The sequence below is a fragment of the Lactobacillus sp. UMNPBX1 genome, assembly GCF_002554085.1.
In the GTDB taxonomy this organism is placed as follows: domain Bacteria; phylum Bacillota; class Bacilli; order Lactobacillales; family Lactobacillaceae; genus Lactobacillus; species Lactobacillus crispatus.
In genome coordinates this window covers 1-53,950 of record NZ_PCZI01000010.1, presented here as the reverse complement: position 1 = coordinate 53,950, position 53,950 = coordinate 1, and the positions used below count along the sequence as shown (strand labels likewise).

The window sequence follows — 53,950 nt, the reverse complement described above, 5'->3', positions numbered from 1 at the left end:
GGTTCAATCACTGCTCGTCGTGGTACCATGGAAGGTATGGAAGACAGAGCAGGTGCTAAGATCATCAACTCATTTGTTCCACTTTCAGAAATGTTTGGTTACGCAACTACTTTGCGTTCATCAACTCAGGGTCGTGGTACATTTACTATGGTATTTGATCACTACTCACCAACACCTAAATCAATTCAAGCTGACATCATTAAGAAGCGCGGCGGAGATGCTGAATAGCTTCCGTTAAGAACTGATTAATGCAGTTAGCTTAATTGAAAACAATTTCATATAAAAAAGAGTTATCATTTTTATTTTGATAACTCTTTTTTTGTAAATAAATTTAAGAAAAAAGTCGTAAACCCTTGATATTTAAGGAGGGACAAAGTACAATAGTCTTTGTGCTTATGGGACAGTGTGCCCTTAAGTGTGAAAATTGTTGTAAAGCGTTGACGCAAAAGGTTGCGGCACGCCAGGCTGCATTGCCACAGTGGCGTGCGGGGAATTTTTGCCGAGCGAGTCATCTTTTAAAGAAGACGTTAAGGAGGTAATTTAATGGCAAGTCAAACAATTCGTATTAGACTTAAGTCTTACGAACATGGTATTCTCGATGAATCAGCTGCTAAGATCGTAGCTACTGCAAAGAGAACTGGTGCTGAAATTTCAGGTCCAGTTCCTCTTCCAACAGAAAGAACTTTATTCACAGTTCTTCGTTCACCACACATGAACAAGGACTCACGTGAACAATTCGAAATGCGCACTCACAAGCGTTTAATCGATATTTTGAATCCAACACCAAAGACTGTTGATTCATTAATGAAGCTTGATCTTCCAAGCGGCGTAGACATCGAAATTAAGTTGTAATTTAAATAGAAAGAGGTGTAAACATGACCAAAGGAATCTTAGGAAGAAAAGTTGGTATGACTCAAATCTTTACTAAAGATGGTGTCCTTGTTCCTGTAACAGTTGTAGAAGCAACTCCTAACGTTGTTATGCAAGTTAAGACTGTTGAATCAGACGGTTACGAAGCTGTTCAATTAGGTTACCAAGACAAGCGTGAAGTTTTGAGCAACAAACCAGAAAAAGGTCATGCTGATAAGGCAAAGACTTCACCTAAGCGCTTCATTCGGGAAATCCGCGGTGTTGAGCTTAAGGACTATGAAGTCGGCTCAGAAGTTACTGTGGATACATTTAAGGAAGGTGACGTTGTAAACGTTACTGGTACTTCAAGAGGTCATGGATACCAAGGTAACATCAAGCGTTGGGGCCAATCAAGAGGACCAGAAACCCACGGTTCAAGATACCATAGAATTCCTGGTTCAATGGGTTCCATCATTAACCGTGTACCAAAGGGCAAGCGTTTGCCAGGTCACATGGGTATGAAGAAAGTTACCATTGAAAACTTAGTAATTGAAAAAGTTGTAGCAGACAAGAACGTATTGATGATCAAGGGCAATGTTCCAGGTGCTAAGAACTCATTAATCGTTGTTAAGACTGCTTCTAAAGCTGTTAAGGCTGATAAATAGGAAGGAGGACTAGAATGGCTAATTTAAAAGTTATGGATCAAAACGGTAAAGATTCTGGTGAAGTTACTTTAAACGATAAAGTTTTTGGTATTGAGCCTAACGAAAGTGTCGTTTTTGAAGCAATCATTAGACAAAGAGCCGGTAAGCGTCAAGGTACCTCAAAGGTTAAGAACAGATCTGCCGTTCGCGGTGGTGGTAAGAAGCCTTGGAGACAAAAGGGTACTGGTCGTGCTCGTCAAGGTTCTATCAGATCTCCACAATGGCGTGGTGGTGGTACAGTATTTGGCCCAACACCTCGTTCATACGCATACACGATGCCAAGAAAGCAACGTCGTTTGGCTATTAAGTCAGTTCTTTCCCAAAAGTTGATTGACAATGATTTAATTGTTTTAGATAAGTTGACTATGTCAGCTCCTAAGACTAAGGAATTAGTATCAATGTTAAACGGCTTAAATGCTGACGGTAAAGTTTTAATTGTTTCAGATGATAACAATGTACAACTTTCCGCAAGAAACTTGACTAAGGTTAAGGTTGTTCCAGTTAATGGCTTAAACGTTGAAGATGCTGTTAACTATGGCAAGTTGATCTTAGATCAAGATGCTGTTAAGAAGATCGAGGAGGTTTTGGCTTAATGGACGCACGCGATATCATTTTAAGACCTGTCATTACTGAAAAGTCCACGAACTTAATGGATGATAAGAAGTACACATTCGACGTGCTTTTAACTGCAACCAAGACACAAGTTCGCAATGCTGTTGAAGAAATCTTCGATGTTAAAGTTAAGAACGTAAACATTATGAACGTTCGCGGCAAGGACAAGCGAGTAGGTCGTTACACTGGTAAGACCGCTCGTCGTAGAAAGGCTATCGTTACTTTAACTAACGATTCAAACGACATCAAGATTTTCCAAGACGATAACACAGAAGACAACAAGTAATAGGAGGTCAGTCAATTGGCTATTAAGATTTACAAGCCAACCACGAATGGTCGTCGTCATATGACTTCTTCCGACTTTGCTGAGATCACTAAGACAAAGCCTGAAAAGACTTTACTTGAATCTCAATCACATACTGCAGGTCGTAACTCATATGGTCATATCACTGTAAGACACCGTGGTGGTGGTCACAAACAAAAATACCGTATCATCGACTTTAAGCGTAACAAGGACAACGCAAAGGCAGTTGTAAAGGCTATCGAATACGATCCAAACAGAACTGCTAACATTGCTTTGCTTCACTACACTGATGGTATCAAAGCTTACATCTTAGCTCCTAAGGGCTTAAAAGTTGGCGATGTAGTTGAATCAGGTGATTCAGTTGACATTAAGCCAGGTAACGCTTTGGAATTAAAGAATATCCCAACTGGTACTTCAATTCACAATATCGAATTAAAGCCAGGCAAGGGTGGCCAACTCGTAAGAAGTGCTGGTGTTTCAGCTCAAGTTTTAGGTGCTGATGGTGATTACACTTTAGTAAGATTACAAAGTGGTGAAGTTCGTAAGATTTTGTCATCATGCCGTGCAACTATCGGTACTGTTGGTAATGAACAACACTCATTGATTCAATTAGGTAAAGCTGGTCGTAAGCGTTGGTTGGGCAAGCGTCCACAATCACGTGGTTCTGTAATGAACCCTAACGATCACCCACATGGTGGTGGTGAAGGTAAGGCTCCAGTTGGTCGTCCTCAACCTATGACTCCATGGGGCAAGAAGGCACGTGGTATTAAGACTAGAGATACCAAGAAGGCCAGCGAGAAGTTAATCATTCGTCACCGTAAAGGTAGCAAGTAGTAGAAGGAGGGTTAATTAATGAGCCGTAGTATTAAAAAAGGTCCTTTTGCTGATGCATCATTGTTAAAGAAGGTTGATGCACAAGCAGATGCAGATAAGAAGCAAGTTATTAAGACTTGGTCACGTCGTTCAACTATTTTCCCTTCCTTTGTAGGTTTGACTATAGCTGTTTACGATGGTAGAAAACATGTCCCAGTATATGTAACTGAAGACATGGTTGGTCATAAGTTAGGTGAATTTGTTCCAACAAGAACTTTCCACGGACACAAATCCACTGATGATAAAGCCACAACACAAGCTTAGAGGAAGGAGAAACATCTAAATGGCAGAACAAATTAGTTCAGCTAAGGCTGAAGCAAGAACTGTTCGCATCGCTCCAAGAAAAGCTCGTTTAGTCGTTGACTTAATTCGTGGCAAGAGCGTTGCTGAAGCATTAGCAATCTTGGAATTTACGCCTAGAGCTGCTTCCCCAATCGTTGAAAAAGTTTTGCGTTCAGCTATTGCTAACGCAGAACATAACTACGATCTTGAAAGTGCAAACCTTTACGTATCAGAAGCTTATGTAAATGAAGGTGCAACTTTGAAGAGATTCCGCCCACGTGCTAAGGGTATGGCTTCTCCAATTAACAAGAGAACCAGTCACGTAGTTGTAGTAGTTTCAGAAAAGAACGATTAAGGGAGGTATATTAATGGGTCAAAAGATTAACCCAAACGGTTTTCGTCTCGGTGTTATCCGTGATTGGGAATCAAAATGGTATGCTGACAAGGGATACAAAGAAACTTTAAATGAAGACCTTCAAATCAGAAAATTTATTTCAGAAAAGTTGAAGGATGCCTCAGTATCTACTGTTGAAATTGAACGTGCAGCTAACAGAATCAACATTTCAATTCATACTGCTAAGCCAGGTATGGTAATTGGTAAAGGTGGTTCTGAAGTTGAAGCTTTGAGAAAACAATTAAATGCTTTAACTGGTAAGCAAGTTCACATTAATATTGTTGAAATTAAGAAACCAGATCTTGATGCTAAGTTAGTAGCAGATAGTATTGCTCGTCAACTTGAAGCTCGTATTGCTTTCAGACGTGCTATGCGTCAAGCTACTCAAAGAGCTATGCGTGCTGGTGCCAAGGGTATTAAGGTTCAAACTTCAGGTCGTTTGAACGGTGCCGATATGGCAAGAAGAGAATGGCACACAGAAGGTCGTGTTCCATTACAAACTTTGAGAGCTGATATTGATTACGCTTGGGTAAATGCCTTCACTACTTATGGTGAAATTGGTGTTCAAGTTTGGATCAACCGTGGCGAAATCTTACCTACTCGTAAGAATAAGCCAGCTTCAAAGCCAGCGAAGGGAGGAAATAGATAATGCCTTTAGTACCAAAGCGAGTAAAACACCGTCGTGAATTCCGTGGTAAGATGCGTGGTGCTGCTAAGGGTGGTAAATATATTGCCTTTGGTGAATATGGTCTTGAAGCCCTCGAATCACATTGGATTACTAACCGTCAAATCGAAGCAGCTCGTGTTGCTATGACTCGTTACATGAAACGTGGCGGTAAGGTTTGGATCAGAATTTTCCCTCAAAAGTCATACACTGCTAAAGGTGTTGGTGTACGTATGGGTTCAGGTAAAGGTGCACCAGCAGGTTGGGTAGCTGTAGTTAAGAGAGAAAAGATTATGTTCGAAATTGGTGGTGTTGATGAAGCAACTGCTCGTGAAGCTTTACGTCTTGCTTCAACTAAGTTACCAATTAAGACTAAGTTTGTAACTAGAAGTTCGGAAGTAGGTGGCGAATCTAATGAAGGCTAAAGATATCAGAGCATTAACCACTGATGAAATGTTAGAAAAAGAAAAGCAATACAAAGAAGAACTCTTCAATTTGCGTTTCCAACAAGCAACGGGTCAATTAGAAAATACCGCTCGCTTGAGCAAAGTCCGCAAGAATATCGCCAGAATCAAGACTATTCTGAGCGAAAAAGCGTTAGAAAACAATTAATGGAAGGGAGCTATTAACTTGAGCGAAACAAACGAAAGAAATCGTCGTCACGTATACCAAGGTCGTGTAGTTTCTGATAAGATGGACAAGACTATCGTTGTAGTTGTTGACACTTACAAGAACCACCCTGTTTACAACAAGCGTATTAGATATTCAAAGAAGTACTACGCACAAGACGAAAATAACGAAGCTAAAGTTGGCGATACTGTACGTATCATGGAAACCCGTCCATTATCTCGTAAGAAGCGCTTCCGTTTAGTAAAGATTGTTAAGAAATCTGTTTAATTTGCGGATTTAGTGAGGGGAGGATTACACAGTGATTCAAAACGAATCCCGTTTAAAGGTTGCTGATAACTCTGGTGCCAGAGAACTTTTAGTTATTAGAGTCTTAGGTGGTTCAAAGCGTAAGACCGGTAACATTGGTGACATCGTAGTATGTACTGTTAAACAAGCAACACCAGGTGGCGTTGTCAAAAAAGGCGACGTTGTAAAAGCTGTTATTGTTAGAACTAAATCAGGTGCACGTCGTGAAGATGGTTCATACATCAAGTTCGACGAAAATGCTGGCGTAATTATCAACGCAGACAAGAGCCCACGTGGTACTCGTATCTTTGGGCCAGTTGCACGTGAGTTACGTGAGAACGACTTTATGAAGATCGTCTCTCTTGCTCCTGAAGTCTTATAATTGATAGTGAGGTGCACTGATGTTCGTTAAAACTGGTGACAAAGTAAAAGTTATTGCCGGAAAAGATAAAGGTAAAGAAGGTACTGTTCTTTCTGTTAACGTTAAGAAAAACCGTGTAGTGGTTAAGGGCGTTAACAAGATTAAGAAGCACCAAAAGCCTTCACAAAGCAATGCTAATGGTGGTGTAGTTGAATCAGAAGGTTCAATTCACGCATCAAACGTTAAAGTAATTAGTAGTAAAAAAGAAGATAAGTAGAAGGGAGGACACACATGGCAAGTTATTTAGCTAAGGAATACAACGAAAAGGTAGCTCCTGCATTAGAAGAAAAGTTTAACTACAAGTCATCTATGCAAGTACCTAAGATCGACAAGATTGTTTTAAACATGGGTGTTGGTGATGCAGTTTCTAACGCCAAGAACTTAGATGAAGCAGTTGAAGAATTAACTTTGATCTCAGGTCAAAAGCCATTAATCACTAAGGCCAAGAAATCAATCGCTAACTTCCGTTTACGTGAAGGTATGTCTATCGGTGCTAAGGTAACTCTTAGAGGCGACAGAATGTACGATTTCTTGTACAAGTTAATCAATGTTTCTCTTCCACGTGTTCGTGACTTCCGTGGTGTATCAACTCGTTCATTTGATGGTCGTGGTAACTACACTTTAGGTATTAAAGAACAATTGATTTTCCCAGAAATCGATTTTGATAAGGTAAACCGCACTAGAGGTTTAGATATTGTTATCGTAACTACTGCCAACACTGATGAAGAAGCTCGTGAACTTTTGACTCAATTTGGTATGCCGTTTGCAAGATAGTGGAGGACATTAATGGCTAAAACATCACAAAAAATCAGAAATCGTCGTCCTGCTAAGTTCTCTTCACGCGAATATACACGTTGCGAGAGATGTGGTCGTCCACACTCCGTATACCGTAAATTCGGGTTATGCCGTATTTGCTTAAAGGAATTAGCACACAAGGGTCAAATCCCTGGTCTTAAAAAGGCTAGTTGGTAGTATACGGTTAGGAGGATAGCTTAAATGGTCATGACAGATCCAATCGCAGATTACTTGACTAGAATCAGAAATGCCAACATGGCAAAACACGATTCAGTTGAAATTCCTGCATCAAACATTAAAAAGTCTATTTCAGAAATTTTGAAACGTGAAGGCTTCATCCGTGATTACGAAGTTGCAGATGATAACAAGCAAGGCGTTATCAAGGTATTCTTGAAATATGGTCCAAATGGAGAACGTGTTATCTCAGGTTTGAAGCGTATTTCTAAGCCAGGTCTTAGAAACTACGTTGGCGCTGAAGACTTACCTAAAGTTCTTAATGGCTTAGGCATTGCCATCGTTTCTACTTCTGCTGGTGTTATTACCGACAAGGAAGCAAGACAAAAGAACGTTGGCGGCGAAGTAATTGCCTACATTTGGTAATACTGACAGAAAGGAGAACAATCAATGAGCCGAATCGGTTTAAAGACTATTGAAGTCCCTGACAGTGTCACTGTTACCAAGGAAGGCGACAATATTACTGTTAAGGGCCCAAAGGGTGAATTAACTAGATACTTCGATCCAAAGATTAAGTTTGAACAAAAAGATGGTGAAATTAACTTTTCACGTTCAAGCGAAAGCGACAAAGCACTTCACGGTACTGAAAGAGCTAACTTAGCTTCAATGATCGAAGGCGTAGTTGACGGTTATAAGAAGACTTTGAAGTTAATCGGTGTTGGTTACCGTGCACAAGCACAAGGCAACAAGATTACTTTAAATGTTGGTTATTCACACCCAGTTGTATTGACTGCACCAGAAGGTGTTTCTGTAAAGGCAACTTCAGCAACTGATGTAGAAGTTGAAGGTGTTTCAAAGCAAGATGTTGGTCAATTTGCAGCTGAAATCCGTGCCGTACGTCCACCAGAACCTTATAAGGGTAAAGGTATTCGTTATGTTGATGAATACGTACGTCGCAAGGAAGGTAAGACTGGTAAGTAATAAGTAGTTATTTTTGAGGTGAAATTGTGATTTCTAAACCAGATAAAAACAAGTTACGCTTAAAGCGTCATAGACGTATTCGTGGAAAAATTTCTGGTACTGCTGAGCGCCCACGCTTAAGCATTTTTCGTTCAAATAAAAACATCTACGCTCAATTAATTGATGACGTAGCGGGTGTTACGCTTGCAAGCGCCTCAACTTTGGATGAAAATGTATCAGATGCAACTAAAGTAGAACAAGCTGCTGCTGTAGGTAAGGCAATTGCTGAAGCTGCAAAGGCAAAGAACATTTCTACTGTTGTATTCGACAGAAGTGGTTACTTATACCACGGCCGTGTTCAAGCATTAGCTGATGCTGCTCGTGAAAACGGATTAGATTTCTAGGAAAGGAGAATTAACACATGGCAAACCGCAATGATTCTCGTAACAATCGCAGAAACAAAGACGATATCGAAGATCAATTAGTCGCTGTCAACCGTATTACTAAGGTTGTTAAAGGTGGCCGTCGCATGAGATTTGCTGCTCTTGTTGTTGTTGGCGACAAGAAAGGCCGTGTAGGTTTTGGTACTGGTAAAGCTCAAGAAGTCCCAGAAGCAATCCGTAAGGCTGTAGAAGACGGTAAGAAGAAAATGATCAATGTACCTAAAGTTGGTACTACTATTCCTCATGAAGTTATTGGTCACTACGGTTCAGGTAACATTTTATTGAAACCTGCTGAAGCTGGTTCTGGTGTTGCTGCTGGTGGTGCCGTACGTATCGTTATGGATATGGCTGGTATCTCAGACGTAACTTCAAAGTCACTTGGTTCAAACACTCCAATTAACGTTGTTCGTGCAACTATCGATGGTTTGAAGAAGCTTAGAACTAGTGAAGAAGTTGCAAAACTTCGTCAACCTGAAAGAGCTTAAGATTAGGGAGATCATAGATGACTGATTTAAAGATTACTTTAATTAGAAGTGTTGCTCACCGTCTACCTCAACAAAGAAAGATCGTTAAAGCTCTTGGTTTAGGTAGAGTGGATAGTACTGTTGTTCTTCCAGACAACGCTGCTACTCGTGGTGCATTATTAAAGATTGCTCACTTAATCTCTGTTGAAGAGATTAACAAATAGAATATCAAGGAGGTGCCAAATTAATGAAGCTTCATGAATTACATTCTGCTGAAGGCTCACGTCGCAATAGAAAACGTGTTGGTCGTGGTACTTCAAGTGGTTACGGTAAAACTTCAGGCCGTGGTCAAAAGGGTCAATTAGCTCGTCAAGGCGGTCATACTCGTTTAGGTTTTGAAGGTGGTCAAATGCCATTATTCAGAACTATGCCTAAGCGTGGTTTTAAGAACATTAACCGCAAGGAATATGCAATTGTAAACTTAGATGATTTAAACAAGTTCGAAGACGGCAGTGAAGTAACTGTAGAATCACTTAAAGATAATGGCTTAGTAAAGAAAGAATTGTCAGGTGTTAAGTTACTTGGCAAGGGCGAATTAAAAGTTAAGTTAACTGTAAAAGTTAATAAAGTTTCCGCATCTGCTAAGCAAGCAGTTGAAGCCGCTGGCGGAACTGTTGAGGTGATCTAATGTTTTCGACCTTGAAGAACGCCTTCAAAGATAAAGAAATCAGAAATAAGCTCTATTTCACGCTCTTTATTCTTTTGCTGTATCGGATCGGCGCAAACATTACCGTTCCCGGTGTTAATGCGAAGGCGATCACGCAGGTTGCGCAAACTGGTTTAGTTCCAATGCTGGATACTGTATCTGGTGGTGGACTAGATAACTATTCAATATTTTCTTTGGGTGTTTCTCCTTATATTACGGCTCAGATTGTTATCCAGCTGCTACAGATGGATATTGTTCCTACGTTAGTAGAATGGGGAAAACAAGGTGAAGTAGGTCGACGTAAAACAAATCAAGTAACTAGATATTTAGCATTAGTTGTTGCTTTTATCCAGAGTATTGGTATTACGTTAGGCTTTAACGCTTTAACTCAAATGGGTTTGGTAAAGAATCAAACACCACAGACTTATATAGAAATTGCTATTATTATGACTGCTGGAACTATGTTATTAACATGGTTGGGTGATGAAATCACTGATAAGGGTCTAGGTAATGGTATCTCAGTAATTATTTTTGCTGGTATTATTGCAAGACTACCAAGTGGTCTATGGCAAATTTATAAGGAAGAAATTATTAATAATAGTGCTAGTGATCGTTGGCAAGGCATTTTGTTCTTCATCGCGGTTATAGTTGCAATCCTTATCGTAACTCAATTTGTTACATGGGTTGAACAAGCTGATCGTCGTATTCCAATTCAATATACGAGAAGAGCGACGATGAGTGGTTCTGAAAGTTTTCTACCATTAAAGGTTAATGTATCTGGAGTTATTCCGGTTATTTTTGCCAGTTCATTTATTGTTACACCGGCAACGATTTTAATGGCCTTTCAAAGAACCCAGGGCGATCAACAATGGTTTAAAGTAATGAACCAAATCTTTAGCTTACAAACTACTCCTGGGGTAATTATCTACACTCTTTTAATTATCTTATTTACATTCTTCTACGCTTTCGTACAGGTCAACCCTGAGAAGCTAGCGGAAAACTTACAAAAGCAGGGTGCTTATATTCCTAGTGTATGGCCAGGAAAAGACACTCAGGATTATATTTCAAAGATGTTGATAAAATTATCAACAGTAGGTTCATTATTCTTGGGCTTAGTTGCTTTACTGCCTCAATTGGCTACTAACTTTTGGAATCTCCCAAGTTCCATTGGTTTAGGAGGAACAAGTCTTTTAATTGTGATTGGGGTTGTTCTCGAGTTATCTCGTCAAATTAACGGCTTGTTAATGAAGAGAGAATATGTTGGATTCATCAGATAGGAACGGATAAATGATTAACTTAATTCTTTTAGGGTTACCAGGTGCTGGTAAAGGTACAGCATCAGAGCGAATCGTTGATAAATATCACTTAACTCATATTTCAACTGGGGATATGTTTAGGGAAGCAATGGCTAACAAGACGAAGGTTGGTCTTGAAGCTAAGAGTTATATCGATAAGGGTAATCTAGTACCCGATGAAGTTACTGCAAAGTTGGTTGAGGAACGTTTAAGTCAACCTGATATTAAAGAAGGTTTTATCTTAGATGGTTTTCCAAGAACCACTGTACAAGCAGAACTTTTAGATGGTATTACAAAACGTTTGGAGAAACCTTTAACAAATGTCATTGCGCTTGAAGTTGACGAAGACACTTTGATTAAGCGTTTATCAGCAAGATACATGTGTAAAAATTGTGGAGCTACTTACAACAAGCTTTCCAAGCAGCCAAAAGTTGAGGGCACTTGTGATCGCTGTGGTGGCCATGAATTTTATCAACGTGAAGATGATAAACCAGAAGTTGTTAAGAATCGTCTTGAAGTTAATGAAAAGATGAATGCACCTTTGAAGGACTTTTATCAGAAGAAAGGCTTGCTCACTGTAATTAATGGTGAACAAACTCCAGAAAAAGTCTTTGAAGATATTGATGCGGTATTGAGTAATAATCAATAGAAGAAAAATTTGTATAATTTTTTATCCGTGTTATAATTTCAAAGTATATGACTGTTTAATTGCGGAGGAACAACTTTGGCAAAAGATGATGTCATTGAAGTAGAAGGTAAGGTAGTTGATACCTTACCTAATGCTATGTTTAAAGTTGAATTGGAAAATGGAGCCACAATTTTAGCACACGTTTCTGGTAAAATTAGGATGCACTACATTCGTATTTTGCCGGGAGACCGTGTGACTGTGGAATTATCTCCATATGATTTAACTAAAGGTAGAATTACGTATCGGTTTATAAAGTAATATAACGGAGGGAAACATGAAGGTTAGACCATCTGTTAAACCAATGTGTGAACATTGTAAAGTTATCAAGAGACATGGCCGTGTGATGGTAATTTGCTCAGCAAATCCAAAGCACAAGCAACGTCAAGGTTAGAAATAGAGGGGGTGTAGTTTATGGCTCGTATTGCTGGTGTTGACTTACCAAGAGATAAAAGAATCGTTATCGCTTTAACTTACATTTACGGTATCGGTGAAGCAACTGCCAAGAAAATTTGTGCTGATGCTGGAGTATCTGAAGATATTCGTTCAAAGGATTTAACTCCAGAAGATCAAGAAAAGCTTCGTGCTGAAGTTGACAAGTACCGTGTTGAAGGTGACTTACGTCGTGAAGTAAGCATGAACATTAAGCGTTTAGTTGATATTGGTTCTTACCGTGGTATTCGTCACCGCCGTGGACTTCCAGTTCGTGGCCAAAATACCAAGAACAATGCTCGTACTCGTAAGGGTACTAAGAGAAATCGTTAATTTTATTTATAAGGAGGTTTATTGATGCCTGCAAAGAAAACAGCACGTAAGCGTCGTGTGAAGAAGCATGTTGAAAGCGGTGTAGCACACATTCACTCAACGTTTAATAATACTTTAGTCATGATTACTGACGTTCAAGGTAATGCAGTTGCTTGGTCTTCAGCTGGTGCATTGGGCTTTAAGGGTAGTCGTAAGTCTACTCCATTTGCAGCTCAAATGGCAGCTGAAGCAGCAGCTAAGAGTGCAATGGACCAAGGCATGAAACATGTAGAAGTTTCAGTTAAAGGTCCTGGTGCTGGTCGTGAATCTGCTATTAGATCACTTCAAGCAACTGGTCTTGAAATTACTGCAATTCGTGACGTTACGCCAGTTCCTCACAATGGTTCCAGACCACCAAAACGTCGTCGTGTTTAATTTTGTCCTTGATATAGGACGTAACGTTTTGAAAGGGGCCCAGTAATGATTGAATTTGAAAAACCAAATATTACCGTTGTTGAACAAGAAGATTCTTACGGTAAGTTTGTTGTTGAACCACTTGAGCGAGGCTTTGGTACTACTTTAGGTAATTCTTTAAGAAGAGTATTACTTACTTCTATTCCAGGTACTGGACTTGTTTATGTGCAAATTGATGGCGTTTTACACGAGTTCTCAACAGTTCCTGGCGTCAGAGAAGATGTAACCAAGATCATCTTGAACTTGAAGAAACTTGAATTAAAGTCTCTTTCAGATGAACAAAAGGTTATTGAATTGGACATTGAAGGTCCAGCCACAGTAACTGCTGATGATCTTAAAGTTGATGCAGACGTTCAAGTCTTGAATCCGGATCAATATATTTGTACCATTGCTGAAGGTGGACACTTGCATATGGAACTTGCCGTAAAGAATGGTAGAGGTTATGTTGCTGCAAGTGACAATAAGAGTGATGACATGCCAATCGGAGTTATCCCAGTTGACTCTTTATTCTCACCAATTAAGAAGGTTAACTACCAAGTTGAATCAACTCGTGTTGGTAAGAGAGATGACTTTGATAAGCTCACTTTTGAGATTTGGACTGACGGTTCAATCAAGCCTAATGACGCCCTTAGTTTTGCTGCTAAAATTTTAGTTGAACACTTTAAGGTATTTGAATCAGCAGATGCAAATGCTAAATTCAGCGAAGTAATGGTGGAAAAGGAAGACGATAAGAAGGAAAAGAAGCTTGAGATGACTATCGAAGAGCTTGACCTTTCTGTTCGTTCATATAACTGCCTGAAGCGTGCTGGCATTAATACTCTTCAAGAGTTAACTGACAAGACAGAATCAGATATGATGCGTGTACGTAACTTAGGACGTAAATCATTGGAAGAAGTTAAAAATAAATTAACCGACTTAGGTTTTTCACTTCGTCAAGAAGACTAAGCTTAGGTGAATAAAGGAGGCAAATCCATGGCATACCGTAAATTAGGTCGCGATAGTGCTCACAGAAAAGCAATGCTTAGAGAAATGACTACTCAATTAATCATGAACGAACGCATTGTTACTACTGAAACTCGTGCTAAAGAAGTTCGTAAGACTGCCGAAAAGATGATCACTTTAGGTAAGCGCGGCGATTTAGCAGCTAGAAGAAAGGCTGCTGCATTTGTACGTGACGAAGTTGCAGATGTTCACGAAGAAAAAGATGCAGTTGTTGTTAAGTCAGCATTGCAAAAGCTTTTCAGTGATGTAGCACCTCGTTACAAGGACCGTAATGGTGGTTACACCAGAATTTTGAAGTTAGCCGTTCCTCGTAAGGGTGACGCTGCTCCAATGGTTATTCTTGAATTAGTTTAATTTAGAGTAACACAACTTAATACGTATTAAGAATTATCCATGAAAGTGAGAATAAGCGTAAAGATGATGGCGCAAGCTTAGTCTAGCTTAGATGATAAAAATCATCCCTCTTCATGGGTGATTTTTTTTGCTCTTTTTTTCTGTTACAATTGCTAATAAGCGATTTAAGAAAGGAAGTGGAAAAATGCCAGTAGATAGTGCTGTTGAATTTAAGGATGTCTCATTTACCTATCCCGATACTAAAAAAGCGATTCTTGATCAGATTAGTTTTAAAATAAAAAGAGGTTCCTGGACATCTTTGATAGGTCACAACGGTAGCGGTAAATCCACAATTTCTAAATTAATTAATGGGTTACTTTTGCCTGATTCTGCTAATAATTCTAGAATCACTGTTTTAGGAATGACGTTAAATCAAAAGACAGTCTGGGATGTTAGGGAAAAAGTCGGTATTGTGTTTCAGAATCCAGATAATCAGTTTGTTGGAGCTACTGTTGGCGATGATGTTGCTTTTGGGCTTGAGAATAGAGCTGTTCCTCGGGAGCAAATGGTAAAAATAGTCAGAAAAGTTTTAGCAGACGTTGGAATGCTGGATTATATAGATGCAGAGCCAGCTAATCTTTCTGGTGGACAAAAGCAAAGAGTAGCAATTGCAGGTATTCTTGCCGTAGAACCGAAAATTATTATTTTAGATGAATCAACTTCGATGCTTGATCCTAAGGGGAGAGAGCAGGTGCTAAAAATTATTAAGCATTTAAAGAAAGAGAAGAATTTGACAGTTATTTCGATTACACATGACATTGATGAGGCTAATATGGCTGATGATGTGATCGTCTTAAATGATGGCAAGATTTTAGCTCAAGGAACTCCAACGGAAATTTTTAGTAAAACTGAAATGTTGCAAGAAATAGGGCTAGACATTCCATTTGTACAAAAATTAATAAATAAATTAAATGAAGTGGGAATTTCTGTACCTAAAAATATAAAAACGAAAGATGAGTTGAAACAATATCTATGTCAATTAAATTTGAAAAAGTAAATTATATCTATTCTCCCGGAACTTCAATGGAGAAAAAAGGATTAGATAATGTTTCATTTGAATTAACTGAAAATAGTTTTGTTGCATTGGTAGGTCATACCGGTAGTGGTAAGTCGACTTTGATGCAGCATTTTAATGCATTACTGAAGCCGAGTTCAGGAACAATTGATATTGCTGGTTATCATATTACTGCTCAAACAGGAAATAAGAATTTGAAAAAGTTACGCAAGCGGGTTAGTTTGGTTTTTCAGTTTCCTGAAGCACAGCTTTTTGAAAATACTGTGCTTGAAGACATTGAATTTGGTCCTAAAAATTTTGGAGCAACCGATGATGAAGCTAAAAGTAAAGCTTTGAAATGGTTGAAGCGAGTAGGATTGGATGAATCGCTAGCAAATAAGTCGCCATTTGAGTTATCTGGAGGACAAATGCGGCGTGTTGCAATTGCTGGGGTAATGGCTGATGAACCAGAAATTTTATGCTTAGATGAGCCAGCAGCGGGGTTAGATCCTAAGTCTCGTAAGGAAATGATGAAATTATTTGTTGATTATCAAAAAGCAGGTCATACTGTAATCTTGGTTACGCATAATATGGATGATGTGGCCGAATATGCAGATGATGTTTTAGTGATGGAACATGGTAAATTAATTAGACATGATGCGCCTAAGGCGATTTTTACTAATAAAAACTGGCTAGAAAAGCACTATTTGAGTGAACCAACGGCTAGTCTTTTTGCCTCAGATTTGACGAACTTTAACTTTAAAGATAAACCGTTAACACTGGATCAGCTTGTTAATGAAATTAAGAAAAATTTGCGAGGGTAGTTTATGAGTAAGATAATTGTAGGACGTTATATTCCGGGAGATTCTCTTATTTATAAAATGGATCCTCGGAGTAAATTATTAGTTACCATATTATTTATATTGGCTATCTTTTTAGCTAATAATTCAATAACTTATGCGATTGTGACCATTTTTTGCTTCTTAGCTGTAGTTGCTACAGGATTAAATGCAAAAGTATTTTGGGATGGCGTTAAGCCTTTGATTGGTTTAATTTTCTTTACGTCGCTTTTGCAATTGTTTTTTATGACTGGTGGTCATATTTATTGGCATTGGTGGATTTTTTCATTATCTAGCTACGGTTTGATTAATGCAATCTATATTTTTATTCGTTTTACATTAATTATTTTAATTTCAACAGTAATGACAGTTACTACAATGCCACTTGAAATTGCTGATGCGATGGAATGGCTGCTTAAGCCGCTTAAGTTGTTTAAAGTGCCGGTGGATAAAATTGCGTTAGTAATTTCAATTGCGCTTCGTTTTGTACCGACTTTGTTTGATGAAACTTTTAAAATTATGAATGCTCAAAGATCACGTGGAGCGGACTTCAATGACGGTGGTTTAATTCAACGTGCTAAGGCAATTACGCCCATTTTGGTTCCGTTGTTTATTCAGTCTTTAGAAACGGCAATTGATTTATCTACAGCAATGGAATCACGTGGTTATCGTAGTAGTGAAGGACGAACTAAATATCGCGTTTTAAGTTGGTCAAAATATGATTTAATTGCATTATTTTATTTTGTACTGTTAGTCGGATTACTATTAACTTTTAGGACATATTAGAAATATGACAACAAGATATAAAATGACGATGGCTTATGATGGTCATCTTTTTCATGGCTTTCAACTTCAACCAGACCAGCGAACTGTTCAGGGGACAATTGAAGATGCGTTGAAGAAAATGACTAAGGGGCAGCGTGTGATTGTGCAGGGGTCAGGTAGAACTGATGCCGGTGTACATGCGGTTGGACAGGTAATTCATTTTGATTATCCTGGTAAAACTATTCCAGCCAATCGAATGATTTTGGCAATGAATTCTATGATGCCAACCGATATTATCTTTGATGATTGCCAAATTGTTGATGAGAATTTTCATGCGCGTTATTCGATTAAGGGGAAATGGTATCGCTATCGTGTTAGTTTAGATCATTTTGTTAATCCTTTTAAGCGTTTTTATACTGGTCATTTTCCGTATCCATTAGATATTGAAAAAATGCAGGTTGCAGCTCAGGACTTATTGGGTAAGCACGATTTTACCAGTTTTGCGGCCAGCGGTGGTCAAATTGAAGATAAAGTTCGGACCATTTATTATGTAAACATTACTAAAGACGAAAAAGAAAATGAAGTAATTTTTGATTTTATTGGTTCAGGCTTTTTGTATAATATGGTGCGGATTATGGTAGCGGCGCTACTGGAAATTGGTAATGATCGTAGGCCAATTCATGACTTGCAACGAGTAATTGCTGCCAAGGATCGTCAAGAGGTAAGACAAACTGCTCATGCGAGTGGTTTGTACCTTTATCATGTTTTTTACGATGAAATCCCACAAAAATATCGTTTAGACCAGCATTTATAATTGACTTTTTCTCTAAAAGGACGTACTCTAGTATAGTATGTTTGTCCACGATAGGCCCCGGAAACTTATTGTTTTCAAACTGCAAATAAACGGAGGAATTTAAATTGCGTACTACACCATTAGCAAAATCTAGTGAAATCGAACGTAAGTGGTACATTATTGATGCAACTGACGTAACTCTTGGTCGTCTTTCTGCAGCTGTTGCCACTATTTTGAGAGGTAAGAACAAGCCTCAATACACACCTAATGTTGATACTGGTGATAACGTTATCGTTATCAACGCATCAAAGATTAGATTGACTGGTAAAAAGGCTTCAGACAAGTTCTACTACCACCACTCATCATGGCGTGGCGGCTTGAAGGCCGTATCTTACGGTGAATTGCTTGCTAATAACCCAGTTAAGATGGTTGAAATCTCAGTTAAGGGTATGCTTCCAAAGAACACTCTTGGTCACCATGAATTCATGAAGATGCATGTTTATGCTGGCGAAGACCACAAGCACGAAGCACAAAAGCCTGAAAAGTTAGATATTAACAAATTAATCTAGGAGGTTATACAATGGCACAACAAGCTGCATACACAGGTACTGGTCGCCGCAAGAATTCAGTTGCGCGTGTTCGTTTAGTACCAGGTAACGGTAAGATCACTGTTAACGATAAAGATGTTGATCAATACATTCCATTCCCTAACTTGGTTAAGGACTTGAAGCAACCATTAACATTAACTGAAACTGAAGGTCAATACGACATTCACGTTAATGTTAACGGTGGTGGTTTCTCAGGTCAAGCTGGGGCTATCCGTCTTGGTATCGCTCGTGCTCTTCTTGAAGTAGACCCAGACTTCCGTGGTCCACTTAAGAAGGCAGGTTTCTTAACCCGTGACCCAAGAATGAAGGAAAGAAAGAAGCCAGGTTTGAAGAAAGCCCGTAAAGCTTCACAATTCTCAAAGCGTTAATCTTTGGATTTTACGTTTATATACAAGAAAAAGCATCGCGAAAAGCGATGCTTTTTTTGTGGAGTTGAAAGATGATTAATAATGTATAATTGTTATAATTTGATAATAGCTAATTGAAATGAGTAATAAAAATTATGGACATAACAACGCAAAAAAGAAACGCTAAAAAATTTATTGAAAATTGGCAAGACAGAGGACATGAAAAGCAAGATAGTCAATCATTTTGGCTACAGCTTTTACGAGACGTTCTAGGAGTTGAAGAGCCAGAGCAATTTATTAAGTTTGAAAAGAAAGTGCAATTATCACATGAGAGTTTTATTGATGGTTATATTGACCAGACTCATGTCATGATTGAGCAGAAGGGTAGCAATAAGGATTTAGATAAGCCCATAAAACAGTCAGATGGGGGGGTGCTGACGCCCTATCAACAGGCACAAAGGTATGCTAATCATTTACCTTATTCTGAGCGTCCTCGTTGGATTGTTACTTGTAATTTCATTGAGTTCCGTGTGTATGACATGGAGCATCCTAATTTTGAACCAGTTAGAATTGAACTAAAGGATTTAGACAAGAATTACTATCAGCTTGAATTCTTGGTTGATAAGAGTAACGAACATCTGGAAAAAGAAAAACAAGTCTCCTTAAGCGCTGGTGAATTGGTCGGTAAAATTTATGATGAACTCTTAAAGCAGTATAAAGATCCAGATAATGAACACTCACAAAAAAGCATTAATCAGCTTTGTGTAAGAATCGTATTTTGCTTATACGCTGAGGATGCTGGAATTTTCGGTAAAAAGAATATGTTTCATGATTATCTTGAAGACTTTGATGCAAGACATACTAGAAAAGCTCTAATTAATCTTTTTAAAGTGTTAGATACTATAGAAGACGATCGTGATCCTTATTTAGCGGATGATGAACCAAAACTTGCTCAATTTCCTTATGTTAATGGTGGGATGTTTTCTGATGAAGATATAGAGATTCCTCCGTTTACTGATGACTTACGTGATTTATTATTAAGCAAAGCTAGTGATGAGTTTGATTGGTCTGAAATTAGTCCGACTATTTTCGGGGCTGTGTTCGAATCTACTTTGAACCCTGAAACTAGACGCCAAGGAGGGATGCATTATACTTCTGTGGAAAATATTCATAAAGTAATTGATCCTTTATTTTTGAATGAACTTAAAAATGAACTGAACGAGATTAAGAAAACTAAGCAATTAGCGACATTAAAGAAAAAAGCTAGAAAATTTCAAGAGAAACTTGCTAATCTGACTTTCTTTGATCCTGCTTGTGGGTCTGGTAATTTCTTAACTGAGACGTATTTACAGTTAAGAAAGTTGGAAAACGAAGCAATTAAATTACAATATACCGAGCAATTTAATAAAGCCAAAAATCGTGAAATTCAAAAATTTTATGGTGCCACTTCTTCTAAAAATGACTACAGTATGAAAACATCTTTTGATATTGGACAGGCTAAGGATATTATTAAAGTTTCAATTCAGCAATTTTACGGAATTGAGATTAATGATTTTGCTGTTTCTGTTGCTAAGACAGCTTTATGGATTGCAGAAAGTCAGATGCTTGAAGAAACCAAGGATATTTTTTATGCTGACTGGGATTTCTTACCATTGAAGACTTATACCCATATTCATGAAGGTAATGCTTTAACGATGGATTGGAATGATGTAATTCCTAATTATGCGTGTCATTACATTATGGGGAATCCGCCGTTTGTAGGATATAAACTATTATCTGAAAATCAGAAGAAAAACCTTATTGACTTAATGGGGAGTATTAGGTCAATTGATTATGTTACTGGATGGTATTTTAAGAGTTTGGAATATATTCAAAACACCAATATTAGATGTGCGTTGGTAAGTACAAACTCAATAACACAGGGTTCAGCCATGCAAAATGTGTGGGAACCATTATCCCAAAAATTTAAGTTTAAAATCAATTTTGGATTTCGAACTTTTGTTTGGACGAGCGAAGCTAAAGAAAAAGCCGCAGTTCATGTTGTAATAATTGGTTTCTCTTTTAAAGGTACAAAAAATAAGTATATCTTTGATAATGGAAAAGTTGAGAAAGTTAAGAATGTGACACCATATCTAACTCCTGGAATGACTGTATTTGTTAATAGGAGAAGTAAGCCATTATCCAATGTTCCTAAGATGACAAAGGGTGCTCAATTAATTGATGGGGGTAATTTTATTCTCAATAATGATGAAGTACAATCTTTGATTGAAAATAAGAATATTAAAGATTATGTATATCAATATTTAAATGCTAGTAAGTTTCTAAATAATAGTATCAATGATGAAAAAACTTATTGCCTTTATTTGAAAAATTGTCCTATCAATTTGATTAGAAAGAATAAATTAATATATGATAAAGTCTTAGCTGTAAAGAAATATCGAGAAAGTAGTGGTGCAAAAACTACTAGGCTATTGAGTGATAGACCGAGTCAATATTTTCAGTCTCAGGTGCCTAAGGGAAATAGTATCGTTGTACCAGTCGTTTCATCTCAAAATAGAAGATATATCCCCATGGATTTCATGCCTCATAAAGTGGTATATACTAATGCATTATTTTTTATAGATAATGCAACGATTTATTTATTTGGAGTTTTAGAATCAAATGTTCATATGGCTTGGATGAGAGCAGTCGCAGGTAGATTAAAGAGTGATTATAGATATTCAAATACGTTAGTCTATGATAATTTTGTTTGGCCAACACCTACAAATAAACAAAAGGCAAGAATTGAAAAAACAGCTCAAGCTATTTTAGGTGCACGTGCCTTATATCCAGATAGTTCACTTGCTGATCTTTATGATCCAGCAACTATGCCAAAAGAATTATTGAAGGCTCATCAAGATAATGATCGAGCTGTAATGGAGGCTTATGGTTTGCCTATCAAAGGTACAGGCGAAAGTGATGCTGTAGCCCACTTGTTTAAGATCTATGAAAAGATAGTTAATAAGGATGTGTGATTTTTTGTTTGAAGACAGGATTATGAAGTTATTATCTGAAGATGAAGATGAGTATCATGACTTTAAATTGGAGTGGTACACTAAGCATCAAAAAGATGAAATGATAAAAGATATTTTTAGTTTTGTAAACACTTTTCATCATAAAGATAGTTATATAATTCTAGGAGTTAGGGATAGTGATAGAAAGATAATCGGTGTTGAAAATGATAAAAACCGTTTAAATACTGAAAAATTAACAAGTTATTTGGATATGTTACCTATAGCTAATCAAAGTATTCCTAGAGTATTAGTTAAGACTATAAAGTTGTTTGGCCATGATGTAGATGTAATAATTATTAGAAATACAAATGATGTTCCACTTTATCTGAGTGAAGATTTTCATCCTAAGGCATGTAGGTATTCAATTAAAGCAGGACAAATCTTTATAAGATTAAATGATAGAGAAACGGACATAAGGAAAACGGCTAGAGATTATCAAGTTGAGAAACTTTGGAAAAAAAGATTTGGACTAGATTTACCAATTGATCAGCAATATAAAATAAAACTTTTAGATGTAAGAAATTGGGAGTATTTTGAAAATGATCAGGTGGGATTTAGATATAATATAGACCCTGATTACTGTATGTACTTAGTTGATGATACTGAAAAAAGATTTAGAGTAGAATCGTATTCTTTATCACAATGGCGTACTAAAATGGACTGGCAAATTTTAAAGCTAATGTATCGAAATCGTTTAATAAAAAATATTTTAGTAATTTGGCTAGATGGTGGAAGATTTATTACCGTTGCACCAAAAATTGCAGTTTTGAAACAAGGGCAATTTGATGAAATGCTGACTTTCCAATGTATTTATGCGGATACACTTGATTTTTTTGTTGAAAATTTTCTTTTTACTCATGAGAATTATTCAACGTCTTCAGATTATCTGCAACGCAGTCATCTTTTAAAGGATATAGTTGTTTTTAAGGATGAAAACCAAAGAAAACATGTAATTAAGCTATTGAAGGATAAAATCCCACAAATTCAAATAAAAGTTCAGCCTTCTGATGAACAGATAAAAAAATATAGAGAAAAACTTAGCATAGATTTTAATAATGGCGATACAGAATATACTGATGATAATATCAGGCACATGTGCAAAGAAAAGAATGTCAGTGAATTTATAAATAATTTTATAGATTATGAAACTGATATAGAAAGACCTAGTTTGCTATTTCTCGACTAAATAGAAAAAGCCCCATCCAAGAGGGATAGAGCCTGAGTAAGGTAATCGACTTAAAATGGTCACAATTGGTCACAATGTTTTCTAACTTCATGGATTTTATTCCAGTTTCTTCCATATAATATGTTAATTTGTTAAAAATTGTATGGATTCAAATGGATTATCCTTGATAGTTAGGTAACTTTGTTCCTGTTCTGATAACTTGAAATTCTCAAAGCGTTAATCTTTGGATTTTACGTTTATATACAAGAAAAAGCATCGCGAAAAGCGATGCTTTTTTTGTGCAGGTTAGCTATGCACATATAAACATCTAGTACAAATAATATATTCTACAACTTCTAAAAAAACTTAACCAATTTACATTTTAAGCAGCTTTTTCTTAAATTGTTTTTTACTTGATAACCATATTTTGTTCAAACTATTCGCGTATTCTATTACTCAATCGATAGGACGAACAAAGAAAGGAATTATCAAGATGAAGAATAAAAATAAAGTTAAACTACTAACAACAGCGACATTGCTTACTACTTTTTTAATCAATACAGGGATTCAGTCATCTAATCAAATAGAAAATAATACTGCACAAGCAGCGACAAATAAGAAAAAAATTAAACCATCGGGGCAAAAGCCTAATGGTAAGTCTGGTAAGGGTGGTCCAAATACTCAATCATATGATTATAAGGGTACTTTAAAAGCTTCGCTTAATGTAAAATCTGGTACTACTAAGGTTGGCAAGAAGACAATTACTAATAACAAGACTGATCAAAATGTAGCTCTTGTACAAAAGAATGGTAAATTGAGTTTAGATGGTACTAAACTGAAGAAAACGGGCAATTCTAAAAATGATGATAATGCTAACTTCTATGGTTTAGACTCAATTTTATTGGCAAACGGTAAAAATGCGGTTGCGACAGTTAAAAATGCTACTTTAACTTCTAAAGCAACAGGTGCTAATGGTATCTTTGCTACTAATAAAGGTACCGTTAATGTATCAAATACCAAGATTAAGACTACAGGAAAAGCCAATTCAAGAGGCTTAGATGCAACTTACGGTGGTAAGATCAATGCCAATAAGGTAAAAATTTCAACTAAAGGCGATCACTCTGCAGCTGCTGCAACCGATCGTGGTGGTGGTACAGTTACAGTCAAAAATTCTAAAGTAGCTACCAAGGGTACTGGTTCACCATTAGCATATTCAACTGGTACTATTAATTTCAATAATGTAACTGGTACAGCTAGCGGTAGTCAGATTGCTGGGATGGAAGGCTACAATAAGATTTATTTAGTCAATTCCAATTTGACGTCAACTAATAATAAGCTCTCAGGTTCTGACCCAATTAAGAATGGTGTGATTATTTATCAATCAACTTCTGGGGATGCAGAAACGTCATCAAGTAAGAGTGCAGATTTCCAAGCTAAGGACTCTACTTTAAAAACCGCGATTACTAGTGGTGCAATGTTTTACGTAACTAACACTACAGGCAAAATCACTTTAGAAAATACTAAACTGAATTTTAATAATAGCAAAGTATATTTATTAAATGTAGCCGGTAATAATTCTAATGGTTGGGGTACTAAGGGTAAAAATGGTGGTCATGTAACTCTGACAGCTAAAAACCAAACCCTAAAAGGTAATATTGTAGTCGATAGCATTTCAAGTGCTAATGTGAAGTTGACAGATGATTCAACTTACACTGGCAAAACTAGTATTGTGGCTAACAAATATGCTACAAGTTCATCCAAGAGCAAGACACCATTGACTATCAGCGTTGGGTCAAATTCAAAATGGATAGTTACAGGTAACTCAACTGTCACAAATTTAAATTTAGCTGATGGTGGTGAGATCGTCGATTCTCAAGGAAACAAAGTAACAATTATTGCTAATGGTAAAACTGTTCAAAAGGGTACAAGTTCCTATGCAGTAACAGTGAAAGGAAGCTTTACAACTAATTAATAATAAAATCTCTAGATAATCTATCCTCACTAAACAGATTCATTTTCAAGCAGTATCAACTTGCAAAAAAACTATAACTTAAATTTTTCTTCATTAAGGCATTCAATAGAGTGCCTTTTCTTTTTGCAGAATAATTATTTCCTGGGTAATATTTGACGAAAAATGATATTTTTTGATAAATTAGGAAATAATCAGGCAAATAAAGGAGTGGGACAATAATCATGCAAATTAGAAAATACCAAGAGTCAGACTTTTCGACATTATGTGAAATACATGATCCAGCCAGAAAACAGGAGCTTGCAGCGGCTAATTTAACCGCTGCATTTATCCCATTTAAAATTGCATCTCAAAAAGAGGGACTATTTGACGATTATCAAGTATATGTTGCTCAAAAAGATAAGACTACAGTAGGTTTTGTAGTCTTCAATGATGAAGAGTTAGGATGGCTATATGTAAAACCAGAATATCAGCATCAAGGAATTGGCAGTCAATTAATCGATTTCGCAATAAAAAATGCAGGAAGACCGTTCTATTTAGAAGTACTAGAAGGAAATCCTGCACAAAAATTATATTTAGCCAAAGGCTTTAAGACTATTCAACACGAAAGTGGTAAGATGCCAGGCAATGAGAGCTTTCATGTTGAAGTAGATTTGATGAAATATGAAAAATGATTGGGCGATCAAACCCAATCATTTTTTATTACAAACTATCTTGAATATTATCGGCTAGGTAATTGTAGAGCATACCCTTCTTTAAGGCACTAGTGTCGACCCCTAAGGCTTCGGCAATTGAATAGGCAAAGGCCCAAGCGGTAGCAGGACCACGGCTTGTTAAAATTTTATGCTCTTTATCAGTAACGGTAATTTTCTCTGAAAAATGAGCACTTGGGGCATCTTTTAAGCATTCTTCTTCAATGCCTGGATAACAAGTGAAGTCCGCATCTGCCAAAACACCATAGCGAGCAAGAGCGCGTGGAGCAGCACACATTGCGGCATCCCACTTGCCAGTTTCATGACGCTTAATCATCAGATCACGTAATTTTTCATTATCGCGTAAGTTAGCAGAACCAGTCATGCCTCCTGGAAAGGCAACCAAATCATAATCTAATAAACTGTCATCTACAACTTTGTCACAAGTGATTTCAATATGATGGTCACCATCTACTTTCTTACTTATTAAACCTACCATATCGCATTCAACATTAAGTCTACGCAATACGTCAACAACGCTTAAACCTTCGACTTCTTCGCAACCGTCTGCAAATACTACAGCAACTTTTGTCATAAAATCATCCTTTCTATAACTATTTTAATTATCTACTTACATTAGATCTAAGTAAAATGAAAGATCTGCTAATTTGCTTAAATGAAGAGTAGGATGAGGTGAAATTGGTATCTTGTCTTTTTTAGGTGCCAGCCATAATGATTTTAGATTGGCATTTTCTGCACCTTGAATTTCTTCATCCAGATTAGTTCCAATTACTAAAACTGTGTCTGGATCAATATCTGGATTGTCTTTCAGAATCTTAAAGAAAATATTTTTGCTTGGCAGCTTGTCCGTAAAATCATCGGCGAAATAAGCATTGTCAAATGAAGAAAGCAATTCTGTAGGTGCAAGGCGCGGTTCGATTTGAGTGCACTTTTCTTTAGCAAGCAAAATTAAATGCAGCTTGCCACTGACTTCATCAATAAAGTCGATGGCGCCCTTGACTAACCTGGTTTGATCCTTCATTGCATCATCAAAAACAGTTCGCGTTTTAGAAAGATCTTCTTTTAAAAATGTAGATAAAGCTAAATCGATTTGATCATCGCTAGATAAATTTTTAAATTCTTTTTCTAAGCTAGTGTAGCGTAGTCGCTCAGCTGGTCCCCAGTCTAACCCATAATGTTTTAAAGTTTGCCGCAGCGCAGTTTTTTCTGCTAATTTTTCATTTAATAAACTGCCTTCTGGAATGAAAATTAAGGTTTCAAATGTAGCCATGAATAAACTTCCTTTGTGTTAGTTCCTATTAGAATTATAATGAACTAGACAATTTTAGGAAAGGAATTAAAAAATGACAATCTGGACCGTAATTTTCTTATTATTAGGTGGTGTTGCGGGTGGCTTATTATCGTCAGTGGCCTCAATGGCATCACTTGCATCATACCCAGTTTTGCTAGCAGTAGGAATTCCACAGTATTTGCTAATGTAACTAATGATGCGGCGCTAATTTGGACTAGCATCGGTTCAACTGTATCTTCGACTAAGGAGTTAAAAGGACATTGGAAGCAAGTTTGGTTCTATACCATTTTTACAGTTGTGGGATCAATTTTGGGTTGTATTTTGCTTCTATCTTTTCCTCCAAAGATTTTTGAAAAAGCAGTACCATTCTTCATTGCTTTCTCAGGATTGATGATTATTGTTTCTGGTAAACACCATAGTTTAAATACTAAGGCGCAACCAACATGGCTTAAAATAATTTATTTTCTCGCACTTTTAGTCATGGGGATGTATACAGGTTACTTCGGTGCAGCTGGTGGAGTCATCGTACTAGTACTTTTAACTTATATTACTAATGATCGATTTATTGTTATTAACGCTATTAAAAATGTGATTTGTGGTTTTGCCAATTTGGTAGCCTTAATTATCTTTATGTTTACTTCGCATATTTATTGGCTTCAAGCGATTCCTTTGGCAATCGGGATGTTCATTGGTGGCTATATTGGGCCAGCAATTTTAAGACGAGTACCGGAAAAGCCAGTTCGAATTTTCATTGCAAGTTTGGCCTTCATTCAAGCCGGTTACTTCTTTTATACGGCATACCTGCAATAAGTTTGGTACAATATTAAGCAATGAAAAGGGGGGCTAAGGTTGATGGCAACAGAAGTTTATTTGGTACGTCATGGTGAAACAATGTTTAACCAATTGAACAAAGTTCAGGGTTGGTGCGATTCTCCTCTAACCGTGAAGGGGATTAACGATCTAAAGAGAACCGCTAAGGCCTTGAGTCAAGTTCACTTTGATAACATGTATTCATCAGATTTGAAGAGAGCAATTGATACCGTTCACTTGATGAAGGATGCTAATGTGGTCTCGGATATTGGTAAAATTAAAAAGCTGCCTGAATTTCGTGAGGTCTTCTTTGGAACTTTTGAAGGCGATGATATTAACCAGACTTGGGAGCAAGTAGCACTAGCCGCAGGAATTGGCCATGAAGATGATGTAACTAAGATCATCAATCAGGTAGGCTTGCGCAAATTTCGTGCAGCTACAAAAAAGGCTGATCCGCGTCATTTAGCGGAAAATCAGGATGAGTTAGATGAGCGGATGGTACGGGCAATTGACGTTTTGCGCGATTTAACTAAAGATGAACAAAGAGTTTTGTTAGTTAGCCATGGTGACTTTATTAAAACTTTGTCCATAAAATATTGGAATAAGAGTAATGGCAAAAACGATATTGTTTTTCCAAATAATGGGAGCGTTACTCGTGGAATTTTGCACGATGACGGTTCATTTGAAATTGTTGATTATAATGTAGATGCTGAAGAGCTATAAAAGTCCTACTGCCGAAGTAGGGCCTTTTTTGGTACACTGATAACGAAAGGAAAATATTTTATGAATAAAGATCATACAACTAAGCGTTATGTCTTCGTAACTCTACTGAATGTTGTTATTACTGTTGCTGAATTTATAGGTGGTATTTTTTCAGGTTCATTAGCACTGCTTTCAGATGCAGTTCATAATCTGAGTGATGTTGGTGCAATTATTTTATCTTTTGTGGCGCACCTGATTAGTCGCAAAAGTCGTAATCAGTTTAAGACCTTTGGTTATGAAAGAGCTGAAACTTTAGCCGCTTTTACTAATGGCGTTATCTTGATCGTGATCAGTGTGGTTTTGTTTGTTGAAGCAATTCAACGTTTCTGGAAGCCGGAACATATTCACGGTGGCATTATGCTGATTGTCTCGATTATTGGGCTGGCTGCCAATATTATTTCAATGCTAGCAATGCATAGCGATTCCAAGGCTAATTTGAATGTACGGTCAACTTTTATTCATATGTTAAGTGATGCCTTGTCCAGTGTAGCGGTTGTAATTGGTGCGATCTTCATTTACTTCTGGAATGTAACTTGGCTTGACCCGGTTTTGACTATTTTAGTTTCAATCTTTGTTTTGCATGAAGCTTATGAAATTACAATGAAAGCAGCCAATGTTTTGATGGAATCTAATCCTGATATCGACTTGAATGAAGTGAACAAGATTGTTTTATCGTTCCCCATAGTTCAAAATATCCATCATGTCCATGTTTGGCGCTACAGCGATGACTTTATTATGATGGACGCGCATATTAATGTAGCCCCAGGATTAAGAGCCGATGAATTAGAGCAGCTATACCAAGATATTGGACAGGAGTTACAAAAAGAGTTAGGTATTAATCATATTACCTTACAAGCAGAGTGCGAGCGTGGCAGAAAAGACAAGATGATCGTTCCAGGCCACGGTATTAACGAAGATTAGGTGAAAGAATGTTTAATGTTAATATTTTTACAGCGATTATTGTATTGATTATGGGTATTTATGACATGTCCTATGCTTTTAATAGGCGTAAGCAACCTACCAATAAAGGCGGCATTAGAGCCTTTATGGCTTTAGGAATTATCTTCACGATCGCAGGAATTGTTATGATCGTTAGAGTATTAATGAAGTAAGGAATCTTAGAATGGCTAAATTAGTATTAGTTCGACATGGCGAAAGTGTGGCAAATGCTGCCAATGTTTATACTGGCTGGAACGATGTTCCGTTGACTAAAAAAGGTGAAGAACAAGCAGAAAAAGCTGGTGAATTGATTAAAACCATTTCGGATTTTGCTCCCACCCACATTCATACTTCAGTCTTATCCCGTGCAATTGTAACAGCAAATATAGTAGCCGATGTCTGCAATTTATTATGGCTACCGATGACTAAGACCTGGCGGCTGAATGAACGCCACTACGGTGCTTTAAGGGGCCTTAATAAGGACATTTCACGTAAAGTATTTGGTGTGGAACAAGTTCTATTGTGGCGACGTAGTTTTGATTCAATTCCACCTAAGCAGGGGTCGCCAATGATTGATCGCCGTTATAAGCATTTTGATCAGCATTTGATGCCACGGGCAGAAAGTTTACATCAAACTCAAAAAAGACTTATGCCATATTATTATGATCATATCGCATCTCGATTGATGAATGGTGAAGACCAACTGATCGTAGCCCACGGTTCAAGTTTGCGTGCTTTGATAAAAAAGCTAGAGCAGATTAGTGATCATGACATCGTAAAACTGGAAGTTCCTAATGCGGAACCGATTGTTTATACTATGGATGAGCACTTAAAGATTATTAACAAACAAATTTTACGTAAATAATGTTAAAAATGCACCTTAGTGCATTTTTTTAATGCTCTAAATGAGGTTTTACACATATCTATGGTAAAATCTATTATGATTTCTAGTATATTTAGTTTGGAGTATTAGGCATGCGTAAATTATTTTTATTACGAGGTGCACCTGGCTCCGGTAAATCTTCTTTTATTGCTCGCCATCACTTAAATCCTTATGCGATCAGTCGTGATCAAATTAGGCTACTATTGGCGGATTTGACAGTTTACTATCAAGAGGATGCGGATGTTTTACACCAAGTCATTCCGCGGCACGTAACTGTGCGTACTGAGCAAATGGTGGATCACCTTGTAGAACACAAGATGGAATATGGCGAAACTGTTATTGTGGATGGGACGCATATCGTTCCAAGTGCGATTGAACATTTTAAGCCTTGGGTAGACAAGTATCACTATGAATGCTTTGTAGTAGATCTGATGGAACATACTACCTTAGAGAGTTTGCTTAAGCGTAATCAGACTAGAATGCATTACGATTGGGTTAAGCCTGAAGTGGTTAAGCAAATGTATCGTTCTTATGAAGCACATCCAGAAGTACCATACTGGGCACATAAAGTTGTGCCAAATCAGATGGATCATGCGTTGTCACAGCGTGAGACAAATTTAGATCGTTATGCTCATGTGATTGCGGTTCCTGACATGGTAGATGAAGAAGATTTTCCACATGTGCATATCTCGAACTTTTATTTTTCATTTAATGACAAGTTTACAGAAAAGTATGGAACTTATCGAAATGTAGTTTCAATTGCTAAAACTGAAGATGAAGCAGTTAAGCAGTTCAAGTTGCCATATTTTGTCTTTAAGTTTCATCACAAGCACTTTTTGATTTCAGCTTATCCAATTCGAAATGAGATGTTGGATCCGATCAGAAAGGTTAAGGGAGTTTGGACATATTCAACTGGTTTGTATAATGTAGCGGATTTTGTGAAAGAATTTCCGGAAAATAAAAAGCAACATGTGCATCAGTTCAACTTAAGTAAGTTAGATCCAACCCGCTTATTACATATTTGGTAAAAATAAAAAAGGACTTATTCACAATCTTAGTGGATAAGTTCTTTTTATCTGTTTAATTCATTTAATATTTAAAAGCTAAAGCTCCCATTGGATCCCATGGCAATAATTGAATTGGGTTATCTTTGCCTTCATCGTAAGCCTTCTTAAGATCTTCTGGTAAGAATTTCTTGTTAATAACTGCTTGGTAAACAAATGAATCAAACCAAGAATCACTCATTACGAAGTAACCCTTAAAGCCAGGTTTTTCACCCCATGAGTTTTCGATCTTCCATTTAGTTGGCTTACCATCAACGATATCAACACCGGTAATCACCATGGCATGGTCCATCATGCTTTCACCAGAATCAAGCATGTCGGCTTTAGACATAGTGAAGTCAGCATCAAATAATTGATCACGGCGGTAAAGGTTAGTATCAAGAAGTCCAGCACGGCGTTCAGAATCCTTAACTACGTTTGAACCGAACCAAACAACTTCGCCACTCTTCAATTGTTTAATGATTAAGTCCTTCATTTCATCAACTTTAAGGTTTAAGTGGCGAACTTGGCGACCGCCTTCAACGTTACCTAAGTATTCAACTGAGAATACCTTGTGGAAAGGTTTGTCGTTAGTTGGAGCATTGATAGTTGAGATATGGTTTGCTAAATCCATGCCAACGTACTTGTCAAAGAAATCCTTTGGGGTAATGTCCCTGTCAATATGGTAATTCTTGTCATCATCGCGGTATTCAAAGTTGAACTTCTTTGGTGGAATACCCAATGAAGTAGCCAAAATACGGAAGACATCGTTTAGCATTTCTTCCTTGCGAGCTTGTACTTCATCTTCTGACTTGCCATCTTGAACTAATTTACGTAACTCAAGACCATCTTTACGAAGCAAAGTATTTAAAGTGTCGTTTAATGCACTTGAATTAGTAGCATTAGCAGTTTCTGGATAAACACTCTTAGGAACGATACCATATTTTTCAATAATACCGCAAAGCATGTCCCATTGACCGCCGTCTTGTTGAGGAGTCGCAAATAAGAATGAAACTTTACGATCGCCCAAGTCCTTATCAGCAGTTGCGATCACATTTTCAAAGAACCAGTTAGACTTTTCAAATTTATCCCAGAAGTTAGTGTAATTTTGAGATAATTCGAAGTCCTTTAACTTAAATTTCTTTTGTAATGGGTGACGCATAGTGTTTAAAGCACTGAACATCCAGCAGCGACCAGACTGCTTTTGATCGGCAGGGTTACCTGTATCAATTTCGATTGAGAAGGTTGGATCTAGGTCGATCTTAGTTTGTAAGTTTTGACTAGCTTTGTAGATACCGTTTTCTTGAGCAGCGTGACTAGCCACATCAAAAACAGGGTGGTTAGCTAAGTCTTGTTCAAATTTATTAATAGTATCATTGTTGATTTCTTTTACCATAAAAAAAATCCTCCTTTATAAGTACTTAAATTAATTTTATCTTATTCAAAATGAGTCGTCTAATAATCTTATCGATTAAATGGACGATGATACCAAATTTTGTGAAATTGAGGATGCTGGGTGAAGTAGTCAATGATCATAGGATCAAGCGGCCAAATGGGTGAGTTAGTTTCTTGAGCTAATTGCCAAACTTTTTGCATTTGTTTTTCAAGCAAATCCTGACTATTAAATTGTGGATTAATAAAAAAATGGTTCATTATCCAGACATTACTGTCTTTGCGAGCGATTTTATCTAAGGTAACGCTAGATAATAGTATGTCTTCTTCATTTTTTATAGTGAAAATTTGGTGCGTATTTTGCTTATTCATAAAAAATTCCTTTTTAAAAAAATAATCTCATTTTTTTTGCGTAATAAATAATAGAGAGCTATTTATTTTGTGTTGACTAAAAACATTGTAAAATAGATAACTGTCAAAATAAAAGATAAATGGAGCTTTGGAATGAAAACACGTGGATTTGAAGTAGTCAAAAAGTATCAAGATCAGGAAATTAATCTTCCTCGCAGACAGACCCTAGCCAGTGCAGGCTATGACATCGAAGCAGCTGAAGACATTACTATCCCTAGCATTTGGCGACTAAATTTTGTGCGGATTTTTAGGTTGATTAGAAATGGACACCAGCTGTATGAGCGCGACTATGAGATGGCGGATCAGATTTTAAAGCCGTTGTTAGTGCCAACTGGACTTAAAGCTTATATGCCAGAAGATGAAGTGTTGATTTTAGCTAATCGTTCATCTAATACTTTTAAGCGTAATCTAGCTTTGCCAAATGGGATCGGCGTTATCGATGCAGATTATTACAATAATCCTAACAATGAGGGCGAAATTTTTGTACAAATGATTAATTATGGCGTACGGCCCTTGCACATCAAGAAGGGAGACCGTATTGCTCAAGGCATTTTTATCAAATACTTGAAGACCGACGATGATGATCCAATTAGTCGAAAAAGAGTTAGCGGCTTTGGATCAACTAATGAAAAGAAGGGGGATTAATGGCTAGAGTAAAAACACAATATAAGTGTCGTTCTTGCGGCTATATTTCGGCAAGTTATTTAGGCCGCTGTCCTAACTGTGGTGCCTGGAATCAATTTGAAAAAGAAACTGAAGAAGTGCAAAAGCGTTCTACTAAGGCAACTGCTAGTCGTTTGATTCAGAAGACTGGATTAAATGAACCGGTAAAGCTGGATAAGATTAAAGCTGAAAAAGAAGAACGAATTGTCACTAAATCTGAGGAATTAAACCGCGTTTTAGGTGGTGGTATTGTGCCAGGCTCACTAGTTTTAATTGGTGGAGATCCCGGAATTGGTAAGTCAACCTTGATGTTACAAATTATGAGTGACTTATCTGAAAAATATAAGGTGCTTTACGTTTCGGGAGAAGAATCAGCTAACCAAATCAAATTGCGGGCTGACCGACTGGGTGTAGGTCAAAGTAATATGCTCTTATATCCAGAGACTGACATGCATGATATTCGCGAACAAATCAATGATGTTAAGCCTGACTTTGTTGTGATCGACTCCATTCAAACTATGAATGAACCAAGTCTTGATTCGATGACTGGCTCTGCCTCACAGGTTCGTGAAGTAACAAGTGAATTAATGAAAATTGCCAAGATGGATGCCATTACAGTTTTTGTTATCGGCCACGTTACAAAAGAGGGTGCGATTGCTGGGCCTAAGATCTTGGAACATATGGTGGATACCGTTCTCTATTTTGAAGGGGATGAACACCATTCTTACCGAATTTTGCATTCTGTTAAAAACCGTTTTGGAGCAGCAAACGAAATTGGAATGTTTGAAATGGTTAATGAAGGCTTAAGAGAGGTAACTAATCCATCATCAATTTTTCTGGACCAAAGATTACCTAATTCTACTGGCTCTGCTGTGGTGGTATCGCTTGAAGGAACTAGGCCACTTTTAGCAGAAATTCAGGCTTTGGTTACTCCGACAGCTTTTGGCTATGCTAAAAGGACCACGTCAGGTATTAGTTTTAACAAAGCTTCATTGCTGCTAGCGGTGCTTGAAAAGCGGGGAAACTTAATGTTGCAGAATCAAGATGTCTATTTGACTGCAACTGGTGGGATTAAATTGAATGAACCAGCAATTGATTTAGCAATTGCCATGGCAGTTGCATCCAGTTATACCGATAAAGAAATTTCGCCGACAGATTGTTTTGTAGGCGAAGTGGGCTTAACTGGTGAAGTTCGCCGAGTTGATAAAATCGATGCACGAGTAAAAGAAGCGGCTAAAGTAGGGTTTAAGCGGATCTTTATTCCACGGCATAATATGTATTCTGGATTAAAAGACCATGGCATTGAAGTAATTCCCGTTTCGAGTATTCCCCAAGCTTTAAAATTAGTTTTTGGCTAGCATTAATTGAATTCTTACTATATAACGAGTAAACTAAGATTGTTTGAATTTACTATTTTTTGAAAGAGGCATGAATTTTGGCTAAAGAAAAAATCCGTGTAAGATATGCACCAAGTCCAACTGGTCACTTGCACATTGGTAACGCACGTACTGCACTTTTTAACTATTTATTCGCTCGTCATAACAAGGGTACGATGGTCTTGAGAATTGAAGACACCGACCAAAAGCGTAATGTTAAGGGCGGTTCTAAGTCTCAAATGGAAAACCTTCACTGGTTAGGAATTGACTGGGATGAAGGTCCTGATAAGGGTGGCGACTATGGTCCTTATCGTCAATCAGAAAGAAAAGAAATTTACCAAAAGTATATTGATCAATTGATCGATGAAGGTAAAGCATATTACTCATACAAGACTGAGGAAGAACTTGAAGCACAACGTGAAGAACAACGTGCTGCAGGTGTTGCACCTCACTATACTTACGAATATGAGGGTATGACTGCTGATGAAATTAAGCAAGCTCAAGATGAAGCAAAGGCTAAGGGCTTAAAGCCAGTTGTTCGTATCCACATTCCAGAAATGGAAACTTATTCATGGGATGATATTGTTAAGGGACACCTTGAGTTTGAATCAGACACTATTGGTGGGGATTTCGTTATTCAAAAGCGTGACGGAATGCCAACTTACAACTTTGCCGTAGTTATCGATGACCACTTGATGAAGATCACTCACGTACTTCGTGGTGATGATCACGTTTCTAACACACCTAAGCAATTAGTTGTTTATGAGGCACTTGGTTGGGAACCTCCTAAGTTTGGTCATATGACATTGATCATTAATTCAGAAACTGGTAAAAAACTTTCTAAGCGTGACGAATCAGTTCTTCAATTTATTGAACAATATCGTGATCTTGGTTACTTACCAGAAGCTATGTTTAACTTCATTACTCTTCTTGGTTGGTCACCAAAGGGTGAAAACGAAATCTTTAACAAGCGTGAATTCATCAAGCAATTTGACCCTGCACGTTTGTCTAAGTCACCTGCTGCTTTTGACCAAAAGAAACTTGAATGGATTAACAACCAATACATCAAGAAGGCTGATCGCGACACTTTGCTTGATTTAGCTTTGAACAACTTGCAAGAAGCAGGTCTTGTTGATGAGCATCCAACACCAGAAAAGATGGAATGGGTTCGTCAATTGGTTAACATCTACTCAGTACAAATGTCATACACTAAGCAAATTGTAGACATGGCTAAGATTTTCTTTGAAGAAGCTAAGGATCTTTCAGACGAAGAAATCGAAGAAATCAAGAATGATGATGGCCGTGGTGTAATTGAAGAATTCAAGAAGCAATTAGACCTCATCCCAAGATTTACTTCAGTTCAAATCATGAACGCTATTCAAGCAACTCGTAAGGCTACTGGCATCAAGGGAAGAAAGCTCTTTATGCCAATTAGAATTGCTACCACGCGTTCAATGGTTGGACCTGGTATTGGCGAAGCAATGGAGCTTTTAGGTAAAGAACGTGTATTAGAACACATTGATTTAACCTTGAAGCAAATGAGTGCTAATAATCTTTAATTAGATAAATTGAAAAAGAGGCTGCAAATAAATGCAGCTTCTTTTTTCATCTGCTAAAATAAAAATTAGTTATTTTGACAGAAGGGACAAGTGTTAGCCGTGAGAGTTTATAATACACTGACGCGTAAAAAAGAAGAATTTAAGCCATTAGTTCCAGGACATATCAGCATGTATGTCTGTGGACCAACGGTGTATAACTATATTCACATTGGTAATGCCAGAAGCGCAATTGCTTTTGACACCATTAGACGCTATTTTGAATATAAGGGTTATGACGTTAAGTATGTTTCTAACTTTACTGATGTTGATGACAAGATGATCAACGAAGCGAGAGCTGAAAAAACGACTGTACCCAAATTGGCTGAAAAGTTTATCAATGCTTTTTTTGCTGATACGACAGCGCTAAACATTGAGCCGGCGACTTTGCATCCCCGTGCAACTCATGAAATTAATGACATTATCACTTTTGTTAAAAGCCTAATTGACAATGGCTATGCTTATGAAGTAGACGGCGATGTTTATTATCGTGCCAAAAAGTTTAAGCATTACGGTCAGTTAAGTGATCAAAATATTGAACAGCTTGAAGAGGGTGCTTCAGAGCACATTAACGATACAGAACAAAGCCGCAAAGAAGATCCAATCGATTTTGCTTTGTGGAAGGCGCAAAAGGAACCCGATGAAATTGCTTGGGATTCACCATGGGGCAAGGGACGGCCAGGCTGGCATATTGAATGTTCTGTCATGAGTACCAAATATTTAGGCGATACGATCGATATTCATGGTGGTGGTCAAGACCTTGAATTTCCGCACCATGAGAATGAAATTGCACAAAGTGAAGCTAAGACCGGGAAAAAGTTTGTTAATTATTGGCTGCATAACGGTTTTGTAACTGTCGGTAAAGATCAGGAAAAGATGTCTAAATCACTGCACAATTTCGTAACAGTGCACGATATTTTAAGGGAAGTTGATCCGCAAGTACTGCGCTTCTTCATGGCTAGCGTACAATATCGCCGCCAAATTAACTATTCTGCTGAAAATTTAGCACAAGCAGCTACAATTTTAGATCGCTTTAAAAATACTTTGACTAATATTAATTACCGTCTAGCAGATGATACAGCTAGTGAAGAATCAGCCGAATTAGCACAGGCGATTATGGCAACTAACGAAAAATTTGAACAGGCGATGGACGATGACTTTAATGTCCAAAATGCTTTAACAGCTATCTATGATTTGTTGCCTGTAGTCAATGCCAACGCTAATGCTGCTAGAGCTGACAAGCAAGAATTGCAAAAGTTTAAAGAGAAATTAGCTAGTTGGTTATTAGTGTTTGGCGTGGATACTAATAAGCTTTGCGTTAAAAATGCTGGCTCCAATGACGATGAAATTGACGCTTTAGTTAAAAAGCGTGATGAGGCTCGAGCAAATAAAGATTGGGCAACTAGTGATCAAATTCGTGATCAATTAAAGGAAATGGGGATCACTATTCAAGATACCCCACAAGGAACTAGGTGGACTCGTGACTAAAATAAAAAAACTAACGGAAGAGGATGTTAATCCGGATACTTTAAATGGACAAACTTTAGCCTATTTAGGGGATGCAGTGTATGAAGTAATTATTCGCAGACACCTAGTTAAAGGCGGTATCGTTAAACCACAAGTATTGCAGCGTGAAGCGACTCACTATGTTTCAGCTAAAGCACAAGCTGCGTTGGTAACTAAGATGCAAGATGAAGAAATGTTAACGGATGATGAATTAGCTGCTTTTCGTCGTGGACGTAATGCTAAAAGTCATACTAAGGCTAAGAATACTAGCTTGAAAACATACCAATTATCAACAGGCTTTGAAGCAATGATTGGTTATCTTTATTTACTGGGAAAAAATGATCGAGTGGCAGACTTAAGCAAGTGGTGTATTGATACTGTAGAAGAGGACGGGCTGAAAAATTATGACTTCAAATAAAGATTTTGTCTTTGGACGCCATGCCGGACTTGATTATTTAAAAACACAAAGTGCCGACAAGATTAATAAGGTTTTTTTGCAACACGGTGTACAAGAAGAATTTGCTAATCAAGTTTATAGTTTAGCTAAAAAAAAGCGTTTAGTTGTTCAAGACGTGCCTAAAAATAAGCTTGATCGTTTGGTTGCTGGTGGCAATCACCAAGGTCTAGTTTTAGCAATTTCTAGCTTTGAATATGCAGATTTAAATCAATTGCTGGACAAGTATGATGCAGAAGGTAAAGAACCATTTTTATTAATGTTGGATTCTATTGAAGACCCTCACAATCTGGGATCAATTTTGCGTTCAGCCGATGCTACTGGCGTTGACGGGATCATTATTCCTAAGCGTCACGCGACTGGCTTAACTTCGGTAGTAGCTAAAACATCTACAGGAGCAATTGATTATGTGCCAGTAGCGCGCGTTAATAATTTAGTTCAAACTACTAAAGAACTGAAGAAACGCGGTTACTGGGTCTTTGGAACTGATATGGCAGGTACTGATTATCGTGAATGGAATGCCCAAGGCAAGACTGTACTGGTAATTGGTAACGAAGGTAAAGGCATCGCCCCATTACTTAAAAAGCAGATGGATCAAACTATTACTTTGCCAATGGTTGGTCACGTACAATCCTTAAATGCTAGTGTGGCAACCGGGGTATTGCTTTATCAAGCTTATAATAGTAGAAATCCATTAGTAAAATAAACAGAAAGTAGACAAAAGTGTGAGTTTTGTCTACTTTTTTAGATACATAAAGCTCATTTCTGTCCATTAAACATGTGTTTTCTTCTCAAACTCAGGGGATAGTCTGTATTCTTTGAGGTGGAGGATAAATTGAATGATTAATGAAGAGAAGCTGATTAAGAAAGTACGGGCAGGAGATGACCAAGCTTTAGAAAAATTGTTTCATTTATATGAGCCGTTAGTAAATTCAATCGTGAAGCAATTCTATTTGCATCATTATGATCGCAAAGATTGGGATCAAGAGGCAATGATTGTTTGTTATGAAGCAGCACTAGTTTTCTCGCCTCAAAAGGGAAAATTTAGCAGTTTATATAAAACTAAATTGTTTAATCATGCACGGACCCTGGTACGTTACAATATGGCACGTCGCAGGCAAATCTATAGTCAATCGATTCCGCTAGAAAAGGCGGACATTCAAGGAAGCGTGAATGAACCATGCCGCTCTGAATTATCGATTCCAGTTGATGAGACTTACAATAATTTTGTTAATAGCTTGTCACACGTTGAATTAATTGCATTATTAACCATAATTGGCGAGATAAGTACAGAGTATGCGATTGATCATCTAAATATTGAAGCAATGAAGCTGGTCAGAGCTCGAGCACGAACTTTACAGAAAATGCGGAAAGTGCTTTTTTGATAGCTGATCAAAAGAAAGTGCGGTATAATAAGTAATGTAGAATATTTTAGGAGGTAATTTAAGATGGCAGACGAAATTATTAAGACTGCATTGTTAGACCGTCACATGAAGGAAGCTTTTGACTGGAGTGATTCAGATATGCCAGTTAGAGATGCCCTTTGGGACTACTTTATGGAAAAGAATGGTAGAGATACCATGAAGACGGAAGAAGATATGCTTCCATTTTTGAAAGACTCAGACGATAAAATCGAAGCCTTCGTTAACGAAAATCTTAAGAAGTAAATCCGACTAAAAAACAATGTTCTACGCACCGTGGTCACGCATAGTTTTGACCACTAAGACAGCTACCTTCTCCGGTGGCTGTTTTTTTATACTAAAATTAAGAAAGAATTTTAAAGATGAAATATATAATTGGCATAGACATAGGAACTACTGCGACTAAAGGTGTGTTGTATGGCGAAGATGGAAGTGAAGTAGCTAAATTGGCAATTTCCTATCCATTGATTCAGGAAGAAGCGGGGCAGGCTGAAGAAGATCCACAGCTTATTTTTGACGCGGTACAGAAAATGATTTATCAATTAAGTCAGAAAGCATCTGGTAAAATTTTGGCAATTTCTTGGTCTAGTCAGATGCACAGCTTAATTGGCTTAGGTGAAAATAATAAGTTACTGACAAACAGCATTACTTGGGCAGATAATCGTAGTAGTGATGTAGTGCAGCGGGCAAAAAAGTCGGGCTGGGCAAGAATGATTTATCAGCAAACGGGGATGCCGCCACATCCGATGGCGCCAGTGTATAAATTGCTGTGGCTTAAAGAAGAACAGCCAACACTTTTTGCACAAGTAAAAAAATGGATTAGTATCAAAGAATATATTATTTGGCGCTTAACTGGAAAAATATTAACTGATACAACTATGGCTGCTGGCAGTGGAATGATGAATTTAAAAACGCTGACCTGGGATGAAAAGATATTGGCTCAGATTGGGCTAGATCAAGCTCAATTGCCGACAATTGCTGATCAACAATCTACTGTGGGTAAAATTATTCCAGAATATCGTGCTAAATTGGGTTTAAATGATGAAACTCAAATCGTTTTGGGCGCAAGCGATGGGTATTTGTCAACGATTGGTGTCGGCGTTTTGGATGAGAAAGATTTTGCATTGAATGTTGGCACTTCTGGTGCGGTTAGAGTAATTGCACCGAAGGCAATTGTTGATCAAAAGAATCGCTTTTTCTGTTACCCTGTTGACGCCAAACATTATTTGCTTGGCGGCCCTGTAAATAATGGTGGAATTGTGTTCGATTGGGCCAGAAAAACAATTTTTGGCCCAGATGAAACGGCAGAGGACGTCTTAAATGTGGCACAAACTGCTCCGGCTGGAAGTAATGGATTGTTGTTTCATCCTTATCTTGGTGGTGAACGAGCTCCAATTTGGAATGCTCAAGCACGTGGATCTTTTGTTGGCTTGACGCGAAATCACACTAAACCGCAGATGGCTAGAAGTGTTTTGGAGGGAATTGTTTTTAACTTGCTTGGCGCCTCTCAAGGATTGCTTGATCAAGTGGGACAGCCTCAAGCTTTACGTGTTACTGGTGGCTTTGTGCAAAGTGATTTTGTTAGACAATTAATCGCGGACATTTTTAACTTACCAGTGATTGTAATTAAAAATGAGCAGTGTGGTACCCTAGCAGCTATGTTTTTAGCTAAAACTGCATTAGAAGATAAGTCAGACCTGGAAAAGATTAAAAAGCGTACTGCCGAAAGCCAAGTTTATTTTCCAAATCCCCAAAATGTAGCGATTTATCAAGAATTGATTCTCGTTTATCGAAAAATTGAGCATGAACTTGAAGCCTCTTATGAAGATTTGGCTCAGTTTCAAGATAAGCATCCACAGAAATTTGAGTAAAACAAAAAAGACGCATTGCGTCTTTTTTTCATAGATTGATTAACTATTAAGCATTTTCAATATCTTCAACAATCTGATCAACTGTCATACGATTGTCTTTCAAAATTTCTTTCAAAGGTACTTGATCAGTATAGACACGTTTTTGGCCGTAGTTGAGTACTTTAATATCTTTGTCGCCAAGGTAGGAAGCTACTTTTTCACCAAAACCGCCGTCCAAAATATTGTCTTCAATAGTAACAATAACTTTGTTTTCTTGAGTCAATTTGTCTAAAGCGACAGTGTCTAAAATATTAGCAGAAACTGGATTTACTAAGCTAGCACCTGTCTTTTCAGCCACCTTTTTACCTAGCATATCGTACATATCACCTAACGCTAAAACAGCAACATCTTTACCTGGTTTAATGTCGTACTTGATTTCTGAATAGTCAACAGCAGTAATTTCTTTACCTTCAGGAACACCTTTGGTAGGCATCTTAATTGCTACAGGATGCTTCTTTTGCTTAATAGCCCATTCCATCATTGCCTTTTCTTCGGCTAAGTTAGTTGGAGCAAGGTAGATCCAGTTAGGCAAGTTAGAAATCATTACTTGATCAAACACACCTAGGTGAGTCTTACTTGTGCCAGAAATGCCACCACCAGCAACCATCATTACAACTGGTAAGTCATTAGCAGCAACATCGTGTGATAATTGATCAAATGCACGTTGCAAGAAGGTTGAATTTTCAAATAAAATTGGAGTTGCACCTTCCTTAGCCATTCCGGCAGCGAAGGCAACGGATTCTTGTTCAGCAATTCCTACATCATGGTAGTTTTCAGGATATTTGTTTTTAATTCTGTCTAAGCCGAAAACGCCGGGAATTGCGGCATTGATAGCCATGATCTTTTCACCATTATTGATGTGATCTTCAAGAACATCAAGTGCAATAGAGCTAGCGGTCGGACCTTCAGGTATTGCTACTGTCGTCTTGTCAGTCTTTAAATCGAATGGCATTACCCAGTGGTGTGCTTCTTCGTTGTCGATTGCAGGTTGATAACCTTTGCCCTTGAGAGTGTTGATATGAAGCAAAATAGGGTGATCAACATTTTTAACTGCTTTAAAAGCATCGATCATTGATTGGATATCATTACCATCTGCGACATAACGGTAATCAAAGCCCATTGCAGTAAATGGATTTTCTTTGGTTTCACCATTAGAATCACGTAGTTTCTTTAAAGCAGTAACTAAGCCACCGACGTTATCATCAATTGACATTTGATTGTCGTTTACCACTACAACTAAGTTATGCTTTTCAATTGCAGCGTTGTTTAGCCCTTCATAAGCAAGGCCACCGGTCATTGAACCATCACCAATTAAGGCCATGATGTTTTCATGTTTGCCCATTAAATCGCGTGCTTTAGCCATCCCAGTTGCTAAGGCAATTGAGGTAGATGTGTGACCGACGGCGTAATAGTCATATGGGCTTTCATCAGGGTTGCTATATGGAGTTACATCTTCATAGTGGTCTGGATCAAGCCAAGCGAGTGCACGTCCAGTTAACATTTTGTGCGGGTAAGTTTGGTGGGAAACATCCCAGACAATCTTGTCCTTTGGTGCATCAAAAACATAGTGATAAGCAATTGTAGCTTCAACGATTCCTAAGTCGGGACCTAGGTGACCACCTTCAGCGGCATCTTTTTCTAAGATTAGAGTCCTAATTTCACTGGCTAACTTTTCCATTTCTGGAAGAGATAATTTTTTTAAATCAGCAGGACCAGAAATTTTATTCAATAGATATTCAGGATGTTTATTCATTATTATGTCCTTTCTAACAAGTAGTTACACTTATTATAGATAAGCAAAAATCAAAATAAAAATATTTAGTTGTAATTGAGCTCGATTACTTTTAGTAATGTAAATTAGATTATTGACGTAGGAAGGGACAACAGTATAAAATACTGAGTAAGTATGTGTTTTTATAAAAGTTTGGAAGTGAGATTATGGCAGTGAAAAAAGCAGCCTTAGCCTGCAGTGTTTGTGGGTCACGCAACTACTCAATCACCGCAAGTAAGAATCGCACTCAGCGACTTGAACTTCAAAAGTTTTGCAAACATTGCGGTAAGAAGACATTGCATAAGGAAACGAGGTAAATAAAGCTAATGATTAAGTTTTTTAAGAGTGTTGGTCATGAAATGAAATTGGTTAAATGGCCATCCGCAAAGAAAAATAGACGTGATACAGCAACTGTTATTACTAGTTCAATTTTATTTGCGGCATATTTAGGTGCACTTGACTGGCTCTTCACTTGGTTGACTCAAAGATTAATGTAATTGCTAGCAGAATTAGAAATTATCAGCGATTCATGCTATAATATTGACAGCTAAAAGAAAACCTCTGTGGGAGGTTTTTTTGTTTACCTAAAATTTAAGGAGAAAAATATGGTCGAAACAGCACAAAAGAAATGGTACGTTTTGCATACTTATTCAGGCTATGAAGACAAGGTTAAGTCAGACTTGTTGTCACGTGCACAAAGCATGGGGATGCAAGACTACATTTTCCGTGTAATGGTTCCAGAAGAAGAAAAAGTAGAAACCGTTCGCGGCAAGAAACAAGAAATTGAAGAAAAGATTTTCCCAGGATATGTTTTAGTTGAAATGGTAATGACTGATGAAAGTTGGTTCATCGTTAGAAACACACCTAATGTAACTGGGTTCGTTGGCTCACACGGTGGTGGTTCTAAGCCATCACCACTTCTTGATGAAGAAGTGACGCGTTTGCTTAAGAATCAAGGTCAACCTGCTAAGAAACCAGTAGCTAACTTTGATATTGGCGAATCAGTAACTATTACTGAAGGTGCGTTTAATGGCATGGTAGGTAAGATTACTGATATTCAACAAGATAAGTACAAATTATACGTATCAGTTGACATGTTTGGTCGTGCGACTACTGCTGAACTTGATTATGATCAAGTTAAGAAGCTTGACGAAAACGAATAATATTTAGAATTTTTAGTTGTAATTGTACCCAAACGATGTTATTCTAATACGGTACGTTTATTATTGTGGGAGGAGAAAAAAGGAAAATTCTCCATTTTAACCGCATCACGGAATCAAGGAGGTTTTGACCGTGGCAAAGAAAGTTATTAACGTAGTTAAGTTACAAATCCCAGCTGGCGCTGCTACCCCAGCACCTCCAGTTGGTCCTGCATTGGGTCAAGCTGGTATTAACATTGTTGGTTTTACTAAGGACTTCAATGCTAGAACCGCTGACCAAAAGGGCATGATTATCCCTGTAGTTATTACTGTATATGAAGATCGTTCATTCGAATTCATTACTAAGACTCCACCAGCACCAGTTCTTTTAAAGCAAGCTGCTAAGATCCAAAAGGCTTCTGGTGAACCTAATACCAAGAAGGTTGGTAAGGTAACCAAGGACCAAGTTAAGGAAATTGCCGAGACTAAGATGAAAGACCTTAACGCTGCTGATATTGAAGCTGCTATGCGCATGGTTGAAGGTACCGCTAGAAGTATGGGTATCGAAGTCGAAGACTAATCCTGTTATTTAGGTAACAAATTAGGTGGGAGAGTTAAGAGAAGCTCGTTTGACCACATATACAAGGAGGAAATCACATGCCAAAGCATGGTAAGAAATATTTAGATGCTGCCAAGAAGGTAGACTCAAATAAATTATACTCAGTAGCAGAAGCTATGAAACTTGTTAAGGAAACTTCATACGCAAACTTTGATGCTACTGTTGATGTAGCTTACAACTTAAGCGTAGATCCTAAGCAAGCTGACCAACAAATTCGTGGTTCTATCGTTTTACCAAATGGTACTGGTAAGACCCAAACCGTTGTAGTATTTGCTGAAGGCCCACAAGCTGATCAAGCTAAGGCTGCAGGTGCTGACTTTGTTGGCTCAGATGACTTGGTAGAAAAGATCCAAGGCGGCTGGTTAGACTTTGACGTTGTAGTAGCTACTCCAATGATGATGGCTAAGGTAGGTCGTTTAGGTCGTATTCTTGGACCTAAGGGCTTAATGCCTAACCCTAAGACTGGTACTGTTACTATGGATATCGAAAAGGCTGTTAAGAATGTTAAGGCTGGTCAAGTTGAATACCGTGTTGACCGCCAAGCAGCTATTCACACTCCTATTGGTAAGGTATCATTCACTGAAGACCAATTAGTTGAAAACTTTGACGCATTACGCGACGTTATCTTACGTGCTCGTCCAGCTTCAGCTAAGGGTCAATACATTAAGAGTGTTGCTGTTTCAGCAACCTTTGGCCCAGGGATCAAGCTTGATCCATTAAACTTGGACTAATTTAAAATAGACTATTAAAAGCCTCGCTATTGCGAGGCTTTTTTCTATTCATTGACCTATTATTTTCGAACATGGTATCATAAATTGAACTTACAAATCTATATATTAAGGATAATGTCATGAAAAAGCATTCTATTGGAAAACTAGTCATTATGTTGGTGCTAATGCTAGCTTTTGTTACGGGCTGTGCTAATAATGGTTCTAAAATCACTATTGTTGGTTCAAGTGCAATGCAGCTTTTAGCAGAACAAGCAGGTAATGATTATCGCTTAAGTCATCAAGACAGCAACATTGTCGTGCAGGGTGGAGGATCAGGTACAGGATTGAGCCAGGTTCAAGCTGGTGCAGTCCAGATTGGAACCTCTGATGTTTTTGCCGAAACACAAAAGGGAATTGATGCCAAGAAACTTCGTGATTATAAAATTGCAGTAGTTGGTATTGTTCCAATTGTTAATAAGGGTGTAGGTGTGAAAAATGTTTCGCAAAAGCAATTGAAACAGATCTTCACTGGTAAATTAACGAATTGGAAGCAACTAGGTGGCAAAAATGAAGCCATAACTGTGATCAATCGTTCTAAGGGAAGTGGTACTAGATCTGCTTTCGAAGATATAATTTTACAAGGAACAAAACCAGTTAAGTCGCAAGAACAGGACTCTAACGGTGCCGTTAAAAAGATTGTTAATTCAACGCCTGGTACGATTAGTTACTTGTCCTTTCCTTATGCTCATGATACCAATATTCAAAAGTTGAGTATTAATGGGGTAAAGCCAACTAACAAAAATATTACTACTAATAAGTGGAAGATTTGGTGTTATGAGCACATGTACACTAAGGGTAAACCCAACAAACAAACTAAAGCGTTTATTAATTATATGTTAGGTGAAAAAGTACAAAAAGATCTTGTACCTAAGATTGGGTACCTCAGTATCAATGAAATGAAAGTAACTCGTAATAGCAAGAATCAAGTTACACAAATAGGAAAATAGTTCATGGATAAGAAGGATAAATTAAAGGAAGTTGTTGATCAAGCAATTGCTAGTCAACACGTTCCACACGTTAAATTAAAAAAGATGGGTCCGACTAGTGTTGATATTGATAAATTAACCAAGCCATCTAAAGAGACTCATCAAGAATATTGGGGCAAGGGTTTAACTTACTTGGCAATTGTTTTGATTATTGTCTTAGTTGTCTCAATTATCGGCTTTGTCGGCTATCACGGCTTGGCTACTTTTGTCAGCGATCATGTTAATGTCTTTCACTTTTTGACTTCAACTGATTGGGACCCGGGTGAGGGCAAGAATCATGTTGGTGCTGCGGTAATGATCGTTACTTCGTTCTTAGTAACTCTTTTAGCAGCATTGGTAGCCACCCCGTTTGCAATTGCAATAGCTCTTTATATGACTGAATATTCATCTAAAAAGGGTGCCAATTTCTTACAGTCAGTGACTGAATTATTAGTTGGAATTCCGTCTGTAGTTTATGGTTTCTTGGGATTAACTATCATCGTGCCTGTGATTAGAAAACTATTTGGTGGAACAGGTTTTGGTATTTTAGCAGCTACGTTGGTGTTGTTCGTTATGGTTTTACCAACAATCACATCATTAACGGTTGATAGTTTAAAGGCTGTACCAAGTCATTTTAGAAAAGCTTCAATGGCCTTAGGTTCTACGCATTGGCAGACTATTTATCATGTTGTTTTGCGAGTTGCTACGCCTAGAATTTTGACGGCGGTAATCTTCGGAATGGCAAGGGCCTTCGGTGAAGCTTTAGCCGTACAAATGGTTATCGGTAATGCCGTCTTGATGCCATACAATTTGGTCAGTCCATCAGCAACATTAACTAGCCAATTAACTAGTCAAATGGGAAATACGGTCATGGGAACTTTGCCAAACAATGCATTATGGTCATTAGCATTATTGCTTTTAATTATGTCTTTGGTATTTAATTTCCTAGTTAAGTTAATTGGAAAGAAGGGACAAAAGTAATATGGATGCAAAAAAGAAAGATAAATTAGCTACGGCGATTATCTATATTTTGGTAGGAATTGTTGTATTAATTTTGGCCGGTATCCTAGGTGATATCTTGATTACAGGTATTCCACATTTGTCCTGGCACTTTTTGAGTTCCGAAGCCTCATCATACCAAGCTGGTGGTGGGGTACGTGATCAACTTTTCAATTCAATTTATTTGTTAATTTTGACTACTATTATCTCCTTACCAATTGCTTTAGGAGCAGCAATTTATCTAGCAGAATATGCTAAAGATAATTGGGTGACCAATTTGATTAGAACTACAATTCAAATTCTTAGTTCATTACCATCAATTGTAGTTGGCTTATTTGGTTATTTATTGTTTGTAGTTCAATTTGGCTTTGGTTTTTCAATTATTTCTGGTGCTTTAGCTTTGACCTTCTTTAATTTGCCAATTTTAACTAGCAATATTGAAGAAGCAATCAAGGGCGTCCCACAAGATCAACGTGAAGCAGGATTGGCTTTAGGATTATCTAATTGGAAAACTATTCGCGGGATTGTTTTACCCGCTGCTCTTCCCGGAATTTTAACTGGAATTATTTTGAGTGCGGGCCGAATCTTCGGGGAAGCTGCCGCTTTGATCTATACAGCGGGACAAAGTGGATCAACAGTCAATTATGCGGACTGGAATCCATTTAGTCCAACTAGTCCACTTAATGTAATGCGGCCAGCCGAAACATTGGCGGTCCACATTTGGAAAGTAAATACTGAAGGAATTATTCCTGATGCCACGATTGTTTCAGCAGCTACTTCAGCGCTCTTGGTTATTGTGGTAATCGTATTTAATTTAGGTGCACGTTATTTAGGCAATAAATTGTACCGCAAGTTAACTGCAGCTAAGTAGGTGAAATAATGCAAGATTTAAAACCTAGCTATATTAAAACTTTTGCAAATGATGATTTGGAATTATCAACTGAAGATTTAAGTGTTCTTTATGGCGGTAAGGTACAAAAATTATTTGATGCCAGTCTTCAATTTAAAAAGAACACGATTACAGCTTTGATCGGTGCTTCGGGTTCAGGTAAATCAACATTTTTACGTTCATTAAATCGAATGAATGATCGAGTAGCAACTGTTAACGGAAAAATCTGGTTTCATGGTTTAGATGTGAATAAGCCTAATATCAATGTTTATGAATTAAGAAAAAACATTGGCATGGTTTTTCAGCGGCCTAATCCATTTCCTAAATCAATTAGAGAAAATATTGTTTATGCTTTGAAGGCAGATGGACATAAGGATCGGGCAGAACTTGATCGAGTTGTAGAAGAAAGTTTGCGTGCGGCTGCTTTATGGGATGAAGTTAAAGATAAGCTGGATAAAAGCGCATTAGCATTGTCGGGTGGTCAACAACAGCGTTTGTGCATTGCTCGTGCTTTAGCTGTTAAGCCAGAAATTTTACTACTGGACGAACCTGCCAGCGCTTTGGATCCTGTTTCTACTTCTAAACTGGAAGATACCCTTAAGCAGTTGAGGAGTAAGTATACTATGATTATGGTAACTCACAACATGCAGCAAGCCTCAAGAATTAGTGATTATACTGCATTCTTCCATTTAGGACATGCAATTGAATATAATTCAACGGCAGAGATCTTTACTAATCCTAAGGGTAAGATTACTGAAAACTATATTCAGGGAAGTTTTGGATAAAATGACAACAATAATTTCAGCAAAAGATGTACATCTAAGTTATGGCAATTATGAAGCACTGCACGGGATCAGTCTTGATTTTAAGAAAAAAGAATTAACAGCTTTGATCGGTCCAAGTGGTTGTGGTAAATCTACTTTTTTACGCTGTCTTAATCGAATGAACGATGACATCGAAAACATTAAGATCACAGGTGAAATCAAGTTTGAAGGCCAAGATATCTATAATTCTAAAATGGATTTGGTCAGTCTACGTAAAGAAGTCGGCATGGTTTTTCAACAGCCAACCCCATTCCCGTTTTCCGTATATGACAATGTGGCTTATGGCTTAAAAATTGCTGGTGTTAAAGACAAAGAGCTAATTGATCAGCGGGTAGAAGAGAGTCTTAAGCAAGCTGCTATTTGGAAAGAAACAAGGGACAATTTAACTAGAAACGCTCAAGCATTTTCAGGAGGACAGCAGCAAAGAATTTGTATTGCTCGTGCGTTGGCTGTTAGACCTAAAGTTGTTTTATTAGATGAGCCCACAAGTGCGCTTGACCCAATTTCAAGTAGTGAGATTGAAGAGACACTGATGGAACTAAAGCATCAGTATACTTTTATTATGGTGACTCACAATTTGCAGCAAGCAGGACGAATTTCTGATCAGACCGCCTTTTTGATGAATGGCGATTTGATTGAAGCTAGTCCAACTGAAGAAATGTTTATTGCACCTAAGAAACAAATCACAAGTGATTATCTTAACGGTCGTTTTGGTTAAAATTTTGAGGTAAAAAGATGCACGAAATATTTTTGGATGAACTGAAAAAATTAAATACACAATTTATGGAAATGGGTGTCCTCGTCAACGATGATATTGACCATGCTACCCGTGCTTTTGTTGATCATGATAAAAAGACTGCGCAGTCAATGGTTGATGATGAAGAAAAGATTCCTACAGAATCAATTGATATTCAAAAGCAAGCCTTAAAATTAATGGCCTTGCAGCAACCGGTAGCTACTGATTTTAGAGTTGTTATCAGTATTTTAAAGGCCACTACTGACTTGGAGCGAATTGGTGAAAATGCCATGAGCATTGCTCTTGAAACAATTCGCGTGAAGGGTAATCCTCGTATTCCAGAAGTTGAAGAAATTATTTCTAATATGACACATAATGTGCGACATATGTTAATTCAAGTTTTAACTGCTTACGTGCAAGATGATGAAAAAATGGCACGTGAAGTGGCTAGTCGTGATAGCATGATTGACCACGACTATGTAAGAGCTCGTCAATTGATCGTTGATGGAATTGAAGATGATCCTTCGCGTGCAATGGCTTCATCAAGCTATTTTGTAGTTACCCGTTTACTTGAACGAATCGGTGACCACATTGTTAACTTGGCTAGCTGGGTGGTTTATAAAACTACGGGTGAACTAGAAGAACTATCTAATTCAACTGAAAGTGAAACGATTTAAATAAAGTACCGTAAAAAGCGGTGCTTTTTTTGTAATAAAAAACAGTTGATACGCGTGGTGCTAGTTAAATCGTTCTAGACAATATGCCATATTATAAGCTAAAATAGCTATTTCTAGCCGCTGTTGAAAGCCTACTGGACTTCTTGCTCGATTATTCTCAGCGTTGTAATAACTAAGCAAAGAAAAGTCGCTTTCAATGCTTCTTCTAATTGCCATCATCGCTTACTATTGCGTGGACCTTGAAGCCATAATAATAGACTTTCTTGGTTGCTTTATAACCAATATCAGCTACGCCCCGAAAGATCTTGACACGATAATTGCGAACAGGCTGGGAAACTATCAATAATCAAAAATTCTCCAGCTGTCTTTACTTCTTGATTCCAAGCCTGACGGATACAACGAATTAGAGGCAAGAGCATCCGAGCTCGCCGATTAAAGCGAGAATGAGACAAGCCAACAAAGAATTTACAAAATCTTCGTTGAGACTCAATCCCAATTTCAGTTTGCCAAATGAGCATCGCTAAGATAGAACTATCAGGAAGCTTGGTCTGATCAACATTTTTACGATGTTTAAGTCCATCAGGCGCATAAAGCTTATATAGCGAGCGACAAATCACATTTAACCGATTAAAACTAACTTGTAAATGGTGAGAAAAACGCTTAAGCTTGAGATAGTTCAATTAGATCAGACTATTTTCTATTTAAATTACTTACAACTTTTATTAACTAAAACGATTTAACTAGCACCACGCGTATAATTAATGAATATTTCAAAAACTGTATTGGCGTTATACCAAACAATTATTGGTGAAAAACAGAAACGCTTAATTAAGACAGCAGATGCTTATTTGGACATTAACTACGGTGATAAAGTTTATCAGATAATTGATCAAGTTAAGGAACGTAATATTCCAATTTTGTCTTTTGGGGATACAGCAGATCAAAACAATACTTACTCAAACTAGACTGTTTTTGGCAATGATCAAGTAGACGAGATGGTGGATAAAATTAATGAAATCATCAATAACCAAAATAAATAAAATTATCTTTTGCATTTTACAGCAAAGCTTGCTATAATAATTAACTGTAAATTCTACCTAAGACTCGGGTGGCATGACGCCTCAAAATCCCGCCGAGGCCAGAAGATGATGAAGATTTTTATGCTCCATGTCTTTCGGCATGGAGTTTTTGCTTTTTTAAGGCCTTATAGAATTTATCAATGTGATCATGGAGGTGAAATAATTTGAGTAAAGCTGCTATTGCTGAAAAAGAAAAGTTCGTTGATGCATTTGCTGAAGAACTTAAAGCTGCTAAGGCAATCTTGGTAATTAACTACCTTGGTTTGACTGTTGAAGAAGTTACTAACATGCGTAAGGAACTTCGTGATAACGATGTTAAGATGAAGGTTATCAAGAACACCTACTTAAGACGTGCTGCTGCTAAGGCTGGTATCGAAGGTCTTGATGATACTTTTGTTGGACCAACTGCTGTTATCTACACTGATAACGCTGATGACGTTACTGAACCTGCACGTATCGTTTCTAAGTACGAAGATGACTTTGACGTTATCGAAATTAAGGGTGGTATGCTTGAAGGTAAGTTGACTTCTAAGGATGAAATCAAGGAACTTGCTGCTATCCCAGGCCGCGAAGGTTTGCTTTCAATGCTTGTTTCTGTATTACAAGCTCCTGTACGCGACTTCGCATATGCTGTTAAGGCTGTTGCTGAATCTAAGGATGAAGACTCAGCTGAATAATAAAGAAATTTATATTTAATATCTAAATTCTAATTTTTCGGAGGATACTTAAATGGCTTTAGATACTGATAAGATTATTGAAGAATTGAAGGGTGCTACCATCCTTGAATTGAACGACCTTGTAAAGGCTATTGAAGACGAATTTGACGTTACTGCTGCTGCTCCAGTTGCTGCTGCAGGTGCTGCAGACGCAGGTGCTGCTAAGTCAGAATTCGACGTTGAATTGACTGAAGCAGGTCAAGAAAAGGTTAAGGTTATTAAGGCAGTTCGTGACATTACTGGTCTTGGCCTTAAGGACTCAAAGGACCTTGTTGATGGTGCTCCTAAGAACGTTAAGGAAGGCGTTTCAGAAGACGAAGCTAACGACATCAAGGCTAAGCTTGAAGAAGTTGGTGCTACTGTAACCCTTAAATAGTTACAGCCCAACTGGGCAACTATGAATAAGCTCTTTGCTATGTGCGAAGAGCTTATTTTTTTGTATAATTAAATTTATGATGAAAGATATAGAAAGAAGACTAACGCCATATCAATGGGTAATGGCCATTTTAGCTATTATTTCGATTTTTTTGATTATTTTAGATTTTGCTGCGGTTATTAATATTGATGAACCGACTAGTAAATGGTTCTGGATCAATAGTGCAATTGTAGTATATTTTGCAATTGATTACTTTCGTGGCTTACATGCAGCAGAAGACAAGAAACTATATTTCAAAACTCACATTTATGACTTGCTGAGTATTATTCCAATGGGGTTATTGTTTATCAGCTTAAATATTTTTAATTTATCTGGGCTGGTATCAGATTTGCGGCTTTTGCGTTTGATTCGATTAGCTGGTTTGATGGGAAAATTACGTAATATTTTTCATACTAATGGCCTACTCTATGTAATCTTTTTGGTTCAGTATAAATTCTTGTGTAAATAGAAATTAGATAACAAAAAAAGAAGGGTT

75 protein-coding genes, 2 pseudogenes and 1 other annotated feature (1 of these 78 cut by a window edge) are annotated in these 53,950 nt (G+C 37.6%); of the genes and pseudogenes, 71 read left to right on the top strand and 6 right to left on the bottom strand.

The genetic code is table 11. The features are described 5' to 3' along the window. From fusA to CP352_RS06525, 40 genes are all read left to right on the top strand, one after another. Positions 1 to 228: the end of an elongation factor G gene (fusA, locus tag CP352_RS06715; RefSeq protein WP_089142837.1), read on the top strand. Its footprint begins 1,866 nt before the window's first position; 228 of the gene's 2,094 nt are visible here — the last part of the coding sequence; its start codon lies beyond the left edge, outside the window; it ends in the stop codon at positions 226 to 228. A 315-nt stretch (positions 229 to 543) separates the two neighbouring features. Beyond that, a complete protein-coding gene (rpsJ, locus tag CP352_RS06710) occupies positions 544 to 852 on the top strand; it encodes a 30S ribosomal protein S10 (protein WP_013641475.1) in 309 nt (102 codons plus the stop codon). Between the two features lie 23 nt (positions 853 to 875). After that, positions 876 to 1,514, top strand: coding sequence for a 50S ribosomal protein L3 (gene rplC / locus CP352_RS06705; RefSeq protein WP_003625776.1), 639 nt, complete (start codon positions 876 to 878; stop codon positions 1,512 to 1,514). 14 nt (positions 1,515 to 1,528) lie between these two features. Further along, a complete protein-coding gene (rplD, locus tag CP352_RS06700) occupies positions 1,529 to 2,146 on the top strand; it encodes a 50S ribosomal protein L4 (RefSeq protein ID WP_089142838.1) in 618 nt (205 codons plus the stop codon). Continuing rightward, positions 2,146 to 2,451, top strand: coding sequence for a 50S ribosomal protein L23 (gene rplW / locus CP352_RS06695; RefSeq protein WP_005720338.1), 306 nt, complete (start codon positions 2,146 to 2,148; stop codon positions 2,449 to 2,451). The genes rplD and rplW overlap by 1 nt, the downstream gene beginning before the upstream one ends. 15 nt (positions 2,452 to 2,466) lie before the next feature. Continuing rightward, positions 2,467 to 3,303 carry a 50S ribosomal protein L2 gene (gene rplB / locus CP352_RS06690; protein WP_089142839.1) on the top strand — a complete coding sequence of 279 codons (837 nt, stop codon included), beginning with the start codon at positions 2,467 to 2,469 and terminating at the stop codon, positions 3,301 to 3,303. Between the two features lie 18 nt (positions 3,304 to 3,321). Next, on the top strand, positions 3,322 to 3,606 hold the full coding sequence (gene rpsS / locus CP352_RS06685) for a 30S ribosomal protein S19 (protein WP_005720340.1): 285 nt from the start codon (positions 3,322 to 3,324) through the stop codon (positions 3,604 to 3,606). A gap of 19 nt (positions 3,607 to 3,625) precedes the next feature. After that, positions 3,626 to 3,979, top strand: coding sequence for a 50S ribosomal protein L22 (gene rplV, locus CP352_RS06680; protein ID WP_003625788.1), 354 nt, complete (start codon positions 3,626 to 3,628; stop codon positions 3,977 to 3,979). A 13-nt stretch (positions 3,980 to 3,992) separates the two neighbouring features. Beyond that, on the top strand, positions 3,993 to 4,667 hold the full coding sequence (rpsC, locus tag CP352_RS06675; protein WP_005720341.1) for a 30S ribosomal protein S3: 675 nt from the start codon (positions 3,993 to 3,995) through the stop codon (positions 4,665 to 4,667). Beyond that, the gene (rplP, locus tag CP352_RS06670) at positions 4,667 to 5,107 is read left to right on the top strand and encodes a 50S ribosomal protein L16 (RefSeq protein ID WP_003625792.1); all 441 of its coding nucleotides are present in this window, start codon (positions 4,667 to 4,669) and stop codon (positions 5,105 to 5,107) included. Before rpsC ends, rplP begins: the two co-directional genes overlap by 1 nt. Further along, positions 5,097 to 5,294 carry a 50S ribosomal protein L29 gene (gene rpmC, locus CP352_RS06665; RefSeq protein WP_003549032.1) on the top strand — a complete coding sequence of 66 codons (198 nt, stop codon included), beginning with the start codon at positions 5,097 to 5,099 and terminating at the stop codon, positions 5,292 to 5,294. The genes rplP and rpmC overlap by 11 nt, the downstream gene beginning before the upstream one ends. Before the next feature lie 18 nt (positions 5,295 to 5,312). Continuing rightward, positions 5,313 to 5,579, top strand: coding sequence for a 30S ribosomal protein S17 (gene rpsQ, locus CP352_RS06660; RefSeq protein WP_005721626.1), 267 nt, complete (start codon positions 5,313 to 5,315; stop codon positions 5,577 to 5,579). 31 nt (positions 5,580 to 5,610) lie between these two features. After that, complete coding sequence (gene rplN, locus CP352_RS06655; RefSeq protein WP_003549034.1) at positions 5,611 to 5,979, top strand: 50S ribosomal protein L14; 369 nt, start codon at positions 5,611 to 5,613, stop codon at positions 5,977 to 5,979. 19 nt (positions 5,980 to 5,998) lie between these two features. Beyond that, complete coding sequence (gene rplX / locus CP352_RS06650) at positions 5,999 to 6,235, top strand: 50S ribosomal protein L24 (protein ID WP_005720345.1); 237 nt, start codon at positions 5,999 to 6,001, stop codon at positions 6,233 to 6,235. 14 nt (positions 6,236 to 6,249) lie between these two features. After that, a complete protein-coding gene (gene rplE, locus CP352_RS06645; protein WP_005720346.1) occupies positions 6,250 to 6,792 on the top strand; it encodes a 50S ribosomal protein L5 in 543 nt (180 codons plus the stop codon). A gap of 12 nt (positions 6,793 to 6,804) precedes the next feature. Further along, positions 6,805 to 6,990, top strand: a complete 186-nt coding sequence (locus CP352_RS06640; RefSeq protein WP_003549037.1) for a type Z 30S ribosomal protein S14 — start codon at positions 6,805 to 6,807, stop codon at positions 6,988 to 6,990. A gap of 24 nt (positions 6,991 to 7,014) precedes the next feature. Beyond that, the gene (rpsH, locus tag CP352_RS06635) at positions 7,015 to 7,413 is read left to right on the top strand and encodes a 30S ribosomal protein S8 (RefSeq protein ID WP_005720347.1); all 399 of its coding nucleotides are present in this window, start codon (positions 7,015 to 7,017) and stop codon (positions 7,411 to 7,413) included. A gap of 24 nt (positions 7,414 to 7,437) precedes the next feature. Further along, positions 7,438 to 7,968, top strand: a complete 531-nt coding sequence (rplF, locus tag CP352_RS06630) for a 50S ribosomal protein L6 (protein ID WP_005720348.1) — start codon at positions 7,438 to 7,440, stop codon at positions 7,966 to 7,968. A gap of 26 nt (positions 7,969 to 7,994) precedes the next feature. Further along, the gene (rplR, locus tag CP352_RS06625) at positions 7,995 to 8,351 is read left to right on the top strand and encodes a 50S ribosomal protein L18 (protein WP_005724156.1); all 357 of its coding nucleotides are present in this window, start codon (positions 7,995 to 7,997) and stop codon (positions 8,349 to 8,351) included. Positions 8,352 to 8,368: 17 nt separating this feature from the next. Continuing rightward, positions 8,369 to 8,875: a 30S ribosomal protein S5 gene (gene rpsE, locus CP352_RS06620; RefSeq protein ID WP_005720350.1), complete on the top strand. Its 507-nt coding sequence runs from the start codon at positions 8,369 to 8,371 to the stop codon at positions 8,873 to 8,875. 17 nt (positions 8,876 to 8,892) lie between these two features. After that, a complete protein-coding gene (rpmD, locus tag CP352_RS06615) occupies positions 8,893 to 9,078 on the top strand; it encodes a 50S ribosomal protein L30 (RefSeq protein ID WP_005720351.1) in 186 nt (61 codons plus the stop codon). 23 nt (positions 9,079 to 9,101) lie between these two features. Next, positions 9,102 to 9,542 (top strand): 50S ribosomal protein L15, encoded by a 441-nt coding sequence (rplO, locus tag CP352_RS06610; protein WP_005720352.1) that lies wholly within the window; start codon positions 9,102 to 9,104, stop codon positions 9,540 to 9,542. Beyond that, positions 9,542 to 10,837 (top strand): preprotein translocase subunit SecY, encoded by a 1,296-nt coding sequence (gene secY / locus CP352_RS06605; protein ID WP_098034895.1) that lies wholly within the window; start codon positions 9,542 to 9,544, stop codon positions 10,835 to 10,837. Before rplO ends, secY begins: the two co-directional genes overlap by 1 nt. 10 nt (positions 10,838 to 10,847) lie before the next feature. Further along, a complete protein-coding gene (locus CP352_RS06600) occupies positions 10,848 to 11,504 on the top strand; it encodes an adenylate kinase (RefSeq protein WP_005720355.1) in 657 nt (218 codons plus the stop codon). A gap of 75 nt (positions 11,505 to 11,579) precedes the next feature. Continuing rightward, complete coding sequence (infA, locus tag CP352_RS06595; RefSeq protein ID WP_002878178.1) at positions 11,580 to 11,801, top strand: translation initiation factor IF-1; 222 nt, start codon at positions 11,580 to 11,582, stop codon at positions 11,799 to 11,801. A 16-nt stretch (positions 11,802 to 11,817) separates the two neighbouring features. Then, entirely contained in the window at positions 11,818 to 11,934 is a 117-nt protein-coding gene (rpmJ, locus tag CP352_RS06590; protein ID WP_005721621.1) for a 50S ribosomal protein L36, read from the top strand. A gap of 20 nt (positions 11,935 to 11,954) precedes the next feature. Continuing rightward, entirely contained in the window at positions 11,955 to 12,305 is a 351-nt protein-coding gene (gene rpsM / locus CP352_RS06585) for a 30S ribosomal protein S13 (protein WP_005724162.1), read from the top strand. A 24-nt stretch (positions 12,306 to 12,329) separates the two neighbouring features. After that, positions 12,330 to 12,719: a 30S ribosomal protein S11 gene (gene rpsK / locus CP352_RS06580; protein ID WP_003625817.1), complete on the top strand. Its 390-nt coding sequence runs from the start codon at positions 12,330 to 12,332 to the stop codon at positions 12,717 to 12,719. A 45-nt stretch (positions 12,720 to 12,764) separates the two neighbouring features. After that, positions 12,765 to 13,703, top strand: coding sequence for a DNA-directed RNA polymerase subunit alpha (locus tag CP352_RS06575; protein ID WP_089149953.1), 939 nt, complete (start codon positions 12,765 to 12,767; stop codon positions 13,701 to 13,703). Between the two features lie 27 nt (positions 13,704 to 13,730). Further along, complete coding sequence (gene rplQ / locus CP352_RS06570; RefSeq protein WP_005721620.1) at positions 13,731 to 14,114, top strand: 50S ribosomal protein L17; 384 nt, start codon at positions 13,731 to 13,733, stop codon at positions 14,112 to 14,114. Positions 14,115 to 14,298: 184 nt separating this feature from the next. Beyond that, positions 14,299 to 15,150 carry an energy-coupling factor ABC transporter ATP-binding protein gene (locus tag CP352_RS06565; protein ID WP_013085817.1) on the top strand — a complete coding sequence of 284 codons (852 nt, stop codon included), beginning with the start codon at positions 14,299 to 14,301 and terminating at the stop codon, positions 15,148 to 15,150. Next, positions 15,126 to 15,971: an energy-coupling factor transporter ATPase gene (locus tag CP352_RS11165; RefSeq protein WP_065990080.1), complete on the top strand. Its 846-nt coding sequence runs from the start codon at positions 15,126 to 15,128 to the stop codon at positions 15,969 to 15,971. The genes CP352_RS06565 and CP352_RS11165 overlap by 25 nt, the downstream gene beginning before the upstream one ends. A gap of 3 nt (positions 15,972 to 15,974) precedes the next feature. Further along, positions 15,975 to 16,772, top strand: a complete 798-nt coding sequence (locus tag CP352_RS11160; protein ID WP_061204427.1) for an energy-coupling factor transporter transmembrane protein EcfT — start codon at positions 15,975 to 15,977, stop codon at positions 16,770 to 16,772. Between the two features lie 4 nt (positions 16,773 to 16,776). After that, positions 16,777 to 17,565, top strand: coding sequence for a tRNA pseudouridine(38-40) synthase TruA (gene truA / locus CP352_RS06555; protein ID WP_023488521.1), 789 nt, complete (start codon positions 16,777 to 16,779; stop codon positions 17,563 to 17,565). Positions 17,566 to 17,669: 104 nt separating this feature from the next. Continuing rightward, on the top strand, positions 17,670 to 18,113 hold the full coding sequence (rplM, locus tag CP352_RS06550; RefSeq protein WP_005720369.1) for a 50S ribosomal protein L13: 444 nt from the start codon (positions 17,670 to 17,672) through the stop codon (positions 18,111 to 18,113). An 11-nt stretch (positions 18,114 to 18,124) separates the two neighbouring features. Further along, positions 18,125 to 18,520 carry a 30S ribosomal protein S9 gene (gene rpsI, locus CP352_RS06545; protein WP_013085821.1) on the top strand — a complete coding sequence of 132 codons (396 nt, stop codon included), beginning with the start codon at positions 18,125 to 18,127 and terminating at the stop codon, positions 18,518 to 18,520. Between the two features lie 134 nt (positions 18,521 to 18,654). Then, positions 18,655 to 21,513 (top strand): DNA methyltransferase, encoded by a 2,859-nt coding sequence (locus CP352_RS06540; protein ID WP_098034894.1) that lies wholly within the window; start codon positions 18,655 to 18,657, stop codon positions 21,511 to 21,513. Between the two features lie 22 nt (positions 21,514 to 21,535). Next, positions 21,536 to 22,738 carry a helix-turn-helix domain-containing protein gene (locus CP352_RS06535; protein WP_158227697.1) on the top strand — a complete coding sequence of 401 codons (1,203 nt, stop codon included), beginning with the start codon at positions 21,536 to 21,538 and terminating at the stop codon, positions 22,736 to 22,738. Between the two features lie 472 nt (positions 22,739 to 23,210). Continuing rightward, the gene (locus CP352_RS06530) at positions 23,211 to 24,689 is read left to right on the top strand and encodes a hypothetical protein (RefSeq protein ID WP_233186921.1); all 1,479 of its coding nucleotides are present in this window, start codon (positions 23,211 to 23,213) and stop codon (positions 24,687 to 24,689) included. Positions 24,690 to 24,910: 221 nt separating this feature from the next. Then, entirely contained in the window at positions 24,911 to 25,360 is a 450-nt protein-coding gene (locus CP352_RS06525; protein ID WP_089142842.1) for a GNAT family N-acetyltransferase, read from the top strand. 28 nt (positions 25,361 to 25,388) lie between these two features. Here CP352_RS06525 and CP352_RS06520 read toward each other — a convergent pair whose 3' ends face one another. Beyond that, the gene (locus CP352_RS06520) at positions 25,389 to 25,973 is read right to left on the bottom strand and encodes a DJ-1 family glyoxalase III (protein ID WP_098034892.1); all 585 of its coding nucleotides are present in this window, start codon (positions 25,971 to 25,973) and stop codon (positions 25,389 to 25,391) included. 36 nt (positions 25,974 to 26,009) lie between these two features. Continuing rightward, positions 26,010 to 26,669: an HAD family hydrolase gene (locus CP352_RS06515; RefSeq protein WP_065990063.1), complete on the bottom strand. Its 660-nt coding sequence runs from the start codon at positions 26,667 to 26,669 to the stop codon at positions 26,010 to 26,012. Between the two features lie 73 nt (positions 26,670 to 26,742). Here CP352_RS06515 and CP352_RS11330 point away from each other — a divergent pair, with 73 nt between their 5' ends. The 7 genes from CP352_RS11330 to CP352_RS06485 all read left to right on the top strand — a co-directional run bounded on the left by CP352_RS11330 (position 26,743) and on the right by CP352_RS06485 (position 31,112). After that, entirely contained in the window at positions 26,743 to 26,880 is a 138-nt protein-coding gene (locus tag CP352_RS11330) for a hypothetical protein (protein WP_233186920.1), read from the top strand. Beyond that, positions 26,820 to 27,500 carry a sulfite exporter TauE/SafE family protein gene (locus tag CP352_RS06510; RefSeq protein ID WP_369823551.1) on the top strand — a complete coding sequence of 227 codons (681 nt, stop codon included), beginning with the start codon at positions 26,820 to 26,822 and terminating at the stop codon, positions 27,498 to 27,500. The genes CP352_RS11330 and CP352_RS06510 overlap by 61 nt, the downstream gene beginning before the upstream one ends. 42 nt (positions 27,501 to 27,542) lie before the next feature. Beyond that, a complete protein-coding gene (locus tag CP352_RS06505; protein ID WP_013085828.1) occupies positions 27,543 to 28,223 on the top strand; it encodes a histidine phosphatase family protein in 681 nt (226 codons plus the stop codon). A 60-nt stretch (positions 28,224 to 28,283) separates the two neighbouring features. Further along, positions 28,284 to 29,183 (top strand): cation diffusion facilitator family transporter, encoded by a 900-nt coding sequence (locus CP352_RS06500; RefSeq protein WP_013085829.1) that lies wholly within the window; start codon positions 28,284 to 28,286, stop codon positions 29,181 to 29,183. 8 nt (positions 29,184 to 29,191) lie between these two features. Next, on the top strand, positions 29,192 to 29,374 hold the full coding sequence (locus tag CP352_RS06495) for a hypothetical protein (RefSeq protein WP_005720404.1): 183 nt from the start codon (positions 29,192 to 29,194) through the stop codon (positions 29,372 to 29,374). A gap of 11 nt (positions 29,375 to 29,385) precedes the next feature. Beyond that, positions 29,386 to 30,066, top strand: a complete 681-nt coding sequence (locus tag CP352_RS06490; RefSeq protein WP_098034890.1) for a 2,3-diphosphoglycerate-dependent phosphoglycerate mutase — start codon at positions 29,386 to 29,388, stop codon at positions 30,064 to 30,066. Positions 30,067 to 30,176: 110 nt separating this feature from the next. Beyond that, on the top strand, positions 30,177 to 31,112 hold the full coding sequence (locus CP352_RS06485; protein WP_023488529.1) for an AAA family ATPase: 936 nt from the start codon (positions 30,177 to 30,179) through the stop codon (positions 31,110 to 31,112). A 61-nt stretch (positions 31,113 to 31,173) separates the two neighbouring features. Here CP352_RS06485 and pepC read toward each other — a convergent pair whose 3' ends face one another. Both pepC and CP352_RS06475 read right to left on the bottom strand, forming a co-directional pair. Further along, positions 31,174 to 32,523, bottom strand: a complete 1,350-nt coding sequence (gene pepC / locus CP352_RS06480; RefSeq protein ID WP_089150628.1) for an aminopeptidase C — start codon at positions 32,521 to 32,523, stop codon at positions 31,174 to 31,176. A gap of 68 nt (positions 32,524 to 32,591) precedes the next feature. Further along, positions 32,592 to 32,891, bottom strand: a complete 300-nt coding sequence (locus CP352_RS06475; RefSeq protein WP_089142846.1) for a hypothetical protein — start codon at positions 32,889 to 32,891, stop codon at positions 32,592 to 32,594. 132 nt (positions 32,892 to 33,023) lie between these two features. Between CP352_RS06475 and CP352_RS06470 the strand changes: the two genes are divergently transcribed. The 9 genes from CP352_RS06470 (at position 33,024) to CP352_RS06430 (ending at position 41,816) form a co-directional block, all read left to right on the top strand. Further along, entirely contained in the window at positions 33,024 to 33,575 is a 552-nt protein-coding gene (locus CP352_RS06470) for a dUTP diphosphatase (RefSeq protein ID WP_005720412.1), read from the top strand. Beyond that, entirely contained in the window at positions 33,575 to 34,951 is a 1,377-nt protein-coding gene (radA, locus tag CP352_RS06465) for a DNA repair protein RadA (RefSeq protein ID WP_005720413.1), read from the top strand. The genes CP352_RS06470 and radA overlap by 1 nt, the downstream gene beginning before the upstream one ends. Before the next feature lie 77 nt (positions 34,952 to 35,028). Next, positions 35,029 to 36,528, top strand: a complete 1,500-nt coding sequence (gene gltX, locus CP352_RS06460) for a glutamate--tRNA ligase (RefSeq protein ID WP_005720415.1) — start codon at positions 35,029 to 35,031, stop codon at positions 36,526 to 36,528. 90 nt (positions 36,529 to 36,618) lie between these two features. Next, positions 36,619 to 38,052, top strand: a complete 1,434-nt coding sequence (cysS, locus tag CP352_RS06455) for a cysteine--tRNA ligase (RefSeq protein WP_089145589.1) — start codon at positions 36,619 to 36,621, stop codon at positions 38,050 to 38,052. Next, the gene (locus tag CP352_RS06450; protein ID WP_013085836.1) at positions 38,045 to 38,488 is read left to right on the top strand and encodes a mini-ribonuclease III; all 444 of its coding nucleotides are present in this window, start codon (positions 38,045 to 38,047) and stop codon (positions 38,486 to 38,488) included. The genes cysS and CP352_RS06450 overlap by 8 nt, the downstream gene beginning before the upstream one ends. After that, entirely contained in the window at positions 38,475 to 39,230 is a 756-nt protein-coding gene (rlmB, locus tag CP352_RS06445; RefSeq protein WP_005724210.1) for a 23S rRNA (guanosine(2251)-2'-O)-methyltransferase RlmB, read from the top strand. The genes CP352_RS06450 and rlmB overlap by 14 nt, the downstream gene beginning before the upstream one ends. Positions 39,231 to 39,363: 133 nt before the next feature. Next, entirely contained in the window at positions 39,364 to 39,909 is a 546-nt protein-coding gene (locus CP352_RS06440; RefSeq protein WP_005720419.1) for a DNA-directed RNA polymerase subunit sigma, read from the top strand. Between the two features lie 63 nt (positions 39,910 to 39,972). Continuing rightward, positions 39,973 to 40,191 (top strand): hypothetical protein, encoded by a 219-nt coding sequence (locus tag CP352_RS06435; RefSeq protein WP_005720420.1) that lies wholly within the window; start codon positions 39,973 to 39,975, stop codon positions 40,189 to 40,191. A 116-nt stretch (positions 40,192 to 40,307) separates the two neighbouring features. Continuing rightward, positions 40,308 to 41,816, top strand: coding sequence for a gluconokinase (locus CP352_RS06430; RefSeq protein WP_089145590.1), 1,509 nt, complete (start codon positions 40,308 to 40,310; stop codon positions 41,814 to 41,816). A gap of 46 nt (positions 41,817 to 41,862) precedes the next feature. On the opposite strand, the gene CP352_RS06425 is transcribed toward CP352_RS06430, so the two are convergent. Then, a complete protein-coding gene (locus tag CP352_RS06425) occupies positions 41,863 to 43,608 on the bottom strand; it encodes a 1-deoxy-D-xylulose-5-phosphate synthase (RefSeq protein WP_089145591.1) in 1,746 nt (581 codons plus the stop codon). Between the two features lie 185 nt (positions 43,609 to 43,793). On the opposite strand from CP352_RS06425, the gene rpmG reads away from it, so the two are divergent. The 11 genes from rpmG (at position 43,794) to phoU (ending at position 51,244) form a co-directional block, all read left to right on the top strand. Then, a complete protein-coding gene (gene rpmG / locus CP352_RS06420; protein ID WP_005720427.1) occupies positions 43,794 to 43,943 on the top strand; it encodes a 50S ribosomal protein L33 in 150 nt (49 codons plus the stop codon). A gap of 9 nt (positions 43,944 to 43,952) precedes the next feature. Continuing rightward, the gene (gene secE / locus CP352_RS06415) at positions 43,953 to 44,123 is read left to right on the top strand and encodes a preprotein translocase subunit SecE (protein ID WP_089145592.1); all 171 of its coding nucleotides are present in this window, start codon (positions 43,953 to 43,955) and stop codon (positions 44,121 to 44,123) included. Positions 44,124 to 44,231: 108 nt separating this feature from the next. After that, entirely contained in the window at positions 44,232 to 44,789 is a 558-nt protein-coding gene (gene nusG, locus CP352_RS06410) for a transcription termination/antitermination protein NusG (RefSeq protein ID WP_089145593.1), read from the top strand. Between the two features lie 130 nt (positions 44,790 to 44,919). Beyond that, positions 44,920 to 45,345, top strand: a complete 426-nt coding sequence (gene rplK, locus CP352_RS06405; RefSeq protein ID WP_004045505.1) for a 50S ribosomal protein L11 — start codon at positions 44,920 to 44,922, stop codon at positions 45,343 to 45,345. A 77-nt stretch (positions 45,346 to 45,422) separates the two neighbouring features. Then, entirely contained in the window at positions 45,423 to 46,115 is a 693-nt protein-coding gene (rplA, locus tag CP352_RS06400) for a 50S ribosomal protein L1 (protein WP_005720434.1), read from the top strand. Between the two features lie 119 nt (positions 46,116 to 46,234). After that, complete coding sequence (locus tag CP352_RS06395; RefSeq protein ID WP_023488539.1) at positions 46,235 to 47,101, top strand: phosphate ABC transporter substrate-binding protein; 867 nt, start codon at positions 46,235 to 46,237, stop codon at positions 47,099 to 47,101. Between the two features lie 3 nt (positions 47,102 to 47,104). After that, complete coding sequence (gene pstC / locus CP352_RS06390; RefSeq protein WP_013085843.1) at positions 47,105 to 48,100, top strand: phosphate ABC transporter permease subunit PstC; 996 nt, start codon at positions 47,105 to 47,107, stop codon at positions 48,098 to 48,100. A gap of 1 nt (position 48,101) precedes the next feature. After that, the gene (gene pstA / locus CP352_RS06385) at positions 48,102 to 48,989 is read left to right on the top strand and encodes a phosphate ABC transporter permease PstA (RefSeq protein WP_013085844.1); all 888 of its coding nucleotides are present in this window, start codon (positions 48,102 to 48,104) and stop codon (positions 48,987 to 48,989) included. Between the two features lie 8 nt (positions 48,990 to 48,997). Next, positions 48,998 to 49,792 carry a phosphate ABC transporter ATP-binding protein PstB gene (gene pstB, locus CP352_RS06380; RefSeq protein WP_005720438.1) on the top strand — a complete coding sequence of 265 codons (795 nt, stop codon included), beginning with the start codon at positions 48,998 to 49,000 and terminating at the stop codon, positions 49,790 to 49,792. Between the two features lies 1 nt (position 49,793). After that, a complete protein-coding gene (gene pstB / locus CP352_RS06375; RefSeq protein WP_089145594.1) occupies positions 49,794 to 50,549 on the top strand; it encodes a phosphate ABC transporter ATP-binding protein PstB in 756 nt (251 codons plus the stop codon). Positions 50,550 to 50,566: 17 nt separating this feature from the next. Further along, on the top strand, positions 50,567 to 51,244 hold the full coding sequence (gene phoU / locus CP352_RS06370) for a phosphate signaling complex protein PhoU (RefSeq protein ID WP_013085845.1): 678 nt from the start codon (positions 50,567 to 50,569) through the stop codon (positions 51,242 to 51,244). A 60-nt stretch (positions 51,245 to 51,304) separates the two neighbouring features. Here phoU and CP352_RS06365 read toward each other — a convergent pair. Beyond that, positions 51,305 to 51,924 (bottom strand): annotated as a pseudogene (locus CP352_RS06365) (IS982 family transposase). Positions 51,925 to 52,005: 81 nt separating this feature from the next. On the opposite strand from CP352_RS06365, the gene CP352_RS06360 reads away from it, so the two are divergent. From CP352_RS06360 to CP352_RS06345, 4 genes and pseudogenes are all read left to right on the top strand, one after another. After that, complete coding sequence (locus CP352_RS06360; protein WP_227411405.1) at positions 52,006 to 52,209, top strand: hypothetical protein; 204 nt, start codon at positions 52,006 to 52,008, stop codon at positions 52,207 to 52,209. Positions 52,210 to 52,322: 113 nt separating this feature from the next. Continuing rightward, positions 52,323 to 52,444: a sequence feature (ribosomal protein L10 leader region), on the top strand. A 43-nt stretch (positions 52,445 to 52,487) separates the two neighbouring features. Then, entirely contained in the window at positions 52,488 to 53,000 is a 513-nt protein-coding gene (gene rplJ, locus CP352_RS06355; RefSeq protein ID WP_005720444.1) for a 50S ribosomal protein L10, read from the top strand. A 52-nt stretch (positions 53,001 to 53,052) separates the two neighbouring features. Continuing rightward, on the top strand, positions 53,053 to 53,415 hold the full coding sequence (gene rplL, locus CP352_RS06350; protein WP_005720445.1) for a 50S ribosomal protein L7/L12: 363 nt from the start codon (positions 53,053 to 53,055) through the stop codon (positions 53,413 to 53,415). Positions 53,416 to 53,491: 76 nt separating this feature from the next. Then, positions 53,492 to 53,893 (top strand): annotated as a pseudogene (locus CP352_RS06345) (ion transporter); the annotation flags it as partial. Positions 53,894 to 53,950: the final 57 nt, after the last annotated feature.

What these genes read in the sequence shown, in the direction of transcription:
- phoU (WP_013085845.1), top strand. Translation starts at nt 50,567, where the DNA reads ATGCACGAAATATTTTTGGATGAACTGAAAAAATTAAATACACAATTT.
- CP352_RS06435 (WP_005720420.1), top strand. Translation starts at nt 39,973, where the DNA reads ATGGCAGACGAAATTATTAAGACTGCATTGTTAGACCGTCACATGAAG.
- CP352_RS11330 (WP_233186920.1), top strand. Translation starts at nt 26,743, where the DNA reads ATGACAATCTGGACCGTAATTTTCTTATTATTAGGTGGTGTTGCGGGT.
- pstB (WP_005720438.1), top strand. Translation starts at nt 48,998, where the DNA reads ATGCAAGATTTAAAACCTAGCTATATTAAAACTTTTGCAAATGATGAT.
- rplQ (WP_005721620.1), top strand. Translation starts at nt 13,731, where the DNA reads ATGGCATACCGTAAATTAGGTCGCGATAGTGCTCACAGAAAAGCAATG.
- rplF (WP_005720348.1), top strand. Translation starts at nt 7,438, where the DNA reads ATGAGCCGAATCGGTTTAAAGACTATTGAAGTCCCTGACAGTGTCACT.
- CP352_RS06425 (WP_089145591.1), bottom strand. Translation starts at nt 43,608, where the DNA reads ATGAATAAACATCCTGAATATCTATTGAATAAAATTTCTGGTCCTGCT.
- rplD (WP_089142838.1), top strand. Translation starts at nt 1,529, where the DNA reads ATGGCTAATTTAAAAGTTATGGATCAAAACGGTAAAGATTCTGGTGAA.
- CP352_RS06515 (WP_065990063.1), bottom strand. Translation starts at nt 26,669, where the DNA reads ATGGCTACATTTGAAACCTTAATTTTCATTCCAGAAGGCAGTTTATTA.
- CP352_RS06430 (WP_089145590.1), top strand. Translation starts at nt 40,308, where the DNA reads ATGAAATATATAATTGGCATAGACATAGGAACTACTGCGACTAAAGGT.
- CP352_RS06520 (WP_098034892.1), bottom strand. Translation starts at nt 25,973, where the DNA reads ATGACAAAAGTTGCTGTAGTATTTGCAGACGGTTGCGAAGAAGTCGAA.
- rpsE (WP_005720350.1), top strand. Translation starts at nt 8,369, where the DNA reads ATGGCAAACCGCAATGATTCTCGTAACAATCGCAGAAACAAAGACGAT.
- CP352_RS06360 (WP_227411405.1), top strand. Translation starts at nt 52,006, where the DNA reads ATGAATATTTCAAAAACTGTATTGGCGTTATACCAAACAATTATTGGT.
- rpsJ (WP_013641475.1), top strand. Translation starts at nt 544, where the DNA reads ATGGCAAGTCAAACAATTCGTATTAGACTTAAGTCTTACGAACATGGT.
- rplO (WP_005720352.1), top strand. Translation starts at nt 9,102, where the DNA reads ATGAAGCTTCATGAATTACATTCTGCTGAAGGCTCACGTCGCAATAGA.
- CP352_RS06575 (WP_089149953.1), top strand. Translation starts at nt 12,765, where the DNA reads ATGATTGAATTTGAAAAACCAAATATTACCGTTGTTGAACAAGAAGAT.
- rplP (WP_003625792.1), top strand. Translation starts at nt 4,667, where the DNA reads ATGCCTTTAGTACCAAAGCGAGTAAAACACCGTCGTGAATTCCGTGGT.
- rplE (WP_005720346.1), top strand. Translation starts at nt 6,250, where the DNA reads ATGGCAAGTTATTTAGCTAAGGAATACAACGAAAAGGTAGCTCCTGCA.
- rpsS (WP_005720340.1), top strand. Translation starts at nt 3,322, where the DNA reads ATGAGCCGTAGTATTAAAAAAGGTCCTTTTGCTGATGCATCATTGTTA.
- CP352_RS06540 (WP_098034894.1), top strand. Translation starts at nt 18,655, where the DNA reads ATGGACATAACAACGCAAAAAAGAAACGCTAAAAAATTTATTGAAAAT.
- rpsC (WP_005720341.1), top strand. Translation starts at nt 3,993, where the DNA reads ATGGGTCAAAAGATTAACCCAAACGGTTTTCGTCTCGGTGTTATCCGT.
- CP352_RS06535 (WP_158227697.1), top strand. Translation starts at nt 21,536, where the DNA reads ATGAAGTTATTATCTGAAGATGAAGATGAGTATCATGACTTTAAATTG.
- CP352_RS06475 (WP_089142846.1), bottom strand. Translation starts at nt 32,891, where the DNA reads ATGAATAAGCAAAATACGCACCAAATTTTCACTATAAAAAATGAAGAA.
- secE (WP_089145592.1), top strand. Translation starts at nt 43,953, where the DNA reads ATGATTAAGTTTTTTAAGAGTGTTGGTCATGAAATGAAATTGGTTAAA.
- CP352_RS06505 (WP_013085828.1), top strand. Translation starts at nt 27,543, where the DNA reads ATGGCAACAGAAGTTTATTTGGTACGTCATGGTGAAACAATGTTTAAC.
- rpmC (WP_003549032.1), top strand. Translation starts at nt 5,097, where the DNA reads ATGAAGGCTAAAGATATCAGAGCATTAACCACTGATGAAATGTTAGAA.
- CP352_RS06470 (WP_005720412.1), top strand. Translation starts at nt 33,024, where the DNA reads ATGAAAACACGTGGATTTGAAGTAGTCAAAAAGTATCAAGATCAGGAA.
- rpsM (WP_005724162.1), top strand. Translation starts at nt 11,955, where the DNA reads ATGGCTCGTATTGCTGGTGTTGACTTACCAAGAGATAAAAGAATCGTT.
- CP352_RS06395 (WP_023488539.1), top strand. Translation starts at nt 46,235, where the DNA reads ATGAAAAAGCATTCTATTGGAAAACTAGTCATTATGTTGGTGCTAATG.
- rplV (WP_003625788.1), top strand. Translation starts at nt 3,626, where the DNA reads ATGGCAGAACAAATTAGTTCAGCTAAGGCTGAAGCAAGAACTGTTCGC.
- rpmJ (WP_005721621.1), top strand. Translation starts at nt 11,818, where the DNA reads ATGAAGGTTAGACCATCTGTTAAACCAATGTGTGAACATTGTAAAGTT.
- rpsH (WP_005720347.1), top strand. Translation starts at nt 7,015, where the DNA reads ATGGTCATGACAGATCCAATCGCAGATTACTTGACTAGAATCAGAAAT.
- CP352_RS06600 (WP_005720355.1), top strand. Translation starts at nt 10,848, where the DNA reads ATGATTAACTTAATTCTTTTAGGGTTACCAGGTGCTGGTAAAGGTACA.
- rplW (WP_005720338.1), top strand. Translation starts at nt 2,146, where the DNA reads ATGGACGCACGCGATATCATTTTAAGACCTGTCATTACTGAAAAGTCC.
- CP352_RS06490 (WP_098034890.1), top strand. Translation starts at nt 29,386, where the DNA reads ATGGCTAAATTAGTATTAGTTCGACATGGCGAAAGTGTGGCAAATGCT.
- CP352_RS11160 (WP_061204427.1), top strand. Translation starts at nt 15,975, where the DNA reads ATGAGTAAGATAATTGTAGGACGTTATATTCCGGGAGATTCTCTTATT.
- pstB (WP_089145594.1), top strand. Translation starts at nt 49,794, where the DNA reads ATGACAACAATAATTTCAGCAAAAGATGTACATCTAAGTTATGGCAAT.
- rplA (WP_005720434.1), top strand. Translation starts at nt 45,423, where the DNA reads ATGCCAAAGCATGGTAAGAAATATTTAGATGCTGCCAAGAAGGTAGAC.
- pepC (WP_089150628.1), bottom strand. Translation starts at nt 32,523, where the DNA reads ATGGTAAAAGAAATCAACAATGATACTATTAATAAATTTGAACAAGAC.
- CP352_RS11165 (WP_065990080.1), top strand. Translation starts at nt 15,126, where the DNA reads ATGTCAATTAAATTTGAAAAAGTAAATTATATCTATTCTCCCGGAACT.
- CP352_RS06640 (WP_003549037.1), top strand. Translation starts at nt 6,805, where the DNA reads ATGGCTAAAACATCACAAAAAATCAGAAATCGTCGTCCTGCTAAGTTC.
- rpmG (WP_005720427.1), top strand. Translation starts at nt 43,794, where the DNA reads ATGGCAGTGAAAAAAGCAGCCTTAGCCTGCAGTGTTTGTGGGTCACGC.
- rplC (WP_003625776.1), top strand. Translation starts at nt 876, where the DNA reads ATGACCAAAGGAATCTTAGGAAGAAAAGTTGGTATGACTCAAATCTTT.
- rlmB (WP_005724210.1), top strand. Translation starts at nt 38,475, where the DNA reads ATGACTTCAAATAAAGATTTTGTCTTTGGACGCCATGCCGGACTTGAT.
- CP352_RS06485 (WP_023488529.1), top strand. Translation starts at nt 30,177, where the DNA reads ATGCGTAAATTATTTTTATTACGAGGTGCACCTGGCTCCGGTAAATCT.
- rpsK (WP_003625817.1), top strand. Translation starts at nt 12,330, where the DNA reads ATGCCTGCAAAGAAAACAGCACGTAAGCGTCGTGTGAAGAAGCATGTT.
- secY (WP_098034895.1), top strand. Translation starts at nt 9,542, where the DNA reads ATGTTTTCGACCTTGAAGAACGCCTTCAAAGATAAAGAAATCAGAAAT.
- CP352_RS06525 (WP_089142842.1), top strand. Translation starts at nt 24,911, where the DNA reads ATGCAAATTAGAAAATACCAAGAGTCAGACTTTTCGACATTATGTGAA.
- truA (WP_023488521.1), top strand. Translation starts at nt 16,777, where the DNA reads ATGACAACAAGATATAAAATGACGATGGCTTATGATGGTCATCTTTTT.
- rpsI (WP_013085821.1), top strand. Translation starts at nt 18,125, where the DNA reads ATGGCACAACAAGCTGCATACACAGGTACTGGTCGCCGCAAGAATTCA.
- radA (WP_005720413.1), top strand. Translation starts at nt 33,575, where the DNA reads ATGGCTAGAGTAAAAACACAATATAAGTGTCGTTCTTGCGGCTATATT.
- rplX (WP_005720345.1), top strand. Translation starts at nt 5,999, where the DNA reads ATGTTCGTTAAAACTGGTGACAAAGTAAAAGTTATTGCCGGAAAAGAT.
- pstA (WP_013085844.1), top strand. Translation starts at nt 48,102, where the DNA reads ATGGATGCAAAAAAGAAAGATAAATTAGCTACGGCGATTATCTATATT.
- CP352_RS06495 (WP_005720404.1), top strand. Translation starts at nt 29,192, where the DNA reads ATGTTTAATGTTAATATTTTTACAGCGATTATTGTATTGATTATGGGT.
- CP352_RS06530 (WP_233186921.1), top strand. Translation starts at nt 23,211, where the DNA reads ATGAAGAATAAAAATAAAGTTAAACTACTAACAACAGCGACATTGCTT.
- rpmD (WP_005720351.1), top strand. Translation starts at nt 8,893, where the DNA reads ATGACTGATTTAAAGATTACTTTAATTAGAAGTGTTGCTCACCGTCTA.
- CP352_RS06500 (WP_013085829.1), top strand. Translation starts at nt 28,284, where the DNA reads ATGAATAAAGATCATACAACTAAGCGTTATGTCTTCGTAACTCTACTG.
- CP352_RS06565 (WP_013085817.1), top strand. Translation starts at nt 14,299, where the DNA reads ATGCCAGTAGATAGTGCTGTTGAATTTAAGGATGTCTCATTTACCTAT.
- rplL (WP_005720445.1), top strand. Translation starts at nt 53,053, where the DNA reads ATGGCTTTAGATACTGATAAGATTATTGAAGAATTGAAGGGTGCTACC.
- pstC (WP_013085843.1), top strand. Translation starts at nt 47,105, where the DNA reads ATGGATAAGAAGGATAAATTAAAGGAAGTTGTTGATCAAGCAATTGCT.
- CP352_RS06440 (WP_005720419.1), top strand. Translation starts at nt 39,364, where the DNA reads ATGATTAATGAAGAGAAGCTGATTAAGAAAGTACGGGCAGGAGATGAC.
- nusG (WP_089145593.1), top strand. Translation starts at nt 44,232, where the DNA reads ATGGTCGAAACAGCACAAAAGAAATGGTACGTTTTGCATACTTATTCA.